Raw genomic sequence first — 55,554 nt, 5'->3', positions numbered from 1 at the left:
CGTCCGTTCCCTGAGCCAGGCCCTCCTTCAGGCCCATCAGCATGAGGTGATAGCCGCCCGGTTCGAGGACAACGCTTCCACCGGCGGGCACGGAGACGCCCTCAGGGATCGGCCGCATCTTCGCAACTCCGTCCACCTCGGTGGATTGGTGGATCTCGACTTTGGCCGCGGCCGATGTTTCGACTGCGATCAGACGATCGTCGCTGGTGCCGGAATTGCGGATGCTGAGATAGCCCACGCCGACCTTGGCGTCGACCGGCGTCTCGCGCGACCAGGGATGGCTGATCTCCAGATCGCCCTTCTTGAAACCGTGAGCCGAAGCACCGAAGGGTACTGCGAGGATAAACGCGAAAGAGAGCGCAGCGGCAAGCAAGCCCTTGCTGCGGGAAATTGAGGTCATGACATTCTCCAAACTGGTGGATTTTCTGCGGACTTATGCCGCGCTCATCAGAGGGAGAATGCTGGCGGCGCGCGCGCAGCCTGAGGACCGAGGCCGGCGGGCGAGAGTTCAGTTCCCGCCCGTGCACCGAATTGCGGCGTGGCGATGAGGGAAGGTTCGGCCGGGACAAACACCCGAGCCGAAGGAGGGGCTCCGGCCGCTGCCGCCACGCACCCCGACAGACAACAGATCGAATGGCCGGGCAATCCCGTCCCGCCATCATCGCCCTGCCGAGAATCCTCTGCGACGCTTCCGCGACAGATGACATCGAGATGCGGCGCGCCCATTGCCTGCGCCGTGGCGAAGCCGGCGACCATGGGCTGAAGCGACAGAACCCAGGCAAGCAAAAGCCGCGCAAAAAGCGCGGCCAATGGCTGACGGGGGCCGGTTCGATCCATGGCGAATGTTTCACCCTTCGCCATGGATCATTCAAGAGACGCTACAGCTCGTCGTTCTGCGGCCCATGCGCGCGTGCCGGTTTGCGGGCGGGCCGCAGCCGGTTCACCAGCAGGCGGATCGTCACATAGAACACCGGCGTCAGGACGAGGCCGAGGATCGTCACGCCGATCATGCCGAACACCACGGCGGTGCCCAGCGCCTGACGCAGTTCGGAGCCCGCGCCGGTCGCCAGTGCCAGCGGCACCACGCCCAGCGTGAAGGCGAGCGAGGTCATAAGGATCGGCCGCAGACGCAGCCGGCACGCCTCGATGGCCGCGTCCACGGGGGATTTGCCCTCGTCCTCAGCCTGCCGCGCGAACTCCACGATGAGAATGGCGTTTTTCGCGGCAAGGCCGATCAGCACGACGAAGCCGACCTGGGTCAGGATGTTGTTGTCCTGCCCCCGGATGATGACGCCGATGAGCGCCGCCAGGATCGACAGCGGAACGATGAGGATGATGGACAGCGGAAGCGCCCAGCTCTCATATTGCGCGGCCAGAAGGAGGAAGACGAACAGCACCGCGAGCGCGAAGATGCCCGTGGAGCTGCCGGCATTGCGCTCCTGGAAGGCGAGTTCCGTCCATTCGAAGCTGACGCCCGACGGCAAGGTCTTCGCAGCGATCTCTTCCATGATGGTGAGCGCGTCGCTGCTCGCGACGCCCGGCGCTGCGTTACCGCTGATGCCGACTGCCGTGTAGAGGTTGTGACGCGTCACGAGGTAGGGACCGGTCGCGCTTTCGAGCTTGACCAGCGTACCGAGCGGCACGAGTGCGCCGCTTGTCGAACGCACCTTGATGTTGGTGATATCCGAGGCCTGCAGGCGATAGGGCGCATCCGCCTGGATGTTGACCTGGAACGAACGCCCGAACGCGGTGAAGTCGTTGACGTAGGCCGAGCCAATATAGCTTTGCAGAGCGCCGAAGATATTGCCGATCGGCACACCGAGGATCTGCGCCTTCTCGCGATCGACGTCGACGAAGATCTGCGGAGAGCGTGTGTTGAACGTGGTGTAGACGCCCGCCAGACGCGGATCCTGCGCGGCTGCGCCGACCACGCTTTGGGCCGCGGCTTCGAGCGCGCGGATGCCCACATTGCCCCGATCCTGCACCTGCATCTTGAAACCACCGCCCTGACCGAGGCCCTGCACGGACGGCGGCTTGATGACGATGGTGAAGCCTTCCTCGATACCGAACAGGCGCTTCTGCGCCTCTGCGATCACGACGTCGGCGGTCAGGCCATGCTCCAAACGGTTCTCGAAGCTGTCGAAGACGATGAAGCCTGTCGCGGCGTTCGAGGCCGCTGAGAAGGTCGCTCCCGAGAAGCCGGCAATGCCGATAACATGCGCGACGCCAGGGACCTCCTTCAGGATCTCGGTGGCACGGTGCACCACCTGATCGGTACGCTCCAGGGAGGCGCCCTCCGGCAATTGCACGACCGCGATGGCGTAGCTCTGGTCCGTTTCCGGAATGAAGCCCGTCGGCACGCGATCAGACACCCACCATGTGGCTCCGAGGAGGCCGAGGTAGAGCAGGAGGAACAGCGCCTTGTGCCGCACGGAGAAGCCGACGCTGCGGGAATAGCCGTGGGACAACCGGTCAAAATTGCGATTGAAAAGATTGGCAGCCCGCGTGAACAGCCCAGGTTTCTCGGAATGCCGGTGCGGCTTGAGCAGGATCGCTGCGAGAGCCGGCGACAAGGTCAGGGAATTGACCGCGGAAATGATGGTAGCGGTTGCGATGGTCAGCGCGAACTGCTGGTAGAACAGGCCTGAAATACCCGGGATGAACGCGGTGGGAATGAACACCGCGGACAGGACGAGTGCGATGGCGATAACCGCCACACCCACTTCGTCCATGGTGATGTGGGCCGCTTCGCGCGGCGTCTTGCCCTCGGCCAGGTTTCGCTCGACGTTCTCGACCACGACGATGGCGTCGTCGACGACGATGCCGATAGCCAGGATGAGACCGAACAAGGTCAGCATGTTCAGCGAAAAGCCGAACGCGCTCATAACCGCGAAGGTGCCGATCAGCGATACCGGGATCGCGGCAATGGGAATGATGGCCGCGCGCCAGGACTGCAGGAAGATGATGACGACGAGAACGACCAGCGCCACCGCTTCCCAGATCGTATGCGTCACCGCCTCAATGGATGCTTCGACGAACTGAGTGGGATTGTATACGATGTCGTAGGCAAGGCCGGGCGGGAAGCTTTCCTTCAAGCGTTCCATCTCGGCCTGAACGGAAGCCGATGCGGAGACGGCGTTGGACCCTGGGCGCTGCTGGACGGCGATGCCGACGGAATATTGATTGTTGAGGTAGGAGTTCGACGCATATTGCCGTGCGCCATACTCGACGCGCGCGACGTCCTTCAGCCGGATCAGTCGTCCATTGTCGGACTTGATGATGACGTCCTGAAACTGATCCGGGCTGCGGAAGCGGCCGGTCGTCGTCACCGTGACCTGAAACGCAGCCGAACTGGCGCCGGGGGGCGAGCCGAGCGAGCCGCCCGAGACCTGCACGTTCTGTTCCTGAAGCGCCGCCGTCACATCCGTCGCAGCAAGGCCGTACGCGGAAAGCTTCGCCGGGTCGAGCCAGACACGCAGGCTGAGTTCACGCAAGCCGAACAGCTGGATATCGCCCACGCCGTCGATGCGCTGAATGACGTCTCGGATGTTCAGATAGGCATAGTTCGAGACATAGAGCTCATCAATGCTCTTGTCCGGCGAGAACAGGTTGATCAGCAGCAGGAAGTCGGACGCCGCCTTGTTGACGTTGACGCCGAGCTGGCGGACCTCCGCCGGCAGTCTCGGCTCAGCCGCGCTGACGCGGTTCTGCACCTGCACCTGGGCGATGTCGATGTTGGTGCCGACCGCGAAGGTGACCGTGATCGACAGTACGCCGTCGCCCGTCGCCTGCGAGGACATGTAGATCATGCCTTCGACGCCGTTGATCTGCTGTTCGATCGGCGCGGCTACGGTTTCGGCGATGGTCTCGGCGCTGGCGCCGGGATAGGTCGCGGTAACGCGCACCGTGGGCGGTGCGATGGTGGGATATTGGGCGATCGGCAGCTGGAACAGCGCCGTTATGCCGATCACCATGAGAATGATGGAGATGACCGACGCGAAGATCGGCCGGTCTACGAAGAAGTGCCCGAAGCGCATGGTATCTGCCTCAGCCGCCGTTTGCCTGAGGACGTGTCAGATCCTGCGGAACATCGAGCTCGGCCGGCTGCGGCACGACCTTCGCTCCGGGACGCGCGCGCATGAGGCCGTTGACGATCACCTGGTCCTCAGCGCCGACACCGTCGCGGATGACGCGGAATTTGCCGAACAATCCACCCAATTGCACCGGGCGCGGCTGAACTGTTCCATCGGCCGTCACCACCATGACGATGCTGCGGGTCTGATCGGCCATGACGGCGTCGCTCGGCAGAAGCAGAGCCTCGTAGGGCGCACCCGTCGCCATCTTGATGCGACCGAATTGGCCGGGGGTGATCAGGCTGTTGGCGTTTGGCAGAACCGCGCGAACGCGCACGGTGCCTGTTGCCTGATCGACCGAATTGTCGAAGAAATCGAGACGGCCCTCGTGCTTGAATTCGGTTTCGTCCGGCAAAGCAAGGAGGACCTGACGGCCCTGCTCTTCACCCTCGGGGTTGGCGATGCGTCGACGCTGGTAGGCAAGATAGCTCTGCTCATCCACGTCAAAATAGAAGTGGATGGGATCGTACTGGACGATCGTCGTCAGAAGAGTGCCGCCGCTGCCCGACGCGATGAGGTTGCCTTCCGTGACCAGCTTGCGACCGACGCGACCAGAGACCGGAGCCCGGATTTCGGTATAACCGAGGTTCAGCTGGGCGCTTTCGATCTCGGCATTGCTGGCGTTCAAATTCGCCTGAGCCTGAAGGAAGCTCTGCTGCCGCTGCTGAAGGGTCTGCTCGGCGATATTGCCGCTCTGGCGCAATTCCTGGGCACGGCGCACTTCAGCAGTCGCAAGATCAAGCACCGTCTTGTTGCCTTCGGCGGCCGCCTGCGCTTGGCGCAAGGTGGCCTCAAAGAGCCGCGGATCGATCTTGAACAGCAGATCGCCGGCCTTCACGTCCTGGCCATCGGTGAAATTGACCGATTGAAGGGCGCCCGCCACCTGAGCCCGCACCTCGACGGAGGCGGCGGCTTCGAAGCGGCCGGGGAATTCCAGCCAGTCGACGACGGTGCGGGCGATCGGCTTCGAAACCGAGACGGGAAGCGCTGGCGGAGCTTCCTGCGCCAAGACCGGCGTTGCAGCCAGGGAACCGATCAGCAGGGCGGCCGTCAGTCGGCCGAAGAACGAGGAATGCATCAGACGCCTTCGAGGGAGGTGGCTCGGGTCGCGGCGAACATCGGTGTTCGACGAGTTGGAAACAACGCTACAGAATTGCTTTAGAACAGCAATGTTACCAAAAAGTCACGCCCCACGAACGGTTAAGGGCCGTTTTTCAGGCCGCCCGCCTCGGCACCAGTCGTTCGCTCGCCAGAGCCGCGTGAGCGCCGGAGACGCCGCTCTCTGTGTATTCGGCATCCTCATTGACCGCCCATAGATCGTAGACGCGCTCTCCTGCGAGGATGTTTCGCACAGCGAGCATCGCGGTCATCATCGCGTGGTCCTGGTTGTTGTAGCGGTGCATGCCGTTGCGCCCGACGAGATGAAGCGTCGGGTAAGAGGCTTCCAGATCTGTCCGGATCGCATGAACGTGATCGCGATAATGCTCATCATAGACGGGATAGGCCTTTGGCTGGCGTACGACGCAGGCATCCACGACATCGTCCGGCGAGATGAGGCCGATCTTGCCGATCTCAGCCTTGGCGAGATCGATCAATTCGGCGTCGGAGGCGGACCAGAGACCATCGCCCTCGAAGCAGAAATATTCGAGGCCGAGACAGGCATAACCGGGCTCGGGAATCATCTCGGGCGACCAGGAGCGGAAATTCTGGACGCGCCCGACCTTTACCGAGGGATCATGGATGTAAATCCAGTTGTCGGGGAAGAGATCCTTCTCTGCCCGGGCAATCAGAGCCACCGTCAGAAAGTCGCGATATCGGAGTTCGCGCGCGTGCAGCCGGCTGATCGGCGGCGGCGTCAATGACGCCGACAGTTCGGTGATGGGCGCCGAGGAGATGACGTTGCGGGCGGTAAAGGTCTCGACCTCCCCCGCAGCGCTTGTCGCGGTGATCATCCAAAGGCGGGTGTTGGCGTCCCAGTGCATGCTCTTGAGCGTGCGGTCCATGAGGATACGGCCCTTGCGCGCACGGACCTTCCGGGCCGCCGCCTCCCACATCATGCCGGGGCCGCGCCGGGGGTAACGGAAGCTGTCGATCAGGGTCTTGATCGTGGCCTGCCCGCGAGGCTTGATCCCCAGCGCGCCTTTGATGGCCGCCATCAGGTCAAATCCCTTGATGCGCTGAGCCGCCCAATCCGCCGAGATTTCGTCGCAGGACATGCCCCACACCTTCTCGGTGTAAGTGCGGAAGAAAATCGAAAACAGCTTTTCTCCGAAACCGTTGCGCACCCATTGATGGAAGGTGCGCGGATCGCGGATCGGGAATGCGCGCGCCCACAGATAGGACAGGACGCAGGCGGTGCTGCGCAAGATGCCGAGATTGAGCAGCGCCTCGACCGCCTTCAGCGGATAGGAATAATATTTGCCGCCGTAATAGATACGCGACAGGCGCGGCCGTTCGAGGAAGTCATCCGGAAGAATCTCGTTCCAGAGATCGACCACTTCCCGCGATTTTGAGAAAAAACGGTGCCCGCCGATGTCGAATAGAAAGTTCTTGTAGCAAACGGTGCGGCTGATACCGCCCACATACTGGGCGTCGCGCTCCAGAACGACGACGTCCCGGCCTTCCTTCGTCAGCAGGTAAGCGGCCGTCAATCCGGCCGGGCCGGCGCCGATGATGAGGGTTTCCACAGAACGGGCCATGAACCGCCGTTTCGTCGTGAGGTCGCCGCAGCGCCGAGGGAGAACTTCTGTGGGATCGAATGATCTCAGACAGATCAATTATGGCGGACAAAGCTTTCTGACCTGTAACCGGGAACAAAATTCCTTAACTCGACACGAACCCGGACCTGCCATCATGGCCTCCTGCCCTTCAGGAGCCCGCATGAACTGGTCGCCCGTACCGGACCTCGCCAGCAGCCGACGCACGCTGCTCGCCTCCGCATTGTGCGCGTGCCTGATAGGGCTGATCCTGCTGGGCCGCGCGCTTCCGGATCTCGCCGGGCCTGTCGGAGATACTGACGCGACGTTGCGCCTCGTCGTCGTACGCGCTCTTGCTCAGGGCGGCCATTGGTTCGACCTGCATATCGATCGCCTGCAGCCGCCGATCGGGCTGGATAGTCACTGGTCCCGTCTCGTCGACGCACCTCTCGTCGTACTCGATTGGATCTTCACCCCCTTTTTCGGTGAGAAAGGCGCTGAAAAGGCGATGTGGACCATCTGGCCGCTCGCGCTTTTGTTTCCACTCTGCATCGGCTGCATGCTCTGCGCGCGCACGCTTGGCGGCAGCGCGGCCATGCTGTTCTGCGCTTTCCCGCTTCTGACGACTCCCGCGCTGGCGCATTTCCGGGTTGGAGCGATCGACCATCACAACATCCAGATCGTACTGACGGCCCTGTCCCTGGCGGGAACGCTGAATGCGGGGGCGAGATGGGGAGCGCTGCTGGCCGGAGCGTGCACTGGGCTGCTACTCGCAATCGGCCTCGAGGCGCTGCCCTTCGCTGCGATCATGGGAGCGAGCATCGCACTCCGTATGATTTTCGGCGTCGATCACCCCGCGAGGGCCCGCGATTATGCAGCCGCTCTTGCGGTGACGATCACAGCCGCCTTTGTCGTTCAGACGCCGCCGGATCGCTGGACGCTCGCCTCTTGCGACATGCTGGCAGTGAACCTTCTGACGGGGCTCCTTGTCGTTTGTGTTGCCCTCGCGCTCGCCGGTTCTGTCCGCCATCAGGGACGCTGGGCCGGCCTTCTTGTGCTCGGCGTCGGCGCGGGTCTTGCGGGAGCGGCCTATCTCGCCCTCGACCCGCAATGCAGCACCGGGCCGTTCGGAGAAATGGATCCGGCGCTTCGCCCGATCTGGCTCGATCATGTGATCGAAGTCACACCCTTGCCCGATTTCTTCCGGTCTCGAACGATCGATGCAATCGTCCTGACGATGCCACTCGTTCTGGCAACACTGGCCATCGTGGCCATGCTGTCGCTCTATGATATCCGGCGGGATTCGCGCTGGTGGACGCTGGCGACGCTGCTGGCCGCAGCCGGGTTCACCAGCGTTGGCATGGTGCGCATGCTGCCTTATGCCGCCATCTTTGCCGCGATCATTCTGGCCGGCGCCCTCCCGCGCCTTCTTCCCCGAAAGGCCACGACAACCTTGATCGGCGTGTTGGCCATGTCGGCCATCCTGTCGCCGCACATCATCGCGCTCGCGCTGACGTCGGCCATCAAGCCGTTTCAGGAAAATCAAACCGAGAAGAAGGCAGACGGGAAAAATTGCCGGTCTGCCGCCGAGCTAGAGCCCCTCGCACGCCTGCCGGCGGGCCTTGTCCTTGCCGATATCGATCTCGGCCCAGCGATCCTAGCGCAGACACCGCATTCGGCGTTGGCGGCGCCTTATCATCGCATGAGCTACGGGTTGCGCCTCGCCCACGACCTCTGGTCGACGAAGCCGGCAAATGCCGCGACACAGCTTCGCCAAAACGGCGTCGGCTATGTCGTCCTGTGCTCGGGATTGAATTTGCCCATGCGGTTCCCGGAAGACGGTCTGCGACAGATTTTGTTGCGTGGCGAGACGCCGGATGGGCTGGGGATCGTGCCGTCAGACACGGGAACGCTGATCTGGCGGGTGCGCCAGGATATCAATCATCTCGAGAAAGATCGCGCTGCGGCTCAGCGCTCATGAACGCTTCGATCTCGCGCAGCATGAAGGCCTCTAGATCGCCGCCGGCCGCACTGCGAAGTTCGTCAGGATCGATACCGCGTGCCTGCGCATCCGCCGCGCAGGACAAAGCCAGAGCCGCCGCCTTGGTGCGATCCGAGACGTCGACGTTCTGTACCGTCCATCCCGTGAGGAACGTCGCGGCCGTCAAGGATGTCGTCATGGATGTTTGCCCCGCCCGAATCTCCGGATAGTCCTAACCCGGCTTCATCCTGCGGGAAACCTCAGCGCAGGCTTGCGGTCGATTCGATCTCGTCCGGAAGCGGCGGCAGACGCGCGGTGTCCGGGACATCCATCTGCGCCAGCATGGATGCCTGATTGACCGCGATCAGATCGTCGATGCTCGACGCTCCCTTCCGCGCTACCTGAACGAGGCGACCCGGATCTTCGCCCTTCTTGATCTTCTCGTAGAAGGCGTTGCCGCCTTCGATGGAGACGTAGCGCATGTTGTTGTAGCCGGGCTCGTAGCCGGCCGTGTGGAAGAACATGGCCTTGCCCACCTTCGGATGGCGGCGGCCCTTCAGCACCTGCTTCGCCACACGGTGGGCGCGCTCGGCGCTTTTCGGCTCCGTCATCGGCTTCGACAGGACGCCCGGGGCGAACTGGCGAGGCTGTCCTACCACGGTGCACACATCCTTGGAGAAGCGCCCGGATTCGGCGCGGTTCATGACCACCGTACCGACCGCAAGCATGCCGTCGTCGCTCGAGCGGTTCGACTCGAAATACATCGCCCGTGCCAGACATTCCTGCGAGCTGTGCCGCGAATGGGACACGACCTTGCCTTTGGTGGTCTGGCAACCGGAGACGACGAGACCGGCCGCCACGATCAGGACGGCACGGGCAATGAATGCCTGACGCGCTGGGGACATACGCACAACAACCCTGCACCGCGGCACCGCCGCAACAGGCACGATCTATCCAACACCAAGGTTTCCAGAATCTTTCCGGCGATCGAAAATGGCTGTTTCGTCGCGGCCGATGTGCGAAAAGAACCGCATGAGTTCGACCTCAAACCCCCGCATCGCCATCACTTTTTGCACGCAGTGCCAATGGCTTCTGCGCAGCGCCTGGATGGCTCAGGAATTGATCTCGACCTTCGGGCCGGATCTCGGCGAAGTGGCGCTGATCCCAGGGACGGGCGGCATCTTCGAGATCCGCTACGACGGCGACGTCATCTGGGATCGCAAGATCGACGGCGGTTTTCCGGATGCCAAGGCTCTGAAGCAGCGGGTCCGCGACCGGCTTGATCCGGAACGTGACCTCGGCCACACGGATCGCCAATCGCATTCCGTGTGAGGGCTATTCCTAGCCGGGGGCGGCTCTGCTGATGAGTGTGCGGGCGGCTGTGTCCAAGGCGAAGCCGATGACGCCGATGAGCAGGATCGTTGCCATCAGTTCCGGATAGGCGAGGCGGTCGCGCGTATCGAGGATGAAATAGCCGAGCCCCGCAGAGACGCCGAGCATTTCGCAGGGGACGAGGATGATCCAGGCGATGCCGATGGCCAGACGCGTGCCGGTGAGGACGTGGCCGAGAATGCCCGGGATGACGATGCGCGTCAGCGTCTCCCAGCGTGTGGCGGCGAGGCTGCGCGACAGCAGAAGCCATTGCGGATCGAGCGCGCGGACACCGGCCGCGGTACTGAGCATGATGGGCCAAACCGTTGCGAACGCGAGCAGAAAATAGATCGGCGCGTCGCCCACGCCGAACACCATGACGGCGACCGGCATCCACGACAAGGGCGAGATCATGCGCAGGAACTGGAAGCCCGGCGTGGTGGCCGCCTCGGCAATGCGCGATGTGCCGATAAGTATGCCGATGGGCACTCCGAGTGCCAATGCGAGCGCCAGTCCGACCAGCACACGGCGGAGACTGACCAAGATATGCACGGGAAGATCCGAGCCCTGCAGCAATCCGACGAGTGCCGGTAAGGCCGCCAATGGCGAAAACCGGGTAGCGAAGCTGTCGGGCTCGGCCAGCACATCGGTGCCGAGCCACCACAGGGCCAGCAGGCCGGCGAGACCGGCCAGACCGAGGAAGAGACGCAACGAGCCCGCGCGCAGACGCTTCGCGCGGCCGCGAGCGGGCCGCGCGGGAACACCCGCGGCGATGTCGGACCCTTCCTCGGTGATGACGCTCACGCCGAGATGATCTCCTGCCGGGTGAAGCCTTCCGGAAGCCCGAAGGCCTGGAGGCCGCCCGATGCCTCGATGGCCTTCTTCACGAAGCGGTCATCGACGAGATCCTTCGCCGCGAAGGCCGGGTCGAGCGCGTCGAGGAAGGCCCGGTCGCCCTCGATCATGGTGCCCTTCAGGCGGCGCACCAATTCCTCGGTGTAGCTCGGGAAGGGATAGGGCTGGAAGTCGATGCGCTTCTCGCGCCAGTCCGGATGGCGGATGGCGCCGGATTCGACATAGGCCGCCACATCGGCCTCCTCAGGCGCGAGAACCCGCTTCAGCACCTCGGCCGCGTGCGGCGTATAGCGGTTCGGATCGTCCTTGGAGAGGAGCTGCGCGGTCTCGGCGCGGTTGTCGCGAGTCCACAGCTGCGCCTTGACCATGGCGTTGACGACCTTCTGCGACCATTCCGGACGCTGCTCCAGGTCGTTCTCCTTCATGTAGACGACGCAGCAGGCATGGTCCTTCCAGACGTCGCCCGTGAAGCGCAGCACCTTGCCGACCTTCAGCGCCTCGCCGGCCGCATTGAACGGCTCGGCGACGATGTAGCCGGCGATCTGCTTGGCGGCCAGGGCCGGCACCATGTCGGACGGCGCCATGATGACGAGGTTGACCTCGTTGGCGGCAGGCGTGCCGGTCTTCTTCGAGACCGGCGTCAGGCCGTTCTCGCGCAAAAGGGTCTGGAGCACGACGTTGTGGATCGAGTACCAGAACGGGATGGCGACGTTCTTGCCGCCGAGATCAGACACCTTGTTGATCTCGGGCAGGACGCTGAGCCCCGAGCCCGCTGTGTGGTTCCACGCCACCACCTTGGCGGGCGCCTTGCTGCCATAGCGCGCCCACACCGTGATGGGCGACAGGAGATGAACGACATTGACCTGGCCGGCGAGGAAGGCCTCGACGATCTGCGACCAGGAGCGGAACAGGACCGGCTTCTCGGCCTTCAGTCCCTCGGCGTCGAAGAAGCCCTTGCCGTGGGCCACGAGAAGGGGCGTGGCGTCGGTGATCGGCAGATAGCCGATGCGGACCGGAGCGTCCGGTTCCTGGGCGCGGGCCTCGCCCGCCTTGATGAAGGGCAGCGCGCCGGCGGCCGTCAGCAGCGCCGACAGCTTGATGAGGTCGCGTCGGGAAAAGAAATCGTCGGTCGGCATGATGCTTTCTCCTCAGTGACGCGAACGCGCATTGCGCAGCGTGGACAGGATATCGATGCGCAGCTGCCCCAGTTCGGCGACCGCGTCATGGCGTGGCTTCGGCAGATCGATGCTCCACTGGCCGATCTCACGGCCCGGCGTGCCGCCAAGCAGGATCACGCGGTCGGAGACCAGAAGCGCCTCGTCGATGTCGTGGGTGACGAGGACCGCCGCCGTGCGGAGGTCCGCGACCACTTTGAGAAGGAGATCCTGCATCTCGGCGCGGGTGACTTCGTCGAGCGCGCCGAACGGCTCGTCCAGCAGCAGAACTTCCGGCTTGCGGGCGAGGCAGCGTGCAAGGGCGGCACGCTGGGCCATGCCACCGGACAATTCGGACGGTTTGCGGCGACGGGCGTGATCGAGCCCCACTTCCGCGATGGCCGTGTCGACGCGGCGCTGCCGCTCCTCGCGCGTGAGTTTGGGCTGACGGGCGAAATCGAGCCCGAAGGCGACGTTACGCTCCAGATCGAGCCAGGGCAGCAGTCCGGGATTCTGGAAGCTCATCGCAAGGCGCGGATGCACGCTCGACAGCTCGGCGCCGCCGACCCGAACCTTGCCGGCGGCCGGCGTTTGCAACCCGGCGAGGACGCGCAACAGGCTGGATTTGCCAACGCCGCTCGGCCCGAGCACGGCGACGACCTCACCCTCCGCGAGATCGAGGCTGAAATCCTGAAGCACGGGCGCGGCCTGCCCGTCATAGCGCAGCGACACATTGCGCGCTTCGAGGACGTGGCTTGCGCCCACATTCATCAGGCGGCGCTCCGTTGCTGGCGCAGGGCCGAGCGCAATTGGACGATGCTGGGTGTGATGATCGGAATGAAGGCCGCCTCGCGCCAACGCCGCGCGAAATCCCGCCCGGATGCGCTGAGATAAGCGCGACCGCCGGCGGCCTGGAGCTCAAGCTGCATGGCCTGGGCCACGATATCGGCCAGGGCAATGCGGATCTCGAACAGGGGGCGCGCATCCTTGACGAACGCCTGCGAACGAAGGCCCGAGATCAGACGCAATTGCGCGTCGTGCAGGCTCCGCCACAGCTCGACCAGGGGCTCGGTCAACACATCCCGGCCGCTGCCGGCCCGGGTATCCGCCTCTTTCAGCGCACGCCGGGCCAGACCGATCGACATGCCGCATTGCAGGCCGACGAAGGCCGGACGCGATCTCGGCAGCCATTCCCGCGCCTCGGCGGACAGGATGCGGTCGGCGCCGATGCGCACATTGTCGATGGAGACCGCCGCCGTGTTCGACGAGCGCATGCCCATGAGGGCCAGATCGTCCGAGCGGGTGAGCCCCTCGTCGTCGTGGGCAAGCGAGACCACCAGCACGCGGCCATCCTCATGATCGATTGCTGCGGCGACGTGGAAGGCTTCGGGCCGCAGATTGGTGACCCAGGGCAGCTTGCCGTTGACCACCAAATCCTCGTCGGCGGCGCCGGATGAGGAAATCTGCAGAGGCTCCAGCCCGCCGAGGAATTTCATGGCGTTCGAAAGGCCCGACGCCCCGGCCAGGCGCCCGCTGAGAAGATCCGGAAGAAGCCTTTCCCTCAACGCGGCATTGGGGCTTTCGAGCAGATATTGGATGTAGGTGCGCTGACCCCACAGCACGAACGCGGCGGCCAGCGAATGCTGCGCCAGTTCGGCGATGGCGGCGATGCCATCGATGATATCGCCACCTGCACCGCCGGACCCGACGGGAACGCCCGCCCCCGGCAGGCCCGCAGCCGCCAGGCGCGGCAGCACGGACGATGCGGGCTCCGCGCCGAGATCGATGGAATCCGCAGAACTGGCGATCCAATCGACAAAAGAGGGATCGAGAGCGGCCGGGTTCGAGATCGGCATGATGCTATTCGGCGGCTGCGCTTGCGGGATTTTGCCAGGCGAACGGCTGCAATTGCTCGTTGAGCGGCGGCTGGCCGAGATTGTTGGCGAAATTGCACAGGGTGGCTAGGCTGACGCCGAGAACCACTTCAAGCGCCGCACCATCGTCGAAACCCGCGCCCTTGAAGGCGGCGAGCTCGGCATCGGCGACCGCGCCACGGCTGGCGATGACCGCCTCGGTGAAGCGGGCCACGGCGTCGAGCCGGGCATCCTCGACCGGGGAGCGGCCGCGCAGGGCCTCGATGGTCTTGGACGGAAGCCCCGCCTTTTTGGTGGCGATGGCGGTGTGCCCGGCGACGCAGAAGCCGCAGCCATGCACGACGGCCGCGGTGATCTGGACGGCTTCACGCTCGGCCAGCGTCAGCGAGGCACGGCCATTGATGCCGCCGACCGTGAGATAGGTTTCGAGCGCCACGGGCGCGTTGGCGAGCACACGCAGCAGATTGGGCAGGAAGCCGTTGGCGGCTTCCGCCTTGGCGAGAAGGGGGCGGGCCTCTTCGGGCGCATCGTCGAGCGTGCGCAGCGGAAGACGTGACATGTCAAATCCTCTTTATCGAAGATCGGCTTAGCCGATCGATCTGCCTTTTGAACTAGCAAACTGCCCAAACGCTGTCCATGCAGCACGTGTGGTAGCGTCGAATTTAACGCTATGATTGTGTGTTTATGGGTGGCTTAGCCGCGCAATTCCGCGAACCACCCCAGCCGCCGCATCAGAAGCTTTTCGCCCTCCAGGAGAAGCATCAGCGCAAACCCCACGATGACGATGAGCACGCCATCCGCGAAGGTCAGCGGGACGCTGCCGAACAGCGTGTTCATGAACGGCGCATAGGTGAACAGGAGCTGCGCGACGACGACCACCGCGATGGCCGCGAGCACCGCCGGCGTGCCGAGCGCGCCGCGCCACGACAGCGAGCGCATGTGCAGATAGCGCACGTTGAACAGGTAGAAGATCTCGGCGACGATGAGGGCGTTGACCACCATGGTGCGCGCCGTTTCGATGCCGCGCCCCGAACCCAGCGCGTGGAAGAAGAAGCCCAGCGCGGTGGCGGCCATCAGCACCGAGACGAGGAAGACGCGCCACAGCAGGAACGGCGTCAGCAGCGGCGTGCCGGCCGGGCGCGGCGGGCGCGCCATGACGCCCGGCTCCGGCGGCTCGAAGGCCAGGACGAGGCCGAGCGTGACGGCGAGCACCAGATTGACCCACAGGATCTGCGTGGCCGTCATGGGCAGTTCGAAGCCGATGAGAATGGCCAGCACCACCGCCAGGGTCTCGCCGCCATTGGTGGGCAGCGTCCAGGAAATGACCTTGCGGATGTTGTCGTAGACGGTGCGGCCCTCGTGCACGGCGGCGACGATGGAGGCGAAATTGTCGTCGAGCAGCACCATTTCGGCGGCTTCCTTGGCCGCTTCCGTGCCCTTGTTGCCCATGGCGGTGCCGACATCGGCCTGCTTCAGGGAGGGCGCGTCGTTGACGCCGTCGCCCGTCATGGCGACGACCGCGCCGTCCGACTGAAGCGCACGCACGATGCGGAGCTTGTGCTCCGGGCTGGTGCGCGCGAACACGGACGCGCGGCGCACGAGGCCCGCGAGCTCGGCGTCGGACAGGCCTTCGAGATCGGCGCCCGTGACGGCCTGGGGATCGTCGGCCAGATCGAGCTGGCGCGCGATGGCCAGCGCCGTTGCCGCGTGATCGCCGGTGATCATCTTCACCGCGATGCCGGCCGACCGGCATTCGGCGATGGCGGCCACCGCCTCCTCGCGCGGGGGATCGATGAAGCCCATCAGGCCGAGGAATTCCACGCCGCTCGCGACATCGTCGAAGGAGATGTGCGCCTGCGGGCCCGGCAGGCGCTTGATGCCGAAGCCGAGCACACGCTCGCCCTCAGCCGCCGCCTCGGCGATACGGGCGTGCCAGGGGGCGGCGTCGGTGTCGGCCATTGCCAGCACCGCTTCGGGTGCGCCCTTGACGAAGACGACGTGCTCGCCCGCCGGGCCGCGATGCAGCGTGGCCATGTAGCGGTAGACGGCGTCGAACGGGATCTCGTCGAGGCGCTCCCATTCGCCGCGCAGATGGTCCGGATCGAGGCCGGTCTTCATGGCGAGCGCGATGAGAGCGCCCTCCATGGGATCGCCGTCGACGGCCCAATCGGCGTCGCGCTTTCGGAGCGCGGCGTTGTTGCAGAGCAGGCCGCAGGCGACGATGGAAGAGGCAGCCTTGATGGCGGCGGCATCGTCGTCGTGGTTCTCGACGGTGAGCGCGCCGTGGGGGACGTAGCCGGCGCCCTCGATGCGCAGATTGTGCCCTTCGATGAGGACGTGGCGCACCGTCATCTCGTTGCGGGTGAGCGTGCCGGTCTTGTCGGTGCAGATGACGGAGGTGGCGCCGAGCGTTTCCACGGCCGGCAGGCGGCGGACCACCGCGTTGCGGGCGGCCATGCGCTGCACGCCGATGGCGAGCGTGATGGTGATGACGGCCGGCAGGCCTTCGGGAATGAGGCCGACCGAGAGCGCGACGACCGAGATCAGCGCATCTACCCAGTCGAAGCCGCGCACCAGAACCGCGAAGGCGAACAGGACGACGGCGCCGGCGAGAACGAAGGCGGTGAAGCTGCGGGCGAAGCTGTTGATCTGGCGGATGAGCGGCGTCGCCAGCGTCTCGACCTCGTTCAGCATGGCGCTGATGCCGCCGATCTCGGTGTTCTGGCCGGTGGCGACGACGAGGCCGGTGCCCTGCCCCGCCGTGACCAGCGTGCCGGAGAAGGCCATGCAGGTGCGGTCACCCAGGGGGGCTTCGCGCGACACCTCGGCGATCTGCTTCTCGGCGGCGACGGATTCGCCGGTCAGCAGCGCCTCGTCGATCTTGAGGCTGCGGGCGTGGACGAGGCGCAGGTCTGCGGGGATGCGGTCCCCCGGTTCGAGCAGGACGATATCACCCGGGACAAGGCCGGCGACGTCGACGGCCAGCCGCTGGCCGCCCCGCAGAACCACGGCCTGGGGCGAGATGAGGTCCCGGATCGCGCCCAAAGCGCGCTCGGCCTTGCCCTCCTGGACGAAGCCGACAATGGCGTTGACGAGCACCACGATGAGGATGACGGCGGCGTCGATCGCATGGCCGAGCAGCATGGCGGCAAAGGCCGCCGCGATGAGGAAATAGATGAGCGCGCTGTTGAACTGCGCCAGGAAGCGCAGCAGCGGATGCACGCCGGGCGCGGCCGGCAGGCTGTTCGGCCCGTAACGTTCGAGGCGGTTGCGGACCTCGGTTTCCTCAAGACCCGTGCGCTGGCTGTCGAGCCGTTCGAGCGCCAGATCTCCGGTCATGCCATGCCAAGCGGTGTCGTCCGTCCGCACGCGGACCTCCTGAGCTGTGAGTGCTTACCCGGCGCAGGAAGCTAACGGAAAAGCGTGGAGCGGCAGACACTTTCTTGCGCAGCACGCGATCAATTTATCTTGGGGATTCTCCGATCTCCGAGAATTCCGGCCGGCCCCAGGGCCGGCCGGGCACGATCACACGGGTCTCATTTGCCGAGAGCCGCCCCGATGGTGGTCACATTGGCGCGCATCATGTCGACATAGGTGGATGCCGGGCCGGAGGCATCGGTCAGGGCATCGGAATAGAGCGTCCCGCCGGCCTTGGCGCCGGTCTCCTTCGCGATCTGCTCGATGAGGCGCGGATTGGTGATGTTCTCGACGAAGATCGCCGAGGCCTTGTCCTCGCGGACCTGCCGGATGAGAGCGGCGACATCCGCGGCCGAGGCCTCCGCCTCCGTGGACACGCCCTCCGGCGCCAGGAATTTCAGGCCGTATTCGCTCTGAAAATAGCCGAATGCGTCGTGCGAGGTGATGATCGTGCGCTTGCCCTCCGGGATGGCGGCGATACCGGCCCGGATTTCCGTGTCGAGCGCGTCGAGCTTGCCGTTATAGGCCTGCGCGTTGGCCTTGTAGGCGTCGCAGCCCGCGGCATCCGCCGAGCACAGGGCCTCGGCGATGTTGGCCACATAGATCTTCACGTTGGGAACGGACTGCCAAGCGTGCGGATCCTGATCGCCATGGTGATGATGGCCGTGCTCCTTCTCATGCGCATGGTCGTGGCCATCATGCTTGTCGTCATGAGCGTGTTTTTCGTCATGGGCGTGCGCGTCGCCGGAATGCCGATGGCCCTCCTCCCCCGCATGATCGTGGTGGTGGTGCTCGTCCTCCCCGCTTTTCAGCGCCTTCGCACCTTTCGACACCTCGACCAGCGGAGCCTTGGTGCCGCTCGCCTCGACGAGACGGGGAAGGAAGCCTTCGAAGCCGAGGCCGTTGACGAGGACGACATCGGCAGAGCGGATGGCCGCCGCATCGGCCGGCCGGGGCTCGTAGACATGGGCATCGCCGTTGGGGCCGACCAAAGTGGTGAGGGCGATGCGGTCGCCGCCGACATTCTTCGCCAGATCGCCGATGATGGAGAAGCTGGCCACGACCTTGACCGGCTCGGCCGCGCTGGCAGGCAATGAGACTGGGATGAATGTTATAACAGTCAGAGCCGTAGCAAGGCTGAAAGATCGAGACATGTGGAAACTCCTTCGAGGGGTTCAGGCGATCTGGACGGAGCGCTGGCGCAGGCGACTGCCGAAGAGGCCGCGCGTGCCGGCAAGGATGGACAGGATGTAGACGATGCCGGCCGACAGGATGATGGCCGGTCCGGACGGAAGCGCCAGATGATAGGACAGCAGAAGCCCGCTGACGCCCGACACCGCGCCGATGGCCACGGCCAGCGCGCACATGGGCTGGACCCGCACGGCCCAGAACCGGGCGGCGGCCGCCGGCAGCATCATGAGGCCGACCGCCAGCAACGTGCCCAGCGCCTGGAAGCCGCCCACAAGATTGAGGACGACGAGCCCGAGGAAGACGAAATGGACGGGCGTGCCGAGCCCCGACACCGAGCGCAGGAACAGCGGATCGAGGCATTCCGCCACGAGCGCGCGCCAGAAAAGGGTGAGCGCCGTGAGGGTGACGAGCGAGATGCCGCCGATCAGCATCAGGGCATCGTCGTTGAGCGCCAGCACCGAGCCGAACAGAACGTGCATGAGATCAACACTGGAGCCGCGCAACGACACCAGCATCACCCCCGAGGCGAGGGAGATGAGGTAGAAGGCCGCCAGCGACGCATCCTCCCTCTGGACCGTGAGGCGCGAGACGGCACCCGCCGCGAGCGCCACCGCCATGCCGACCACGAGGCCGCCGATCGTCATCGGCACGATTTCGAGGCCGTAGAGCAGGAAGCCCGCCGCGGCGCCGGGCAGGATGGCATGGGCCATGGCATCGCCTGTGAGGCTCATGCGGCGCAATGTGAGGAACACGCCCACCGGGCAGGCCGACACCGCCAGCAAAAGGCAGCCCAGCAAAGCGCGCTGCATGAAGGCGAACTCGACGAAGGGTTCGACCGCGAACTGGTAGACCGACATCAGGCCGCGCCCCGCAGCAGCCCGGCACCGGACCTGCTCCGTGCTTCATCGACCGGCATTTCGCGGACGTGCCGGAGACTGCCGGCGGCGAGCACATCCTGGGACGGGCCCCAGGCCAGCGCCCGGCCATCGAGGAACAACGCTTCCGGGAAATGCTCGCGCACGAGATCGAGATCGTGCACCACGACCATGATGGTGCGTCCCTCCGCGTGCCAATTCTTGATGAGCGCCAGAAGATCGCGGACGGTGCCGCTGTCGATGGCGTTGAACGGCTCGTCGAGCAGGATGAGATCGGCGTCCTGTACGAGGACGCGTGCGAACAATGCGCGCTGCAATTGCCCGCCCGACAAGGCATCGACAGGCTGTTCGGCCAGACCTGCGAGACCCACTGTTTTCAGGGCATCGGCCACGGCCGCCTTGTCCTGCGCGCGATGGAAGCCGAGCAGGCCGCGCTTCGGCCACAGACCCATCGATACGAGATCGACCACCCGCGCCGGAAAGGAGCGATCCAGCTCCGATTGCTGGGGCAGATAGGCCGTGCGCACGCCCGCCCGCACCGCGCACGCGCCGGCCATGGGCCGCAGCACGCCGGCGATGCCCTTCATCAGCGTGGACTTGCCCGACCCGTTGGCGCCCACCACGGCCGTGAGCGACCCCTTGCGCACCACGCCATCGAGACCGCGCAGGGCCGGCGCGCGGCCATAGCCCAGAGCAAGGTCTCGGAAGGTGATGCTGGCTGTTTCGGTGGAGGCCATGGGAATCCGGAACGGCACGCGGGTCTTGAGGGGTGCGCCTGCGTGATGTTATTACATGCGTTGAGATACGCAATACGCCCAAGGCAGCGGAGCCGGCAAGATGGTTGATCAAGGCTCGTTGACGAAAAACCAGACAATCGTGCTGGACGCCCTCGCCCACGCTGAAGGGCCGCTCGGGGCGTATGCCCTGCTGGACAGATTGCGCGACCAGGGCTTTCGCGCACCCCTGCAGGTCTACCGCGCGCTGGACAAGCTGATCGAGCTCGGTCTCGTTCACCGGCTCGAGAGCGTCAATTCCTTCGTGGCCTGCGCCCATTCCCACGACCACGGGACATGCCACGGCCCCATGGCCTTCGCCATATGCGACCGCTGCGGGCGGGTGGACGAATTCTCCGACCCCGTCGTGAACGAGCGCCTGCGGGATTATTCCAAGGGGCACAGCTTCAAGGCCGAGAAGACCATCATCGAGCTGCACGGCACCTGCGCCACCTGCCTGGCCGCCTGAACGGCGCAGCGGGCGGCGCCGTCAAAAAAAGGGCGGCCCTTCGGGAGCCGCCCTTTTGCGTCGAATGAGACCTCGAAGGATCATCCGGGAATGCGGCGGACGGCGCCCTTCGACGCCGAGGTGGTGAGCGCCGCATAGGCGCGCAGCGCGGTGGTGATCTTGCGCTTGCGCGGCTCGGCCGGAACCCAGCCGGCCGCGTCCTGCGCCTCGCGACGCTGGGCCAGCTCGGCGTCATCGACCGCAAGGTGGATGCGACGGTTCGGGATGTCGATCTCGATGCCGTCGCCCTCGCGCACAAGGCCGATCGTGCCGCCCTCGGCCGCTTCCGGCGAGACATGGCCGATGGACAGGCCCGAGGAGCCGCCCGAGAAGCGCCCGTCGGTGATGAGCGCGCAGAGCTTTCCGAGGCCCTTCGATTTCAGATAGCTCGTCGGATAGAGCATTTCCTGCATGCCCGGCCCGCCGCGCGGCCCCTCATAGCGGATGAGCACGATCTCGCCTGCGGAGACTCCGCCATTGAGGATGCCGTGGACTGCGGCATCCTGGCTCTCGAACACCTTGGCGGTGCCGGTGAATTTCAGGATCGATTCATCGACACCCGCCGTCTTCACGATGCAGCCGTCCTCGGCGAGGTTGCCGTAAAGCACCGCGAGGCCGCCATCCTTCGAGAAGGCGTGCTCCGCATTGCGGATGACGCCGTTTTCGCGATCGAGATCGAGGCTGTCGAAGCGGCGGTCCTGGCTGAAGGCGGTCTGGGTGGGGACGCCGCCGGGCGCGGCGCGGAAGAATTCGTCCACCGCCGAACTTTTCGTGCGCATCACGTCCCAGCGGTCGAGCGCCGCGCCGAGGTTTTCGGCGTGCACTGACTTTACGGACGTGTCGAGCAGGCCGGCGCGGTCGAGCTCGCCGAGAATGCCCATGATGCCGCCGGCATGATGGACGTCCTCGACATGGACGCCAGCCACCGCAGGAGCGACCTTGCAGAGCACGGGGACCCGGCGCGACAGACGGTCGATGTCCGCCATCGTGAAATCGACCTCGCCCTCCTGCGCGGCGGCGAGAAGGTGCAGCACCGTGTTGGTGGAGCCGCCCATGGAAATGTCGAGCGCCATGGCGTTCTGGAAGGCGGCGAAGGTGGCAATGGAGCGCGGCAGGATGGTGTCGTCGTCCTGCTCGTAATAGCGGCGCGCCAGATCGACGATGAGGTGGCCGGCCTCCACGAACAGGCGCTTGCGGTCTGCGTGGGTGGCGAGCGTCGAACCGTTGCCGGGCAGCGCAAGGCCAAGCGCTTCGGTCAGGCAGTTCATGGAATTGGCGGTGAACATGCCCGAGCACGAGCCGCAGGTGGGGCAGGCCGAGCGCTCGATGACGGCGACGTCCTCGTCGGAGATGCGGTCATCGGCGGCAGCCACCATGGCGTCGACGAGATCGAGCTTCTTCTCGGTCTGGTCGGGCCACACCACCTTGCCGGCCTCCATCGGCCCACCCGAGACGAAGACGACGGGGATGTTGAGGCGCATCGCGGCCATCAGCATTCCGGGCGTGATCTTGTCGCAATTGGAGATGCAAACCATGGCGTCGGCGCAATGGGCGTTGACCATGTATTCGACGCTGTCGGCGATGAGTTCGCGCGAGGGCAGCGAATAGAGCATGCCGTCATGGCCCATCGCGATGCCGTCATCGACCGCGATGGTGTTGAATTCCTTGGCGACGCCGCCGGCCTGCTCGATCTCGCGGGCCACGAGCTGGCCGAGATCCTTCAGGTGCACATGGCCGGGCACGAACTGGGTGAAGGAATTCACCACCGCGATGATGGGCTTGCCGAAATCGCCGTCCTTCATGCCGGTGGCGCGCCAGAGACCGCGGGCTCCGGCCATGTTGCGGCCATGGGTGGTGGTGCGGGAACGGTAAGCGGGCATGACAGGGTCCTGTAGGCGCATCGAGGCGCGAAGATCGGCTGGGCGGGCCACTCAAACGCCTTTCCAGATTTAGAATCAACCGAGAATCGACCGCACCGACCCACGCGCCGCACGCCGGCTCCGGTCCAAAATCGCCGCCTTCGCCATTAAACCAGTGATTGCCCGATCCCCGCTCCTCGGTTAAGACAAGGCACGATCACGGCATCGGCACCCATAGCTCAGCTGGATAGAGCGTTGCCCTCCGAAGGCAAAGGTCTCAGGTTCGAATCCTGATGGGTGCGCCATTTTCCGCCGATTTCATCCTGCCAATACGCTTTCATCGCTAAACGCGCCTCTTTGCATTGGTGAGGGCAATCCTGTGCGCGGCAACTTACAAAGTAAGCGTTGTTATATCGCGCCAGAAATCAAATCTCCTGCGAAAGCTCTAATCTAACCAAGTAAAATCGATCCCAGGCGGAATCTCCGATCAATCTGATCCGGGCTGGCATTCAACTTCCTTCCCCTCTCGAATCGTGTATCGACCAAGCTTTTCGTGATCCTGCGCGTCCTAGCTTGCGTGATCCCGGAGGGAATTTGATGCGAGAACGATTGAGCCGGCCCCTTGTCGCCCTGATCCTGGGCATTGTTCCGTTCTTTCTGTTCGTCGGCTCGACCAATGTCGTGACGGTCAATGGCGTGCGAGTGCGGGACGACAGTTTCAATGTGCTCGGCCTGGTTCTGGCCGGGATCGGGCTCGTTATCACGATCAAAGCATTGCTGCCCAAGAACGGTGGCCGGGACGCGGTTCGGCAGGGACTGGCGGCGCTTGCGTTGGCGATCTGCGCTTTTCAAATCGCGGTTTCCGGCGGCGTGGTGTCAAAGCGCGATCTGATGGCCGCGGTCTGGCCGGACAGCACGCTTCCCGCTCTGGAGTTCCACGGTCTCGAAGACGGCAACCGCAAGATTGCGGACGGCATTCTGGCAAAGAACGAGCCTGGACAGACCATCCGGCAGATCATTGGATACAAGGTGAGCGCCGCCGCCGATGCGAACCGCCATGTGACCTATGCCGAGGTTTGCCATTCCGGCCGCTCACGTCTCGACATGAACTCGATCGAGGCTCTGCCCGACTTCCTGGACGAAAACGCGCGGGCCGAAATCTCCCGCCGCGTCGAGGCCGACCGCCGCGCCCCGCCGTCGCCCGAATCGTGCAACGAGAAGCAGGCCGTCTATTACATGGGCGAACTGGTCGACCGGGCCAAACGCGCCAACGCGATGGCCGACATGCTGATCCAGGGCTATCCCGCGCAGATCGCCGGGAACTAAGGCCCCTCTCAGGGCACCCGCTTCACGACCACCCGTGTTTCCAGAACGGATTCGGCGAAGGCGATGACCGCCTTCTCGTCCACGTGGCCAACCACGTGGATATGCACCGTGCCGTCCTTCGCCACCTCGATCCGGCGGCCCTGCGGGATGCCGGCTTCCAGCCGCTTTATGTTTTGCTGGAGGCGGCGGATGACGATGGCGTCGGGGCCCGGGGCGGGCCTCTCGGCTTTCTTCCGGGGCGGACGCCGCCTTTCCGCGTTCTGATGATCCTGCAGCCGGTTCGACAATTGCTGATCGAGGTGAATGTCGAGATTGTTGTATTGGCTCGAGGCGGGGTTGGCCCCGCACAGGAGCGGAAGCAGGAGAACGGGAAGCGCCTTCAGCGGCTTCATGCAGCCGCCTCCGTCATTTCGGCAGCTTGACGGGCGGCGCCTCGAACCCGGCGAGCGCGTTGATGGTTTTAGACCGCCAGGTCTGCAAGCCCTGAAGCAGGGTCTTGGCATCCGCTTCGCCGTAGGCACGGCGGCTGATGGCATAAAGCGCCACGCCGTCGCGTCCCTTGAGCGGCACGTAGCGATAGGCGTTCCACTCGACGATGACCGGATTGGCCTTCAGATCACTGATCACGAAGTCGAGGAGGACTTCGCCGGTCCTGTCGTTCCGGACCACGTCATAATTGACCACGGGATCCGAGCCCTTGCGCCCGTTCAGTGTGGCGATCTGCGAACTCGCCGCATCGACGGGACGGATCTTCTGCGCAACAGCCTCGATCAGGAACATATCGGTATAGGTTTTGACCGATTGCCCGGCCGGCACATATTCCTGCTTGAAATAGGCCGGCGACGGCTGCGCCGACCAGGCCAGAGCATAGGCCTTGCTGTCGAAGGAGACAGGCCCCGGAACGCCCAGCCGATCGGTCGCGGACTGGGCCAGAACGGGTGTCGCGAACAGCATGAATGCCGCAGCGGCGATCAGGCGTCCCGTGCGTGAAACCATGATTATGTCCTCCCCTCGATTGTTGGCTCAAGGCCGGCTAGGCCCGAATTGGTAGGTCCGAATTAGACTGTCTATGGTTGCGATGCCTGCAGGCGTGACCGGACGTCGTCGCGCGATGTAGCGCCCTGGATCCGGCGCGACATCTCGATCGAACGCTGATAGCGGCCATTGTCGCGTACGAACACATCCCAGCGCTGGTTCCAGCCCATGCCGGAGCGCAGCACCAGCAGGTCCCCACCGTCGGGACCGGTCTCGCGGAAGGCGTCGAACAGCGAGATGCGCTCGCTGCGATCCTTGACGCTGATGTCGACCCGTTCTTCCCGGCCGCCGTCGAGCAGCAGCGTTTCCGCCGCTTCGGGCATGTTGCGCACGCCGAGTTCCAGGCCGTCGAAATCGTAGCGCTCCAGGGGGACGGCCTCGGCGGCCGGAGCGCGTGCCATGGGCGCGCGCATTGCTGTGCGCGCGCGCTCCGCGGGCGCAGATTCGTCACGCGGTGCAGGTGCCGTCGGAGGCGGGGGAGCCATAGCGTCCGGGCGGGATTCGGCCATCGGCACCGAGGGCGCCGGTTTCTCGTCAGCCGGAAACCCGGTGGGATCGGTCAGGATGTTCGGCACGATAAACACGGCCGCGACCGCGGCCATCGCACCGGCGGCGACGGGCATGGCCCAGCGGCTCGGACGCGCGAGCCATTCCCGAAGCCTTTGCAGGGAGGTCGGTGCCGGCGTTTCCCGTCCGTGCTTTCGTATCTCTCGGGCGAACAATTCCGTGCTGGCCTCAATGGCCGCATGCATGCGCGCCGGATCGGGCTCGGGGATGTCCTGGCGGGGAAGGCGCGCCAGCGGATCGTCTTCGGGGCGGCTCATAGCATCCCCCTCAGCGCCTTGCGGGCATTGTGGATGTGCCAGGAAACGGTCACCTCCTTGCACTGCATGATCCGCGCGGCCTCCGAATGACTCATCTCCTCACCGTAAACGAGCAGCACCGCATCGCGTTGCTTCTCCGGCAATTCGCGGACGCGCCGCCAGATGTCAGCCACGCGCAAAGCGTCTTCCTGATCGCCGGCCGTGTCCTCACTCGCCATGGACGCGATCTCCGCAACCTGGCGCTTGGCCCGGATCTGGCTGCGCTGCAGATCGCGCACCGCGTTGAGCGTGACCCTGTAAAGCCAGCTGGTGAAACCGGCCCGCCCGTCGAAGGAGGAAAGAACGTTCGCAAGGCGCATGCAGATCGTCTGCGTCACGTCTTCCGCGTCGGCCCGGTTTCCAAGCCAGCGAAAGGCCGTCTTGTAGATGAAGCGGTAATGCAGGGTGACGAGACGCTCGAACGCCGCGACGTCGCCGGCCTGCGCCCGACGGACGAGGGAAGTACTGTCGTCCTCGTCCGATGATCTTTCCGCTGCAATCCGTTGCACGCCGCCTTCACCCCCCGCTGCGCCCAGAAGCTTGCCTGATCTTTAGCGGATCGGACGAAGCGGAGTCTAATCCCTTCAATGACTTGGACGCGGGGCTCCGCAGACGCGATGGCCTGCGTCATCATTTCTTGTCCAGCCAATAGGCTTGCCCACGAACGATGACGGTGTCGGGCGAGGATTTGTCTGCGCTCTCGGGCACGGCGAAGAAATGGCGCTCGGTTTCGCCGTCGCGCTCCACGACGAGTGCGTAATCCTCGAAGCGGTAGCGGGCCGTGACATCCTTCGCATCACGGCCGTTGACGATGATGTAGCTGGTGGCGAAATTGCCTGCGACGAAACCGCTGCGGTGATAGACGAGCGTGCCGTCGGCGGCGAAGGTGTAGCGGCGGTCCTGCCGCCGCCCGCCCATGCCGACATGCAGATAATAATAGGAGGCCTGCAGGGCTTTGAGCCGCATCGGGCGCAGGCTCTGGGCCTTTTCGATCTCGATCGTCTCGCCCTTGTTGTTGCCGCCGCTGCCCGTGAGCGTCACCTTTCCCCGGCGTTCGCTCCAGGTGAACCAGCGCTCGGGCTCACGTGTTTTCGAGCGCTCCACCGCCAGATCGGTGAAGGGGAAGCTCCATTCGTGCCGGTACGCCGTTCCGTCGCGCAGCAGCACGTAGATGTTCTCCTCGCGATCAATGTAGCCGTTGCCGAAACCGTCCAGCCGGTTGTCGAAGCTGGATTCGTAAAGCACGCGATCGACCTGCCGCAGCGCGATGCCCGCGTTCGGCCCGGCATAGGCCTCGTTCTCCTCGAGCGGACGCGGCATCAGTCCGGCCGTGTCGTCTTCCTCGACAAAGGGGCGACCGGCCTCCTCCACGGTGAAGATGCCGCATTTTTCGAGCTTCAGCTTGCCGCCGGTGTGGAGGTCGAGCACGGAGCGCGGACGGCCGACCAAAACCCGATCCTCGCCTTGGGCCTCGGCCATCCGAGTCTGGTGAAAATCGTTGACGAAGCTGTCGCATTCCACCTTGAAGGCGGATTGGTAATCGCCGCGCCATTCGCGCAGCTCGTCCTCGGCGGTGACGCGGCCGAACAGGACCTGCATGCCATCGGCGACGAGCCAGTTCCGGGCGTGCTCGTCGCGGGCGCGGCTGAGATCGGACATGCGGCGGCCGCCTTCCTTGCTGCCGATTTCGGCCATCTTGGCTTCCAGCCGGGCGGACAAAGCCGCCAACCGCAGGATCTTCGTGTTGTCGAGGGACTTCTCGCCGGGAACGATTTCGGGCGCCGGGGGAATGTCGACGCCGAGCCGGGACGACAGGCGTATCAGGCGCGAGACCTGCGTTCCGACCGAGAGCTGCCTGTTGGCCTTGAAGAAGGCCTGCAGATCCTCGCAATGTGCGGGATTCGCGGCGATTTCCTGCGCGATCACGCCGGACAGATTCTGGCGCTGGGGCCCGACCTGCGCCGCGATTTCGGGCAGCCTTGCCTGAAGGCCCTGCATCAGCCGGTCATAGCCAGATCGATTATTGCCGTGCGACCAGCCGGCGAGAACATCGCGCCGGGTTGCGGCGTTGGCGGGATCGCGCCGGTTGCAGTGCTCGACATAAAGCTCCGTGGCGGCGAAGGCCCCGACCAATTTGCCGAGCCCCTCGGAAAACTCCGCGGCGTCGTTGGCGCGCGCGGGAACGGACAGCCCGCAAACGAGAGCGAGCACCGCAAGGGGCCGTCTCATGTGCAGCTCCCCCTGATGCGATCGACGCGCAGGACCTTGCCGTCCCATGCGCCCTCGATTTCGAGGCAGGCCATGTCGTCCCACGCCGTGCGCAACCGGGCCGCATCTTCCGGGCTGGCCGCGAGGGAGGGCAATTCGCCGCCGCTCCACATGGGCCGCAAGGGATCGCGCGCCTTGTCGTCGACGTCGACGATGCCGCGCCAGGGACAAGGGGCGGACGCGCAATTGATGCCGGTCTTGCCGATGGCGAGACGCGAACTGGCGGGCACGTGCTGCGCGAAAGCGAGTGGGCCGCCGAAGATTGCGACGACCATCAGCAGCGGGATCGTGGGGCGCATGCCCGCACTCCTGTCAGGTCAGCGGTTCTGGAGGCCGTTCTTCATCCGCTCGCGGGCGATCTCCTCGCGGCGCGTGTCGACGTTATCGCGAAGCGTCAGCAGCCCGGCCCGAACCTCTTTCACGGTCGACGCGTACGCTGTCCTGTCGATGAGGCCGTCGGGGTTGCCCGCATCCCATTTCAGCGCCCAGTCGATCGCCGCGATCCACTCATCCGGCTTCCCGGCTATATGTTCGTTGATCGGACGGCCCACCTGCTCGGTAAGCGCGTCGAACAATTTGCGACCGCTGCTATCGGGATTCTGTTTGGTGACGGCGATCAGGATGCGGTAGCGAAGTTGCCCCGCATACATCCAGTTGGCGGCTTCCTGCCCTCTCCCCTCGGCCAGCAGGCGGGCCGCGAGCACATAAAGCGCGGCGGGATGGAGTTTGGGCGCTGACGCGATGATCTCCTGATTGCTGAGCTTGCTAATGTCCCGCTCCTGAGCCGCGACGGGCTGGGCGAAGGCAAGGCCGAACAGAACGGACAAAGCGAGTATCAAGCGGGTCATACGAAGAAGCCTTTCAATTCAATCGATTTATGAGTGAGACGGACGGCGCTGGGCGATCCTTGGGGAGCGAAAGTCGTTTGTTTATTTTGCTCGATAGACTCAAAGAAACCAAGGATCGAGCGTCTTGCGACGTCTCAAGCAAGAAGAACGGCGATGGCAGCGGCTCGTGGCCCGCCTGAAATCCGGAGGATGGTGCGATGTTCAAGCGTTTGCTGGCCGGCCTGCGCAAAGAAGACCACAGGCCCCCGGATGCCCCCCCGAGCACCGCCGCCTTGCAGGACGAGATTGTGCGGAGCGTGGTCGCCGACCGGACGGACCTTCAGGACTTCGAATGGGATGACCGCGACTGGGTCCACATCGCGGTGAACACCGAATTGCTGGTCGAGGATGGACGAAGCTCCAGCACGCAGACAGCGGTGCTGGCGCGCAAGCCCGGCGGCGAGCTAGAGGATTTCGACTTCCGCCTGAGCATGGCCACGAAAGCGAAACTCCTCGCTCTGCGCGATGCGATGAGCGCCGGTGGACGCGATCCGTGGACGATCGTCGATATCACGATCGAGCGCGATGGCCGCTACGATTTCGCCTTCGGCTATGGCCCGCCGCCGCGCCTCAGCGGCGATCTGCTGCACGCTCCGCTGAAAGGCCTGCTGGAGCGCTACAAGGCGGAAAAGGGCCTGTCATGACGACGCGCGGCGCATGGTTTCGCGCGCTGATGCTGGGAACTTTCCTCCTCGCGCCGGCCGGCTCAATGGCTTTGGCCGGAGACGCCGAGCACGAGGCCTGCATGGAGAAAGCCGGCAACGCCGCGGTCGAGATGCTCGCCTGCCTCTCCAGCGGTTATGAGCGGGCGGACGCTGCGATGAACGCTTTATGGCAGCAGCTTCTGCCCGGTCTGCAGTCCCATGAGCGCGACGTGATGCGCGAGGCACAGCAGAACTGGATCGCCTATCGCGACACGACCTGCACCGCCGAAAGCGTTCTGTGGGAACAGGGCAGCGCCACGCCCGTGGCGCAGACCTATTGCCGGCTGCGGATCACGGTCGAGCGCCGCGAATGGCTTCGCAACATCCTTCTCCCCGAGGGCGGGAAGTAGCGTCGGAAAGGGCGGATTATGCTCCGGAAAATCGGTGTGATCCTCGGCGCGCTCGTTGCGCTTGCCGGCCTTGGAATGGTCGTCGGCGAACCGCAGGAAGAGGTCCGTACGCATGCCTTCCGGCCGGAATTGAGCGAGCCGGGCGCGGACGGCAAGACACCGTTGCAAAAGGCGCTTCTTGAAAATGATTACGGCGCGTTCCTGGGCCTGCTGAGGGATGGGGCCGACCCCAACGTTCGGGGCTGGCACGGAACCACGGCCATTCACCTGGCCGCCCAGCACGAGAGCACGCGCTACCTTGAAAAGTTGCTCGAGCATGGCGGCGATCCGAATGCGCTTGCCAGACGCCTGCAGCAGACCCCGCTCTTCAACGCGCTCGACGCACGGCGTCCCCGAAACCGCGATGTGCTGATCAAGCATGGCGCGAACATCGAACATGCGGACACATCGGGAAGCCGGCCTCTTCAGCATGCCGCAGCCATCCGAGATTCCGAGAGCGTGCTGCGCTTGCTCGCGTTGGGCGCAGATCCCACCGCCACCAGCAAAATCGGCGCGACGTTTCAATCCTCCTTTTTTCGCGGAGATCCCGGCATCATGACACGCGAAGGCGTGGGCCGACGCCGGACGGTCATCAAACTGCTGGAAGACCGAGGCATCCCGCTCGATCCGAATGCGGAACGCTTCCGCTGAGGCGCGAACGTTCAGGCGCTGCGCAAGCGGCAGAAATCGTCCGACAGGGCCGTGTCGAGGATTGCCTTACAGACAGAGAACGCGGGGGCATCCTGCGCGATCAATCCCAGCGTCAGGTCCGCCATCTGCTCCACCGGCACGAACGCCAGAGGGGTTGCGATCGGCACGAGCTGCGAGCCGGACCCCGCCTGCAGCGTGCTGAGAAGGCCGAACATGCGCCTGTCCCGCGTCGGGCGGCCGAGCGTGATGAGCCGGTGCTGCCCGGCCTCATTGGTGACGAGGTAGATGTGCCCGGACAGATTGGGCATCGAGACATGACCGGTCTGGGTGAAGGCGGTGTCGAGCCGCTCGGATTCCGCAAAGCGGAGATGGCCGGCAATATCGTCCCAGCAGATGCGCGTGCGATAGGCGAAGATCGCGCCCCGCGTGGTGAAGCTCGCCCGCAAGGTCACGTAATCCTGCTCGATCCAGCGGATCGCGGCACGGCTGTAGGCGCCCATCTCGTCCGGCGCCTGATCGGGATGGTTCGGCGGGGCGGAACCCCGCAGCTTTGTGCCGAGCGCCTCCTCCAGCCGCACGATCGTCGCGAGGGTGAAGGGGCGGCTGCCGGCCAAAGCCTTTTCCAGCGTCGACAGGCTGACCTTCGCCATGTCGGCCAGGGCCTGACGCGAGACGCGGCGCCGCGCCAGTTCCTCCCGCAGGCGGTCGGCGATGTGTCGTTCCTCGGCTCCGGATAGTTCCGACATGCTGATCCCCTGCGGCGCGGCTGCCGGACAAATCCGCACAAGCCCGCACAATCCGTCAAGTCCGTCCCTCGCCGCCAGACAAAGACGCCGCAGCCGGCCGAAAGTGCCGCCGATTGCCCGTGGCTGTGCGGCACCCCCAATGCCTAGTGAATAGGCTCCTGATCATCATGGAGTTCGCCATGCACGCTGTTCTTCCCTCCACCAATCTGCGGCGGGGGATCGTTCCGATCCTGAGCCTTCTGGTGGGCCTCGCCGCCCTTCTGTTCGTCACCGGCCGCCCCCTCGCCTCGGAGAGGGACAGCGATCCGGATGCCATCGGTTCCGGCACGCTGATGCTGCAGCCCAAGGGCGTGGCCACCGCAATTCCGGCCGTGAGGCTGGGGACCGACATGGAGGTGACGATCAGCGGCCAGATCGCCCGAATCCGCGTGACCCAGGCGTTCCGCAATATGGGCAACGATTGGGTGGAGGCGACCTATCTCTATCCGCTGCCCGAGGAAGGCGCGGTCGACAGCCTGAACATGGTGGTGGGGCAGCGCGTCATCGTCGGCCGGATCAAGCGCCGCGAAGAGGCGCGCGCGATCTACGAGCAAGCCAAGCAGGAGGGAAAAAAGGCCGGGCTCGTCGAATCCGAGCGCCCGAATCTGTTCCGCAACAGCGTGGCGAATGTCGGCCCCGGGGAGACGGTGCTGGTGGCGATCGAATATCAGGCCCCGGTGCGCCAGATCGGCGGCGAATATTCGCTGCGCCTGCCGCTGGTGGTCGGCCCGCGCTACGTGCCGCCGCACACCGTGACGGACGGCGCGGCCTTGGACGATGCCCGCAACGTCACCGCGCCGCTCGCCCATCCCGATCTCGGCAAGGCGCTCAATCCGGTATCGATCAAGGTCAGTCTCGCGCCCGGTTTCGTGCCGGCCGAGCCGGCGAGCCCCTATCATCGCATCGTGGTGGAGCAGGACGGGCCGCAGACGCGGACGATCCGGCTGGCGGATGGCGAGGTGCCGGCCGACCGCGATTTCGAACTGAATTGGCGCCCGGAAAGCACGCAGCCGACGCTCGGTCTGTTCAGGCAGAACGTCGATGGCCAGGCCTATGTGATGGCCGCCATCACCCCGCCCGCGGCCGCGCCAGCGACCCCCCTGCCGCGCGAGCTGGTCTTCGTGATCGACAACAGCGGCTCCATGGGCGGCGCCTCGATGGCGGCGGCCAAGGACAGTCTGCTCTATGCGCTCGGAACGCTGCGGCCGCAGGATCGCTTCAACATCATCCGCTTCGACCACACCATGACCCAGCTGTTCGACCGCAGCGTGCTGGCGGAGGCCGACCAGATCGCGCTGGCCCGGCGCTTCACCGAGGGCCTGGCCGCCGGCGGCGGAACGGAAATGCTGCCCGCGCTCGACGCCGCCCTTGTGGACGGAGCGCCCGACGACGCCTCGACCGTGCGCCAGATCGTCTTCCTCACCGACGGCGATCTGTCGAACGAGCGCGAGATGATGGCGGCCATTGCGGCCCGGGGCGGACGCAGCCGCATCTTCATGGTGGGCATCGGCTCCGCGCCCAACAATTTCCTGATGCGCCGCATGTCCGAGGCCGGGCGCGGCACCTACACCAATGTGGGCTCGGGCGAGGAAGTGAAGGCCAAGATGACAGCCTTCCTGGACCGGCTGAAGGCGCCCGTGGTGCGGGATCTGAAGGTGAGCGTCGACGGCACGTCGCTCGACCTGACGCCGACCCGCCTGCCGGACCTCTATGCCGGCGAGCCCCTGGTGCTTCTTGGCCGGGGCAAGGAGATTTCGGGCAGCCTGACCGTCTCCGGCACGATCGGCGACAAGGCCTGGTCCCAGCGCGTCGAACTGGCGGATGCCGCCGACAGCCCGGCCATCGCCAAGCTGTGGGCCAACCGCCGCATCGCCGAGATCGAGGCCCGGCGCTCGGCCAACGAGATGAAGACGGGCGACGCCGATTCCGCGATTGCAGATCTGGGCCTGAATTACAGCATCGTCACCCGGCTCACGAGCCTCGTCGCCGTCGATGAAACGCCGAGCCGCCCGGCCAATGCGGCGCTGAGGCAGGATGAATTGCCGCTGCTGCTGCCGGCGGGCTGGGATTTCGCGGCGCTGTTCGGCGGGCAGCCGATCCATGCGGACCGTTCCGACGCGGCCACGCCGCCTGCCGGCCAGTCCGAGAGCATGCGGCTGCCGAAGACCGCGACCGGCTATCTCACCATCATGATGCAGGGCCTGTGCCTTCTGCTGATCGGCCTGGCCGGCTGGTTCTGGCAGCGCCGACAGGTGGCGGCGTGAGCGCCCCCTCCCTCACAGACAATGAAGGACGCGCCCTCGGGCGCGTTCTTCGACAGGCATTGTTCCTGGCGATCTGTGTGGCCGGCATCGTTCTGATCGCACGTGGTGCGATGATCCCGGCCAAGGCCTTTCTTGCGCAGATCCTGCTGGACCGGGCGTTCGAGCGCAGCGTGATCGAGCAGCGTCCGGTCAAGCCGTGGAGCTGGGCGGACATGGCGCCTCTCGCGCGCGTTTCGGTGTCACGGCTGGGGGTCAGTCAGGTGATTCTGTCCGGCGGTTCGGACCAGGCCATGGCATTCGGGCCGACGCAATTGCCGACACCCGCAACCGGGGGCCGGGTGTCGGTACTGGCCGCGCATCGCGACACGCATTTCGCGTTTCTCGCCGATGCGAAAATGGGCGATGTCATCGACATGGAGCCGGTAGCGGCTCCGTCGAGCCGCTACCGCATCGTGCGTTTCGAGGTCGTGCACCGCGACCGCTTCGCTTTTCCGCGCGACCCCGCCGCGCCGCTGCTCGCACTCACCACATGCTATCCGTTCGGCACCGACGAACAGGGGCCGTGGCGGCTGGTCGCCTGGGCCGAACGGATGGTGTGAAGCGGGTTTGCCGTCAGGCCGGCAGCTCTTCCTCCCTGTCCGCCCGGCCGTTTGCCGGCGGCTTCGGCGCCTTCGCAGGCTCGGATACCGGCTTCGGACCGCCGACCGCTGCCGCGAGAAGCGCCTGCGTCGGATCCGAGCCCTTGAAGCCGGCCTGGGACAGGATCTCGTCGAGGATCGGCTTCTGTGCGGTGAAGTTCAGGAGCTGGCTCGACAGGTCCGACACGGCGTTGCCGTCGCTCCGGTGCCCGGGTGCACCGGATAGACCGCCGATGCCGCCGGCGTTGAAGATGCGGATGTCTGAGATCTTCTCGATCGGCTTCATGGCCTGTTCGAGCGCCTGCGGGATGATGTCGATGCGGGCGCGCGACAGCTCGAACTCGATGATCTCGGACGCCAGAGCGTTGCGTGCCTCATTGCGGGCGCGCTCGGCGCGGGCTTCGGCCTCACCCAATTCGATGACGCCCTGGGCGCGGATCTTGGCGGCTTCTGCCTCGGCCTCAGCCTGGATCTTGGTGGAGGCGGCGAGATTGGCGGCGGCCTCCAGCTCGGCTTCAGCCTTCACGGTGATGGCGGTCGCTTCCTGTTCGGCGGCCTTGCGGGCGTCGAGCACGGCGATGCGCTTGGCGCGCTCGGCGATCTCGACCTCGCGGGCGGTGATGACCTGTTCCTCCGCGGTCGTCGCAGCCGCCTTGGCCTCGTCGGCGCGGGCGCGGGCGGCCTGCTCTTCCTCGGTCTTCTGGGCCACGGCGATCGCGGCTTCGATGCGGGCGCTTTCCGTTACCTTGCGCGCCTCGGCCTCACGTTCGGCAATGCCACGCTCCGCTTCGATGCGGGCGCTTTCGCGGGCCTGACGCGTCTGCGCATCACGCTCGGCGATGCCGCGTTCGGCATCGAGGCGGGCCGTCTCCTCGCTGAGGCGGGCGAGTTGCTCGGCCTTAGCCGCTTCCGCCCGCGTCTCCGCGGTCTTGTTGGCGATGTCGCGCTCCTGCGACAGCTCCGCGTCGCGCTGTTCGCGCTCGATGGTCAGGCGGCGCAGGCTCGCCTCGCGATCCTTGGTGGCGATCTCCACCTCGTTGTCGCGCACGATCTGGTTGCGCTCGCGTTTGCGCTCCTCGGTGATCTTGGTGAGCGCGGTGAGACCCTCGGCATCGAAGGTGTTGTTCGGGTTGAAGTGCTTGATGTCGGTCTGGTCGAGCCGGGTGAGGGAGACGGATTCGAGCTCGAGGCCGTTCGACTGCAGATCGTGGGCCACGGCCGCCTGCACGGACTTCACGAATTCGGCGCGCTGCTCCTGAAGATCACGCAGCGACATGGTGGCGGCGACCGAGCGCAGACCGTCGACGAACTTCGCCTCGACCAGCGTCTTGAGCGCGTTCGCGTCGTTCGTGCGATCGCCCAGCGTCTGGGCCGCCAGCGCAATGTTCTCGGCATCCGGCTTCACGCGCACATAGAATTCTGCGGTGATGTCGGCGCGCATGCGGTCCTTGGTGATGAGGGATTCGTTCTCGGCGCGCTTGACCTCGAGGCGGAGCGTGCTGAGCGACACCCAGGAATAGGAGTGGAAGATGGGCAGGATGACCGAACCGCCGTCGAGCACCACCTTCTTGCCGCCGAGGCCCGTGCGCACATAGGCCTTGTCCCGCGTGGCGCGCGTGTAGAGCGACGTCATGATGACGCCGATGACCACGATCGCGACGATGATGACGCCGGCGATCAGTCCGAGCGAGAAGATGTCCATGCGGTTCAGCCCCCTTGATTGGCCGCCAGTTCGGGCGGCGCTGGAATTGCCTGAAAGAGGCCGTCGGCCCCGTCGGCGATGACGACAAGCGCACCGGTTTCAATGACATGGCCGGGAGCGGCCGTGGCGCGCAGGAGATGGATGTTGCCGTGGCCATCCCGCACCCGGACATTGCCGGGATGACCCTGATCGAGAGGCCCGAGCGTGACGGTGCCGAGCAGCCCGACGAGGTCGGACTGGCTGACGGCACTGGTTTCATCGCGCGGGATGATGCGCGCCACACCGCGGCTCGACCACCGCGTCACGGGCAAGGCCAGCGCGAAGCATGCCGGCACGGCAAAGAAAACCGGAAGCGGGGCCAGGATGCCGGAGGCGAGGGATTGCACCCCGAAGCCGATGGCGGCGAAGGCCGAGAAGAAGATGACGGCCAGGACCAGAAGCGGCACGCCACCGGCGTTCAGCCACGACATCCAGCCGCCGAGCAGGCCGGCATCGCTGTGGTCGGGACCGTGATAGCCGAGCCCATCATCGAGCAGGCCCGAGGCGGAGGCCCCGAGCAGCACCGACAGGATCTCGACCAAGCCCAGCCCGGCAACCACCATGAGCGCCAGCCAGAACGGCTCGGTGCCGGGCTGAACGAGCGCCTGCATCAGCGCTCGCCCTCGCGGAAGGCCTTCAGCCGAGCCTCGATCGCGTTCTGACGCTGGAGCTGGCCGAGCTCTTCGATTTCAGCCGCGCCGGCGACAGGCCGGGCCGGCCTGCCGGTGACCCTCTCGACCGCGCTCAGCGCATCGGCGAGACGCCGGTCGTTGCGTTGCGACGGTGTGACGTCGGCATGGCTCGCCGCCGCCTTTTCCGCACGCTGGGCGTCATCCAGCCGCTTCTTCGCGTCATCCCGGGCAGAGGCGACGGAGCGCAATGTCGCCTGCGCCTCGGCGATGTCGCCGGCATTTTCCGCGACGGCCCTGGACAGGGCTTCCCGCTGTGCTTCAAGGTCGATCTGGACGCCCGTGGCCGCGCGGGCCAGATCCTCGCGGCCATTGGCCAGCCCGACCCTGATCTTCTCATCGAGATCGCGGATCTCGGCGTCGATATCCTCGGCCTTCGATTTCAGCCGGTGGCCGGCGGCCACGGCAACGCCCAGCGCCGAACGCGCCTCGTCGGAGATCTTGTCGATCTCGCGCAAAGCCTGCTGCGCCACGGCAATGGGGTTCGCGCCTTCCGCGGCATCGACCGCATTGTTGACGACGCCTGCAATCACACGCCCCAGGCGCGCAAGGATACCTTCATTGGACATCGGTTCCTCCTTGTGTGGGTGGTGGCCGGCGTGAATGCCGGCGCACAATTCGATCGCATCTTCGGTGAACAGGAGCCGGGCTTCGGCGAAGTCGTTCCAGCCGGGATGGTAGCCGTTCATCGCGTAGGGAAGGATGACGCGGCCCTCCAGGGTGGCGATGCTGACGCTGTCGGGCCCCTTGATGGCGAACAGCTTGGCATCGAGCGGGATCGCCGTGATCTCGTCGCCGGCCCGGTGTCGCGCATGATCACGCAATGCGAGCGTGACGAGACGTGCCGGCAGGCCGGTTCTTTCCCGAATGAGGTCATAGGCCGCCTCGTGAAGGGAGACGAGATTTGCGCCCTGCGTCTGGTCGAGGAGCCGCATCGCCTCGCGATAGGCGGCCAAGGTGGCCCGCAGCCTTGCCCCGTCTTCCGGGGATGGGAGCAGAGTGAGCGACAGGGCGGACTGGAAACGTGAAGGCATGCTTCAAAGTTAAAGTACCCCTGCGGTGCTTTCAAGGGTTTGTGCCGCGAGATTGTCGCCGCAAGCATTCTCTTGAGAGTGCGGGCGGGCTTTCCCGAGTAGACGCTTCGCACCATTCGAAGCTTGGTGCTCGCGGCGAAACTATTTTCGCGGCCTCGCCCAAGGAAACGCAGGGGACGGGCCGTCTGAAGGACATCGCTTCCACGAAAAGGACCGGACGATGGACCTTCGCTTGTCTCGCACGCTCGCACTGGGCGCCGTTGTCGTGGTGCCGCTTGGCATCGCGCTTCTGGGCTACACCGCGCTGACGCAACCGCCGGCCGCCGTGGAAACGTCGCTGTTCGTGGAGAGCGCGCCGCCTCCTGCGGATCATACCGCCGACGCACAGAATCGAGCCGCGCCTCTCCCGGCGCCGACCGGAACCTCGAGGATCGCGGATTCCTCCTTTCGCGAACGGATGATTGCCCACCCCTCAGCGGGCGATAAATTCGCCGCCTTCGATGCCAATGGCGTGCAGGTCGTGGCAGAAAACCCGGTGTCGACCTTCTCGATCGATGTCGACACGGCGTCCTATGCCTATATCCGGCAGGCGCTGCGGCTGGGGCAGGCGCCGGCGCCCGATGCGGTGCGGGTCGAAGAGCTGATCAATTATTTCGACTATGCCTATGACGCCCCGGCGGAAGACGGCGCGCCATTCGCACCGAGCGTGGCGGTGACCCCCTCGCCCTGGAACGCCGGCAACAAGCTGGTGCATATCGGCATCAAGGGCCGGCGGATGGATATCGGCGCGGTGGCGCCCGCCAATCTGGTGTTCCTGATCGATACGTCCGGCTCCATGAATGCGCAGAACAAGCTGCCATTGCTGAAGCGGGCCTTCGGCTTGCTCATCAACGAGATGGGCCCGAAGGACACGATCTCGATCGTGACCTATGCCGGCTCGGCGGGCGTGGCGCTGGAGCCGACATCAGCGGGCGAGAAGGCAAAGATCCTCGCCGCGCTCGACGCGCTGAAACCCGGCGGATCGACCGCCGGCTCGGAGGGCATCGTCGCCGCCTACCGGCTGGCCGAGCAGGCCTTCATCAAGGACGGCACCAACCGCGTGCTCCTGGCAACGGACGGTGATTTCAACGTTGGCATCTCGGAGCCGGGCGGGCTGGAGCAGCTGATCGCCGACAAGCGCCGGAGCGGGATCTTTCTCTCGATCCTCGGCTTCGGCAGCGGCAATTACAATGATGCGGGCATGCAGGCGCTGGCGCAGGCCGGCAATGGCAACGCCGCCTATATCGACACCTATTCGGAAGCCCGAAAAGTCCTGGTGGAGGAATTAGGCGGCACGCTTCTGACCATCGCCAAGGACGTCAAGCTTCAGGTCGAGTTCAATCCTGAAACCGTGTCGGAATACCGGCTGATCGGCTATGAAACGCGGCTGCTGAACCGCGAGGACTTCAACAATGATGCGGTGGATGCCGGCGACATCGGCGCCGGGCACAACGTGACCGCTCTTTACGAGATCACGCCAAAGGGGGCGCAAGGCGCGGTCGATCCACTGCGCTACGAACGCCCCTCACCTCCAGCAGCGGCCGGAAATGCCGGCGAATATGGCTTCCTGAAGATCCGCTACAAGGCACCCGACGGCGATGTCAGCACGTTGATCGAGACGCCGATCTCGGTTGCGGGCGAGGCGGAATCGATCGGCGCGGCGACGGATGACACCCGTTTCGCCGTCGCGGTCGCGGCGTTCGGGCAGAAGCTGCGCAAGTCCGCCTATCTCGACAGGATGGACTGGGCCGAGATCAGGGCGCTTGCCCAATCGGCGCGCGGCGAGGACCCCACCGGCCGGCGCGCGGAATTCCTCCAGCTGATCGACGCGGCGGCTCAGAGCGGCAGCTGAAGAAAACGCCGCCGCAGGATTGCCTGCGGCGGCCTTCGTTCAGGGGCGAAGGATCATTCCCACCAGGCGATGTCGGTCAACTCGCCGCCGGCCTCAAGGGTCAGCGCTTCCTTGGCCGCGCCGGTCTTCACATCGACCGAGTAGAGCTTGCCGCCATGGGCGAGCCAGGCTTCGTTCTTGCCCTCGGACGCCACGATATTGAACGCGACAGGGCCGGTCGGCACCATGCCGAGCGATCCCACGGTGTTCAGCGTGCCATCGTTCGGCGGCGCCTGCAGCACGAGGGAGCCGGTGGCGTCCACATTATAGAGCTCGGTCTTCTCCGGCTTCTGGCCGTTGCGGGAATTGGTGTAGGCGCCCGCAACGATCTTCGGCGTCTTGCCCTCATTGGCATCGCCGGCCTTCCATTTGTGCGAGCCGTCGACGATGGCCTTGCCGTCGTCGACGTTGACGCGGAGGCTGGTGCCGTCGTCGGCCATGATGCGGAGGCGATCTGCGGCGGGGTTGAAGTCGACGGTCGCGGTAACGCCGCTCTTCAGGCCTTCGCTGAGCTTGGCCTTCTCGGTCGTCTTTCCGGTCGTCGGATCGATGGTGACGATCCGGTTGTCGGCGGTAACGCCGTAGAGCATGCCATCGGCCGGACGGACATCGATGCCCCAAATGGGCGCGTCGATCGTGACCTTGGCGGTGGACTTGCCCGAGGCCGGGTCGAGCAGGACGAGCGTGTCGTTGCCCACGAGGCCCACGAGCGAAGCCGCGGAGGCGGTGCCGGAAAAGGCGGTGGCGGCCAGAAGGGCCGAGGCGAGCAGAAGGTGCTTCTTGGTCATCATGGTCTCCCGATGAGTGCGAGGATCAGCCTCGATGAAGCGGTTACCCGCGAGCCCCCGCGATTGGATGCAGCCCGCCGAAAAGTTTTTGGATGCATCCGTTTGCCGATGCCGCGTGTATTGTGCCCGCGTGGCACGGAGGCGGGCGTGAGTTCGACGGCAGGTTTCGAGACGGCATTCGATCATGGCAACGCCATCGCCGCCTGCGCCCGGCAGGACACCGGCGCCTTTCGCCAGCTTTACGACCGGGAAGCGCCATCCATGATCGGCGTGGCCCTGCGCATCGTCCGCCGGCGTGATCTCGCCGAGGATGTCGTACATGACGCGTTCGTGCAGATCTGGCGCAAGGCGCATCTGTTCGATGCGGGGCTCGGATCGGGCCGTGGCTGGATGTACGCCATCCTGCGCAACCGGGCTCTCAACATGGTGCGCGACCGAAGCCGCGAAGACCTGGTCGATGGCGCCGATCTCGACATGCTGGTCGAGACGGGCGATCACGACGACGTCGTTGCCCGTCTGCCGGAGCGCGATGCCTTGCGGGTGTGCCTGGAACGGCTCGATGCGTCGCGGCGCGCCAGCGTCGTTCTGGCCTATGCGGGCGGCCTGTCGCACGGCGAGATCGCCGGCCGGCTGGGAGTGCCGCTCGGCACGGTGAAGGCGTGGATCAGGCGGAGCCTTTCAACCCTTCGGCAGTGCATGGCATGAGCGATCTCGACACCCGTGCCGGTGAATATGTGCTCGGCCTCGCCGATGCGGAGGAGGCCGCCGCCATCGAACGCGATCTCGCCCGCGATCCGGATCTGGCGCGCGCGGTGGCGGCCTGGCGGGAGCGCCTGCTGCCCCTCGATGCCGGGGCCGACCGCGTTGCCCCCTCGCCAGTTCTGTGGGAGCGCATTCACGGCAGCATCGGCGAGCGCCCGGTGGCCGTTCAGCCGCCGGCGTCCACCCGTCGCCTTGCCGACCTCTGGGCCAGTCTCGGCTTCTGGCGCGGCTTCGGGTTTGCCGGGGCAGCCGCCAGCCTTGGCCTCGGGCTGGGCCTCGGCGCCGCTCTGCTGCGTCCGGCACCCGCGCCCGTGGTCGTCGCCGTTCTGGAAGCGGCCGACCGAAGCCCGGGCGCCATCGTGGAGGCCTATGCCGACGGCAGCGTGCTGCTGCGGCCACTGACCGACCTGCCGGTGCCCGAGGGCAAGATCCTGCAGGTCTGGACCTTGTGGGACAGGGCGGTGGGGCCGGTGCCTCTCGGCCTGCTCGACGCCGCCCATGAGGCCCGGATGAACGCCGCGGGCCAGCCCGTTCCGCGGGGCCAGCAATTGTACGAGATCACGCTCGAACCCGCCGGCGGCTCTCCCACGGGCAAGCCGACCGGGCCGATCCTGCTCAAGGGACTGGCGACGACGCCGCTCTGATCGCGGGCGGGTTCGCTAGTGCGCCTCGTCCCAATTATCGGCGGCGCGCGCGTCCACCTGCAACGGCACGTCGAGCTGCACGGCCGGCAAGGGCGCCTGTTCCATCACGCGGCGCACCACCGGCAACGTGGCCTCCACCTCGTCGTCCGGCACTTCGAACACCAGTTCGTCGTGCACCTGGAGCAGCATGCGCGCCGACAGGCGCTCGGCCGCCAGCGCGTCCTCCATGCGGATCATGGCGCGGCGGATGATGTCGGCGGCGGTTCCCTGGATGGGCGCGTTGATGGCGGCGCGCTCCAGGAAGCCGCGCTCGGCCGGTGATCGCGCCTCGTTCAGGGGATAATGACATTTGCGGCCGAACAGGGTGCGCACGAAGCCGCAGGCCTTCGCCTCGGCCTTCATGCGGTCCATGTAATCGCGGATGCCGGGGAAGCGCTCGAAATATTTCTTGATGTAGGCGCCGGCCTCATCGCGCGGGATGGCCAGCTGGTTGGCCAGGCCGAACGCCGAGATGCCGTAGATGATGCCGAAATTGATGGCCTTGGCGCGGCGGCGCACATCCGACGGCATGCCCTCGATCGGCACGCCGAACATCTCGGACGCCGTCATGGCGTGAATGTCATGGCCGTTGGCGAAGGCCTCCTTGAGCTGCGGGATGTCGGCCATATGCGCCAGCACGCGCAGCTCGATCTGGGAATAATCGGCCGAGATCAGCTTGCGGCCGGGCTCCGCCACGAAGGCCTTGCGGATCTTGCGGCCGGCCTCGGTGCGGATCGGGATGTTCTGGATGTTGGGCTCGGACGAGGACAGCCGGCCCGTGGAGGTGGCCGCCAGCGAGAACGAGGTGTGCACGCGCTTCGTCTCGGGGTGCACGTAGGTCTGAAGCGAGTCCGTGTAGGTGCTCTTCAGCTTGGCGAGCTGACGCCAGTCGAGAATGCGGCGCGGCAGTTCGTGGCCGGCCTCCGCCAGTTCCTCCAGCACGTTGGCGCCGGTGGCCCAGGCGCCGGTCTTCGTCTTCTTCGCACCGGGCAGGCCCATCTTGCCGAAGAGGATGTCGCCCAGCTGTTTGGGCGAACCCAGATTGAAGCTCTCGCCGGCCAGCTCGAAGATCTCGGCCTCAAGCCCGCCCATCGTTTGCGCGAACTCGCCGGAGAGGCGGCTCAGCATCTGGCGGTCGATGGCGATGCCGTTGCGTTCCATGCGCATCAGCACCGGCAGAAGCGGACGCTCCAGCGTCTCGTAGACGCCTGTCATGCCTTCGGCCGCGAGGCGCGCCTTCAGCACGCGCCACAGCCGAAGGGTAATGTCGGAATCCTCCGCCGAATATTCCGACGCCTTGTCGATCGGCACGCGCGCGAAGCCGACGCGGGCTTTGCCCGTGCCGGTGACGTCGCGATAGGCGATGCAAGTGTGGCTGAGCCAGCGCTGCGCCAGCTCATCCATGCCGTGGGTGCCGCGCCCGGAATCGAGCGCGTAGGACAGGAGCATGGTGTCGTCGACCGGCGCGAGGTCGATGCCGTGGAGGGCGAAGACCAGCAGATCGTATTTGATGTTCTGGCCGATCTTGAGCACGGCCGGGCTTTCCAGCAGGGGCTTCAGGCGCTCCAGCACTTCCGCGAGCGGGATCTGGTCGGGCGCGAGGCCGCCGCCGAACATGTCCTGATCGCCGCTCTCATGGGCGATGGGGATGTAGGCCGCGAGACCGGGCTCCACCGCCAGTGAGATGCCGACGATCTCGGCGGCCATGGCGTCGAGGCTCGTCGTCTCGGTGTCGATGGCCACGCGCCCGCTTTCACGAGCGGCGGCGATCCATTGGTCAAGCCGGGCGAGATCGCGGACGATGTCGTAATGTTCGCGCGAGCAGGGCGCATCGCGGGATTCGGCGATGATCTTTTCGGCGAGGGATTGCGGGGTGTGGGCACCATCCGCCGCCTCCCCGTTCTTCGTGCCGGTGCCGCGCGAGACCTTTCCGCGCTCGAAACGGACGGGCGCTTCTTCCGCCCCCGCCTCGTCCTGCTCCGAGGCGGTCTGGGCGTAGCGGCCGCTGCCCGCGCGCAGATCCGGGTCGGGCTCGACGAAATTGGCGTCGATGTCGGTCGCTTCCGCGATGCGTTTGGTGAGCGTGGTGAACTCCATCGCCTTGGTGAAGGCGAGCACGCGCCTTGCGTCGAATTCCGGCACCTGAAGCGCGGGAAGGGTAATGTCGTGCTCGACCTTGCAGTCCAGCGTGACGAGGGTCTTCGACATACGCGCCTGCTCGGCGTGCTGGATCAGGTTCTCCCGGCGCTTCGGCTGCTTGATGGTGTCGAGCCGCTCCAGCAGATTGTCGAGCGATCCGAATTCCTGGATCAGCGCGGAGGCGGTCTTGATGCCGATCCCGGGCACGCCGGGAACGTTGTCCGACGTATCGCCCACGAGCGCCTGCACGTCCGTGACCTGTTCGGGCGGCACGCCGAAATAATCGATGACGCCCTGGATATCGATGCGCCTTTCCGGGCGATAGCCGGGGCGGCCCTTGGCGCCACTCTCGAAATCGTAGAAGCCGATCTTCGGCGTCACGATCTGCATCAGATCCTTGTCGGAGGTGATGACGAGAACGTCAGCGCCTGCCGCCTCCGCCTGGCAGGCATAGGTGGCGATGAGATCGTCGGCCTCGAAACCTTCCTTCTCGACCGGAATGAGGCCGAACGCCTTCACCGCCTCCCGCATCAGGCGGAACTGGGGAACGAGATCCGGCGGCGGCTCCTTCCGGTTGGCCTTGTAATCCGCATAGACGTCCTTGCGGAACGTCGCTTCCGACTTGTCGAAGACGATAGCGAGATGGGTGGGCCGGATGCCGACGGCGCCCTCGCGCACGAATTGATGGAGCTTGGTGCAGAACAGCCGCACCGCTCCGGTGGGCAAGCCGTCGGAGCGATAATTGTATTTCGCGTCCTGATTGATGGACTGGAAATAGGCGCGAAAAACGAAGGACGACCCGTCGACGAGGAAGACTTGATCGCCGGGCTTGATGGGCTGTTCGGTCATGCTGGGGAATATGATCGCTTCCCGCGCCAAGGGGAAGAACGGCGCGTCTGCGCCGGTTGATCCAGCGAGCCGCATGGGTATAAGGGCGGTGGAATTGCGGCGAACACCGTAAATCTACGACTAAGGTCTAAGGTACCTTCGTCATAGTATTGTCTACACTGCATACCAGAGCCGCGTGCCGCGCGGGGTCGAGTGATGCGGGTGTCCCGGTCCGGGGCGAAACGTCCGCTCAAATCCCTGGCAAACCGGTTCCCCGCGCAAAAAACAAAAGTCTAGGAGGAAGACGCGAATGTCTTCGGTTGAAACAACGTCTCAGCCCATCGGCGGTCGCTGGGTGCAGCTCGTCATCGGCATTGTCTGTATGGCCATGGTGGCCAACCTTCAGTACGGCTGGACCCTGTTCGTGAAGCCCATCCAGGAAGCTCACGGCTGGGAGCTTTCCCTCATCCAGGTGGCGTTCACGATCTTCATCGTGACCGAGACCTGGCTCGTTCCGGTCGAAGGCTGGTTCGTCGACAAGTTCGGTCCCAAGATCGTCGTCATCGTCGGCGGCATCCTCTGCGCGCTGGCGTGGATGGTGAATTCGATCGCGGATTCGCTCTTCCTGCTCTATCTCGGCGCAGCCCTCGGCGGCATCGGCGCGGGCGCGGTGTACGGCACCTGCGTCGGCAACGCCCTGAAATGGTTCCCGGATCGCCGCGGCCTTGCCGCCGGCCTCACCGCCGCCGGCTTCGGCGCGGGTTCGGCCATCACGATCATCCCGATCGCCAACATGATCGCCTCGTCGGGCTATGAGCAGACCTTCCTGGTCTTCGGTCTGATTCAGGGCGGCATCGTGCTGGTTCTGGGCTTCCTGCTGGCCAAGCCGAACACGGCGCTTCTGCCGAAGGCTGCCACCAGCAACCTGCAGACCCGCCGCGAATACGGCCCGATGGAGATGGTGAAGACCCCCGTCTTCTGGATCATGTACGCCCTGTTCGTGCTCGTGGCCGCCGGCGGCCTCGTGGTGACGGCGCAGATCGCCCCGATCGCCAAGGACTGGCAGATCGCGGACGTTCCGGTGTCCATGCTCGGCCTGACGCTGCCCGCACTGACCTTCGCTCTTGCCATCGACCGCGTGCTGAACGGCGTGACCCGCCCGTTCTTCGGCTGGGTGTCGGACCATATCGGCCGCGAGAACACGATGTTCATCTGCTTCGCGCTCGAAGCCGTCGGCATCGTCCTGATGTGGGAGTTCGGCCACGATCCGCTGCTGTTCACGCTGCTGACCGGTCTCGTGTTCTTCGCCTGGGGTGAGATCTACTCGCTGTTCCCCGCGACCTGCGCCGACACGTTCGGCTCCAAGTTCGCTGCGACCAATGCGGGCCTGCTCTACACCGCAAAGGGCACCGCCAGCTTCCTCGTTCCCGTTGCCAGCATCATGTATGAGATGAGCGGCTCCTGGGAGGGCGTGTTCTACGCCGCTGCCGCGGTCAACGCGATCGCCGCTGTGGTCGCCCTGTTCGTGCTGAAGCCGATGCGCGCCCGCACGATCCGCGACGCGCAGGCCGAAATCGCCCGCACGCCTTCGATGCAGCCTGCCGAATAATCTTGGCTCTCAAAGAATGAAACGGGGCGGTGAGCGCAGGCTCGCCGCCCTTTTTCGTCCGGCCCGCTCTATTCCGCGGCGGCCGGAAGGCCGTTTCCGCGCGGCCGGTCGATGTGGAAGGCCGCCGGCCGTTCGAACATGAACCGGCCCCGGCCCGTGCGCTGGATGACCAGATAGAGGACGAGCGGCGAGAGCGCCGCAACCAGCCAGACGATCACCGACATCCAGCCGATGTCCGGGATGATGCCGGTCTTCAGCAGCAATGTGCGGGTGACGGCCATCGGGAGGAAGAAGGCCAGATAGATGGTGATCGAATGCTCTCCGGCGAAGCGGACCAGCGTGCCGAGCCGCGCACGCGACAGAAGCGCCGCCAATGTGATGACCGCGCAGGAGCCGAGGATTCCGAGAAGAAGCGACATTCCCGGCAGCGTCGCGATCCCAAGCCCGATCGACAGCGCGTTGATGGCCGCCCAGGCCGGCAGACCGAGGAGAGCCGCCACAGGCTGGGCCTGAACCCGACGTGCCAAAGCGAAGAAGAATGGCGCGCCATACCAGCCGACGACGAAGAAAAAGAGCCGCGCGGCGAATTCGTCGATGACGATCCAGCCCGTGTGCAGACCGGACATCTGCAGGCCGGCGGCGGCCATCAGCACCGCCCAGCGCGGCGTGTGGCGCAGCAGCTTGGCGGTGACGAAGAAGATCGGCAGAAGATAGATGAACCACAGCGTGCCGAACGGTTCGACCAGCGCCAGGAGAAGTTGCTCCGCCACCGCGCCGAGGCCTTCCTCCAGCGCGAGGCCCGGCCATTTGAACGCGCCCTGTATGAGCACCCACAGCACATAGAAATAGAGGAAGTGCACCACCTTGCGATCGAGGTAAGTCCGCCAGTCGCGGTCGACGACGCGCGCAAGGAACAGGCCCGAGAGCAGGAAGAAGTCTGGCATGCGGAACGGGCGGGCGAACTCCACCACATGATGCATGAAGCCCGTGCCGCCGGCGGCCTCCCCGACGCCCAGGGTGGAATGCATCATCACGACCAGGAGGATGCAGATGCCTTTGGCGTAATCCACCCAGGCGACACGTTCGGAGGTGCTGGCAGAAATCGGCATTGTGGCGAACCTGGAAAATTCGATGCAATCTAGCGGCGAATGCCCGTTCGCGCGGGAAAATCGGGAAACGAGGTTTACGCTGATTGCACGCTTCTTATTTGTACTTTTTTATGAGAAGCTCGCATCTTGCGTAATTTTACGGGGTCGCGCATAACGCAGCCGCAGATATTTGGCTGGGGTTGAGACAAATGAGTGTGCGCATCGGCGACATCGCGCCTGATTTCGAGCAGGAATCCACGGAAGGCCGCATCCGCTTCCACGAATGGGCCGGCAACAATTGGGTGGTCCTGTTTTCGCATCCGAAGAATTTTACGCCCGTGTGCACGACCGAGCTGGGTGCCGTCGCCAAGCTGAAGCCGGAATTCGACCGCCGGGGCGTCAAGGCGCTCGGTCTGTCGGTCGATCAGCTCGCCAATCACGGCGCGTGGGCCGACGACATCGAAGAGACGCAGGGCGCGCGGCTCAACTTCCCGCTCATCGCCGATGCCGACAGGACCGTCTCCGACCTCTACGGCATGATCCACCCGAATGCGTCCGACACGATGACGGTGCGTTCGGTGTTCATCGTCGATCCGAACAAGAAAGTGCGCCTCACGCTGACCTATCCGGCCGCGACCGGGCGCAATTTCGATGAAATCCTGCGCACGATCGACAGCCTGCAGCTCACCGACCGTCACAGCGTGGCGACGCCCGCCGATTGGCAGAGAGGCGACGACGTGATCGTGGCGCCCAGCCTCTCGGACGAGGCCGCGCGCGAGAAGTTCCCGAAGGGCTGGAACACACTGAAGCCCTATCTGCGCGTGACGCCTCAGCCGGGCGAGTAAGGTTCCCGCATAACGGCGCTCACCGACGCCGTTATGAACCGTCCCGCTTTTCTCCCGCCGCTCGCGCCCTATCTTCGCGGGCTTGGTGGGAGACGAGCGATGAGTGACGTCAGAATGGAGCCCGGTCTCCGCGATGCGGCGACCGCCAATGATCTGGAAACCCGCTTCCGCAAGGTGCGCGCGGTGACCGAAGAGCTCTCGCTGGGCCTTCATCCTGAAGATCAGGTGGTGCAATCCATGCCGGATTGCAGCCCCACCAAATGGCATCTGGCCCACGTTTCCTGGTTCTTCGAAACGTTCATTCTGGTGCCGCACCGCCCCGGCTACGAGGTGCTGCACCCGCAATTCGCGTTCCTGTTCAATTCCTATTACGAGGCTGCCGGCGCGCGTCATAACCGCTTTGAACGCGGACTCATCACGCGCCCCACGGTAGCGGAAGTGGGTGTCTATCGCGATCACGTCACCGCGGCGATGAACTCGCTGATGGACGAAGCAGACGAGGAGCTTTGGACAAAGATCGCGCCGCTCGTGGAGATCGGGATCAACCACGAGCAGCAGCATCAGGAATTGATGCTGATGGATATTCTGAACCTGTTTTCCTGCAACCCGCTGCGGCCGGCCTATCGCCCCTGGAAACCGGCACCGGCGCGCGCGGTCGAGGATGTGAGCTGGTTCGATTTCCCGGGCGGCATCTTCGAGATCGGCCATGACGGCGCGGGCTTCTCCTACGACAATGAAGGGCCGCGCCACGAGGTGTTGTTGCGTCCGTTCCGGTTGGCGTCCCGCCCCGTTTCCAATGCCGACTGGATCGCCTTCATCGAAGACGGCGGCTACGGCCGCCCGGATCTGTGGCTCGCCGATGGGTGGGCGCGGGTGAAAGCCGGTGAATATTCCGCACCCTATTACTGGGAGAAGACGAGCGAGGGCTGGGAGGCCATGACCCTGTCCGGCCAACATCGCGTCGACCCCTCGGCGCCGGTCGTCCATGTCAGCTATTTCGAGGCGGATGCCTTCGCGCGCTGGGCCGGGAAGCGGCTGCCGACCGAAGCCGAATGGGAAGTGGCGGCACAGGATCTGCCGAAAACGGGCAATTTCATGGGTTCCGGCCTGCTGCGCCCGGTGGCGGCGGCCTATGAGGACCGGCCGGCTCAGATGTTTGGCGATGTGTGGGAATGGACGGCGAGCCCCTACACCGCCTACCCGGGATATCGCCCCGCGCCCGGCGCGCTCGGCGAATACAACGGCAAGTTCATGTCCGGCCAGATGGTGCTGCGCGGCGGCTGTTGCGCGACGCCGGACGGGCATATCCGCGCGACCTACCGCAATTTCTTCTACCCTCATCAGCGCTGGCCGTTTGCCGGACTGCGGCTGGTGGACGATAGCTGATGGGCCGGCACGAACCCGCCGACCGCCAGCAGGCCGGGATGGAACACAGCGCGTTCGCCAGCGATGTGATCGAGGGTCTGCGCCGGCCGCAAAAAGCCATTCCCGCCAAATATTTCTACGATGCGGAAGGCTCGCGGCTGTTCGACCTGATCTGCACGCTGCCGGAATATTACCCGACGCGAACCGAGACAGGCATTCTGCGCGAGGGCGCAAGCCGCATTGCCGCTCTGGCCGGACCGGATGTCGCTCTGGTGGAATTCGGGTCGGGTTCCAGCGAGAAGGTGCGCATCCTGCTCGACGCGCTCGAAAATCCTCGGGCCTATGTGCCCATCGATATCAGCGTTCAACATATGCTCGCGGCCGCGGATGCCTTGCGGGCGGATTATCCGGGGCTCGACGTGCTGCCCCTCGCCGGTGATTTCACCCAGCCGATCATCCTGCCTCGGCAAATCGGCACCGCTCGGCCGCTCGGCTTCTTCCCGGGATCGACGATCGGCAATTTGACGCCGAACGAAGCACGCTCATTTCTTGCGCAGGCGCGGGAAACACTTGGGGAGGAGGCACTCTTCGTCCTGGGTGTCGATCTGAAGAAGGATGTCGCGGTTCTGGAGGCGGCCTACAACGATGCTCAGGGCATCACCGCAGCCTTCAATCTCAATCTGCTCCGGCGCATCGGCCGGGAGCTTGGAGGCGATATCGATGTCGACGGGTTCCGCCATCGCGCCGTCTACAATGCCGAGCAAAGCCGCATCGAGATGCATCTCGAAAGCCTGGGTCCCCAGGCGATCCGGGTCGCCGGACTGGAATTCACTTTCGAGGCGGGTGAAACGATCCACACCGAGAATTCCTACAAATACGCGCCCGACGAGGTCACCGCTGTGGCCGCCGGTGCTGGCTGGAAAACCGCAGAGGTTTTGACAGACTCTGAGGCAATGTTCGGAGTGTTCTGCCTGCGCGCCGGCTGAACATTCCGAAAAGTCCGGTGTTTAAATGTGGAAATAAATAATAACCTCCGTTTTTGCCTTGCTTGAGAATTGCCCATTTACAGCGCGAGATTGCCTGCTATTTACGCTTGAGCACCCCAAGGAAGGTTCGTAGGCTTCTCACAGGCAAGCGACGTGATGGGAACTCTCCGTGACAGCCAAAGCCGAAACCACCATTCCGATGCCAGCCGCTGCGCTGAAGGGCGAACAGGCCTACGAACTGCTCCGCAGTGAGATCGTCCTGTGCCGCATTTTGCCCGGCACCCGCTTCACCGAACTGGAGCTGATGGAGCGCTACGCGCTGGGCAAGGCCACCTGCCGCATCGCGCTCCACCGATTGGTGCAGGACGGCCTGGTCACGTCGATGCCGCGGCAGGGCTATCGCGTTGTTCCCGTCACGATCAGAGACGTGGAGGAGATCTTCGCGCTGCGGCTGGCGCTTGAGCCTTATGCCGCGCGGCTCGCGGCCGGGAAAGCCGACCGTGCGAAGCTCGAAGCGTTCGAGCGCGCCTGCCGGACGCCTCTCGATATCGAAGTGGGCAGCCAGGTCGAGGTGTTCCTCGAAGCCAATCGAAGCTTCCACATGGCAATCGCCGAGGCTTCGGGCAATCAGCGCCTCGCCCGCACCCTGTCGGGCCTTCTCGACGAGATGGCACGCCTTGTCGGCCTTGGTTTTGCGGCACAGGGCGAGCGCCCGAATATCGAGAACGACCATGTGAGTCTGATCGAAAGCCTCGACGCCGGGGACGCGGACACGGCCGAGCAGGTCGCGCGGCGCCATGTTGAGACGTTCCGCGAACAGACCATGGAGCGGGTGCTCGCGAGCCTGAAGAATTCCGGGACGCTCATTCCCATCCGAGCGCTGCCGGGAGCCGTGCGATGAGCGCGCCGGCGGTCTCCGTCGAGGGCGTCAGCCACAGCTTTCCCCAGCGCGGGGGCGGACGCCTCGAAGTGCTGCGAAACATCAGCCTCGATGTTCCCGCGCATTCCATCGCGGCGCTGGTCGGCGCCTCCGGCTGCGGCAAGAGCACGCTTCTCAACATCATCGCCGGCCTTGTGCAGCCCGACAGCGGAACCGTCCGCCTCAACGGCACGCCGTCCGAACGCTTCACCGAATGGCGCTCGCTCACCTACATGTTCCAGGAGGATCGCCTGCTGCCCTGGCGGACGGCGGCGCAGAACGTATCCTTTGCCCTCGAAGCCGGCCCGGCATCCCGGGCGGAGCGCCAGGAGCGCGTGGCCGAGACACTCAATCTCGTCGGTCTCGGCGGCTTCATGCATGTCTACCCGCATGAATTGTCGGGCGGGATGCGCAGCCGCGTCGCGCTGGCCCGCAGCCTCGTGACGCGCCCCTCGATCCTGCTGATGGACGAGCCCTTTTCGAAGCTCGACCCTTCCATCCGCTCCCAGATGCACACCGAAGTGCTGCGCATCGTGGAGATGATGAAGATGACCATCATCTTCGTCACCCACGACGTGGAAGAGGCCGTGGTGCTTGCGGACCAGGTGGTGGTTCTTCATCCGCGCCCCGGCCGGGTGCAGGAAAGCCGCCCGATCACCCTGCCCGTTCCGCGCGATCCGATTTCGCCGGAAGTGGCCGAAGAGGTTCGCAGTCTCCGGCGCGCTTTGGTGCACGAGCCGAGGGACGTCTCTCCCGCGCCGCATGACGGCATTTCGGGGGAGGGCATCTGATGGCCGCCGCCGCCAACCGCCGCCTGTACCTGATCGGTCAGCGTGCCCTGCTCTTCGTGGTGGTGCTCGTGGCCTGGTATCTCGCCTCGCTGAATTCGCCGGCCTTCGTTTTGCCAGGGCCGGCGCGCGTGTGGGACACGTGGACGGGCCTCATGGCCTCCACGAGTTTCTGGAACGATCTCGGCACCACGTTCCGCCGCGTGCTGACCGGCTTTCTGCTTGCCGCCGTGGTGGGGATCGTTCTCGGCCTCATACTGGGCGCGAGCGAGAGGCTGGGCCAGTTCTTCGATCCCGTGCTGACGGTGATCAACACGGTATCGTCGACCATTTGGGCGATCTTCGCGCTGATCTGGTTCGGCCTGTCGGACTGGACCACGATCTTCGTGGTGTTCATGACGGCGATGCCGCTGATCTTGACCAATGTCTGGCAGGGCACGCGCACCGTGAATGTCGACTTCATCGAGCTTGCGCAGACGTTCCGGATGTCGCGCGCGCAGATCCTGGTCAAGATCTACCTGCCCACCATCCTGCCGCTCCTGTTCTCGGCGTCGCGGCTGGCCTTCGGCTTCGGTGCGCGCGTCAGCCTCGTCGCCGAGACGCTCGGCGCCTCGAGCGGCGTGGGCTATCGCTTGCGCCAGGCAGCGGATCTCGTGCAGACCGATCAGGTCTTCGCCTGGACACTTTCGCTTGTTGTGCTGATGCTCGTTCTCGAGGGCCTCATCCTCAAGCCGCTGGAACGGCATCTGTTCGCATGGAAGAAGCGGCTTTCCAGATGATCCATATCCGTCCTTTTCGCGATTTCGGGAGACGATTCATGAAACGTGTTGCTGTGCTTGCGGCCGTATTGGCCAGTGTCGCGTCCGTGATGTCGGCTCCCGCCTGGGCCGCCGAGAAGGTGCGGATCGGCTATTGGAGCTCGGGCGTCAGCCTGGGCTTCGGCGCCGTTCTGGAAACCGGCAAGTTCATGGAGAAGCAGGGGCTTGAGGTGGAATACGTCAAGTTCCCGGACGTCAACGCGCCCACCAAGGCCATGGCCGCCGGGGCCATCGACTTCGCCATCGCAGCCAGCGCCGGCAGCTCCTTCAGCGTGGCCACCGACGGCCTGCCCCTAAGCATCATTCTGGTGACGCAGGTGGCAGATCTCGATGTCGTGGTGCCCGAGGATTCGCCGATCAGGACCATGACGGACCTGAAGGGCAAGAAGGTTGGCACCTCGCCGGCCGGAAGCGCGACCGCCGCCATCATGTCCGCCATCCTGCACAACAATTACGGCTTCGCCGAAGGCGATTACCAGAGCGTGCCGGGCAACGATCCGCGCCTTGCGCAGTTCCTTGTTCAGAAGGACATCGACGCCGCGGCGCTGCGCACCGTGACGCTCGCGCTGCTTCCCGATGCGAAGCTTCGCCGCATCGGCACCTTCCGCGAGGAATGGAAGAAGATCACGGGCGAGGATGCGCCGCCGGTGCTGGGCGTCGGCCTGATGCGCAACGATTGGCGCGAGGCCCATCCGGAAGGCGCGGCCAAGGTCGTGGCCGGCATGCGCAACGCCTTCGAGTTCGGCAAGGCCAACAAGGACGAGGTCGCCAAGGCCCTCGTGTCCGCGGCCAACATCAAGGAAGAGGACGCCAAGGCCTATGCCGCGCTGTGGGACGGTATCTACACCGTCAGCATGGAGCCGGCCGATATCGCCTCGCTCAAGAAAGAGTTCGAGGTGTTCAAGGGGGTGGGCGTCGTCAAGGGAGACCTGCCCGATTCTGCTCTCGTGACCGGGCCTTACGAGGCCTCGAAATCCATCAAGTAAGAAGAACCGCGTAACAGGGAAAGATATCATGCCGTCCACAATGAAGGCCCTGCTCCTGAAGCAGCACGGTGACGTCGACGACCTCACGGTCGTCGAGGATTATCCGGTTCCGGCCGCGGAGCCGGGCACCGTCGTGATCCGCGTCGGCGCCTCCTCGTTCAACTATCACGACGTGTTCACCGTGAAGGGCATGCCCGGCATCAAGGTGCCGCTTCCCGTCATCATCGGCCTCGACATGGCCGGCGAAATCACCGAACTCGGCGAAGGTGTCACGAACTGGAAGGTCGGCGACCGCGTGCTTGTCAACCCGCTCAACAAGGCCAAGGGCCTGATGGGCGAGATGATGGACGGCGGCATGGCCGAATATTGCCGCGTTGCCGCCGAGCAGCTCATCAAGATGCCGGACGGCGTGTCGTTCGAGGACGCCGCTTCACTGCCGGTGGCCTATGGCACCGCGCACCGCATGCTCATCACCCACAACACGGTGAAGGCGGGCGACAAGGTGCTGATCCTCGGCGCCAGCGGCGGCGTGGGCACGGGCTGCGTGATGCTGGCGAAGCATCTCGGGGCCGAAGTCATCGCCTGCGCCGGCAGCGAAGACAAGATGGCGCGCCTGAAGGAGCTGGGCGCCGACCATGTGGTGAACTACCGCGACACCGATTTCTCGAAATGGGCGATCGGCCAGTACGGCAAGCCGCAGCGCCGCACCCATGAGGGCGGCGTCGATGTCGTCATCAATTTCACGGGCGGCGACACCTGGGTGCCTTCGCTGCGCTGCCTGAAGCGCGGCGGCAGCCTGCTCGTGTGCGGCGCGACCGCCGGCCACGATCCCAAGGAAGATTTACGCTATATCTGGAGCTTCGAGCTCAAGGTCATCGGCTCGAACAGCTTCTACGACGACAACCTCTCGGCCCTGATGGACATGATCCAGGAAGGCAGCCTGAAGCCCGTCGTCGATAAGGTGCTCCCGCTCGAACAGGCCGCCGAGGGCCTGCGCATGATCCGCGACCGCGAGGTCATGGGCAAGATCGTCGTCGTTCCGTAAGGGAGAGAAAACAT

Annotated in this window: 53 protein-coding genes and 1 tRNA gene (2 of these 54 only partly in view); 23 read left to right on the top strand and 31 right to left on the bottom strand. The window is 65.1% G+C overall.

What is annotated here, in order from left to right:
* From ACQ6S1_RS10365 to ACQ6S1_RS10345, 5 genes are all read right to left on the bottom strand, one after another.
* On the bottom strand, positions 1-400 hold the 5' portion of the coding sequence (locus ACQ6S1_RS10365; protein ID WP_445041100.1) for a copper chaperone PCu(A)C. The gene continues 104 nt to the left of window position 1, outside the view; the window shows 400 of its 504 coding nt (coding positions 1-400); its start codon is at positions 398-400; the stop codon falls past the left edge of the window.
* A gap of 47 nt (positions 401-447) precedes the next feature.
* Complete coding sequence (locus ACQ6S1_RS10360; protein ID WP_445041099.1) at positions 448-861, bottom strand: hypothetical protein; 414 nt, start codon at positions 859-861, stop codon at positions 448-450.
* Between the two features lie 17 nt (positions 862-878).
* Positions 879-4,037 carry an efflux RND transporter permease subunit gene (locus ACQ6S1_RS10355; RefSeq protein WP_445041098.1) on the bottom strand — a complete coding sequence of 1,053 codons (3,159 nt, stop codon included), beginning with the start codon at positions 4,035-4,037 and terminating at the stop codon, positions 879-881.
* A 10-nt stretch (positions 4,038-4,047) separates the two neighbouring features.
* Positions 4,048-5,211, bottom strand: coding sequence for an efflux RND transporter periplasmic adaptor subunit (locus ACQ6S1_RS10350; protein WP_445041097.1), 1,164 nt, complete (start codon positions 5,209-5,211; stop codon positions 4,048-4,050).
* A 136-nt stretch (positions 5,212-5,347) separates the two neighbouring features.
* Positions 5,348-6,832, bottom strand: a complete 1,485-nt coding sequence (locus ACQ6S1_RS10345) for an NAD(P)/FAD-dependent oxidoreductase (RefSeq protein ID WP_445041096.1) — start codon at positions 6,830-6,832, stop codon at positions 5,348-5,350.
* A 181-nt stretch (positions 6,833-7,013) separates the two neighbouring features.
* Here ACQ6S1_RS10345 and ACQ6S1_RS10340 point away from each other — a divergent pair, with 181 nt between their 5' ends.
* Positions 7,014-8,810 carry a hypothetical protein gene (locus tag ACQ6S1_RS10340; RefSeq protein WP_445041095.1) on the top strand — a complete coding sequence of 599 codons (1,797 nt, stop codon included), beginning with the start codon at positions 7,014-7,016 and terminating at the stop codon, positions 8,808-8,810.
* On the opposite strand, the gene ACQ6S1_RS10335 is transcribed toward ACQ6S1_RS10340, so the two are convergent.
* Complete coding sequence (locus tag ACQ6S1_RS10335) at positions 8,767-9,009, bottom strand: hypothetical protein (protein ID WP_445041094.1); 243 nt, start codon at positions 9,007-9,009, stop codon at positions 8,767-8,769. The genes ACQ6S1_RS10340 and ACQ6S1_RS10335 overlap by 44 nt on opposite strands.
* A gap of 61 nt (positions 9,010-9,070) precedes the next feature.
* Positions 9,071-9,715: a cell wall hydrolase gene (locus ACQ6S1_RS10330; RefSeq protein ID WP_445041093.1), complete on the bottom strand. Its 645-nt coding sequence runs from the start codon at positions 9,713-9,715 to the stop codon at positions 9,071-9,073.
* Positions 9,716-9,842: 127 nt separating this feature from the next.
* Between ACQ6S1_RS10330 and ACQ6S1_RS10325 the strand changes: the two genes are divergently transcribed.
* The gene (locus ACQ6S1_RS10325) at positions 9,843-10,142 is read left to right on the top strand and encodes an Rdx family protein (protein WP_445041092.1); all 300 of its coding nucleotides are present in this window, start codon (positions 9,843-9,845) and stop codon (positions 10,140-10,142) included.
* A 9-nt stretch (positions 10,143-10,151) separates the two neighbouring features.
* On the opposite strand, the gene ACQ6S1_RS10320 is transcribed toward ACQ6S1_RS10325, so the two are convergent.
* The 9 genes from ACQ6S1_RS10320 to aztA form a co-directional block, all read right to left on the bottom strand.
* Entirely contained in the window at positions 10,152-10,985 is an 834-nt protein-coding gene (locus ACQ6S1_RS10320) for an ABC transporter permease (protein ID WP_445041091.1), read from the bottom strand.
* Positions 10,982-12,172 (bottom strand): ABC transporter substrate-binding protein, encoded by a 1,191-nt coding sequence (locus ACQ6S1_RS10315; protein WP_445041090.1) that lies wholly within the window; start codon positions 12,170-12,172, stop codon positions 10,982-10,984. The genes ACQ6S1_RS10320 and ACQ6S1_RS10315 overlap by 4 nt, the downstream gene beginning before the upstream one ends.
* 12 nt (positions 12,173-12,184) lie before the next feature.
* The gene (locus tag ACQ6S1_RS10310; RefSeq protein ID WP_445041089.1) at positions 12,185-12,961 is read right to left on the bottom strand and encodes an ABC transporter ATP-binding protein; all 777 of its coding nucleotides are present in this window, start codon (positions 12,959-12,961) and stop codon (positions 12,185-12,187) included.
* Entirely contained in the window at positions 12,961-14,046 is a 1,086-nt protein-coding gene (locus ACQ6S1_RS10305; RefSeq protein ID WP_445041088.1) for an acyl-CoA dehydrogenase family protein, read from the bottom strand. Before ACQ6S1_RS10305 ends, ACQ6S1_RS10310 begins: the two co-directional genes overlap by 1 nt.
* 4 nt (positions 14,047-14,050) lie before the next feature.
* Positions 14,051-14,623 carry a carboxymuconolactone decarboxylase family protein gene (locus ACQ6S1_RS10300; RefSeq protein WP_445041087.1) on the bottom strand — a complete coding sequence of 191 codons (573 nt, stop codon included), beginning with the start codon at positions 14,621-14,623 and terminating at the stop codon, positions 14,051-14,053.
* Between the two features lie 134 nt (positions 14,624-14,757).
* Positions 14,758-17,403, bottom strand: coding sequence for a cation-transporting P-type ATPase (locus ACQ6S1_RS10295; RefSeq protein ID WP_445041264.1), 2,646 nt, complete (start codon positions 17,401-17,403; stop codon positions 14,758-14,760).
* A gap of 197 nt (positions 17,404-17,600) precedes the next feature.
* Positions 17,601-18,635, bottom strand: a complete 1,035-nt coding sequence (gene aztC, locus ACQ6S1_RS10290) for a zinc ABC transporter substrate-binding protein AztC (RefSeq protein WP_445041086.1) — start codon at positions 18,633-18,635, stop codon at positions 17,601-17,603.
* Positions 18,636-18,656: 21 nt separating this feature from the next.
* The gene (gene aztB / locus ACQ6S1_RS10285) at positions 18,657-19,529 is read right to left on the bottom strand and encodes a zinc ABC transporter permease AztB (RefSeq protein WP_445041085.1); all 873 of its coding nucleotides are present in this window, start codon (positions 19,527-19,529) and stop codon (positions 18,657-18,659) included.
* Positions 19,529-20,284, bottom strand: a complete 756-nt coding sequence (gene aztA / locus ACQ6S1_RS10280) for a zinc ABC transporter ATP-binding protein AztA (RefSeq protein WP_445041084.1) — start codon at positions 20,282-20,284, stop codon at positions 19,529-19,531. Before aztA ends, aztB begins: the two co-directional genes overlap by 1 nt.
* A gap of 100 nt (positions 20,285-20,384) precedes the next feature.
* Between aztA and ACQ6S1_RS10275 the strand changes: the two genes are divergently transcribed.
* A complete protein-coding gene (locus tag ACQ6S1_RS10275; RefSeq protein WP_445041083.1) occupies positions 20,385-20,789 on the top strand; it encodes a Fur family transcriptional regulator in 405 nt (134 codons plus the stop codon).
* Between the two features lie 80 nt (positions 20,790-20,869).
* On the opposite strand, the gene ilvD is transcribed toward ACQ6S1_RS10275, so the two are convergent.
* Positions 20,870-22,708: a dihydroxy-acid dehydratase gene (gene ilvD / locus ACQ6S1_RS10270; RefSeq protein ID WP_445041082.1), complete on the bottom strand. Its 1,839-nt coding sequence runs from the start codon at positions 22,706-22,708 to the stop codon at positions 20,870-20,872.
* A 207-nt stretch (positions 22,709-22,915) separates the two neighbouring features.
* Between ilvD and ACQ6S1_RS10265 the strand changes: the two genes are divergently transcribed.
* Positions 22,916-22,992 (top strand) — tRNA-Arg (locus ACQ6S1_RS10265).
* Between the two features lie 304 nt (positions 22,993-23,296).
* Positions 23,297-24,013, top strand: coding sequence for a hypothetical protein (locus ACQ6S1_RS10260; protein WP_445041081.1), 717 nt, complete (start codon positions 23,297-23,299; stop codon positions 24,011-24,013).
* Positions 24,014-24,021: 8 nt separating this feature from the next.
* Here the strand turns inward: ACQ6S1_RS10260 and ACQ6S1_RS10255 are convergent, their stop codons facing one another.
* From ACQ6S1_RS10255 to ACQ6S1_RS10225, 7 genes are all read right to left on the bottom strand, one after another.
* Positions 24,022-24,405, bottom strand: a complete 384-nt coding sequence (locus ACQ6S1_RS10255; protein ID WP_445041080.1) for a hypothetical protein — start codon at positions 24,403-24,405, stop codon at positions 24,022-24,024.
* Positions 24,406-24,418: 13 nt separating this feature from the next.
* The gene (locus tag ACQ6S1_RS10250) at positions 24,419-25,009 is read right to left on the bottom strand and encodes an HI_0983 family protein (protein ID WP_445041079.1); all 591 of its coding nucleotides are present in this window, start codon (positions 25,007-25,009) and stop codon (positions 24,419-24,421) included.
* Positions 25,010-25,080: 71 nt separating this feature from the next.
* On the bottom strand, positions 25,081-25,872 hold the full coding sequence (locus tag ACQ6S1_RS10245) for a hypothetical protein (protein ID WP_445041078.1): 792 nt from the start codon (positions 25,870-25,872) through the stop codon (positions 25,081-25,083).
* Positions 25,869-26,420 carry an RNA polymerase sigma factor gene (locus tag ACQ6S1_RS10240; protein ID WP_445041077.1) on the bottom strand — a complete coding sequence of 184 codons (552 nt, stop codon included), beginning with the start codon at positions 26,418-26,420 and terminating at the stop codon, positions 25,869-25,871. The genes ACQ6S1_RS10245 and ACQ6S1_RS10240 overlap by 4 nt, the downstream gene beginning before the upstream one ends.
* Before the next feature lie 121 nt (positions 26,421-26,541).
* Positions 26,542-28,140 carry a hypothetical protein gene (locus ACQ6S1_RS10235; RefSeq protein ID WP_445041076.1) on the bottom strand — a complete coding sequence of 533 codons (1,599 nt, stop codon included), beginning with the start codon at positions 28,138-28,140 and terminating at the stop codon, positions 26,542-26,544.
* Positions 28,137-28,478, bottom strand: a complete 342-nt coding sequence (locus ACQ6S1_RS10230) for a hypothetical protein (protein WP_445041075.1) — start codon at positions 28,476-28,478, stop codon at positions 28,137-28,139. Before ACQ6S1_RS10230 ends, ACQ6S1_RS10235 begins: the two co-directional genes overlap by 4 nt.
* Positions 28,479-28,496: 18 nt before the next feature.
* Complete coding sequence (locus ACQ6S1_RS10225) at positions 28,497-29,027, bottom strand: hypothetical protein (RefSeq protein ID WP_445041074.1); 531 nt, start codon at positions 29,025-29,027, stop codon at positions 28,497-28,499.
* 197 nt (positions 29,028-29,224) lie between these two features.
* Here ACQ6S1_RS10225 and ACQ6S1_RS10220 point away from each other — a divergent pair, with 197 nt between their 5' ends.
* From ACQ6S1_RS10220 to ACQ6S1_RS10210, 3 genes are read left to right on the top strand one after another with little or no spacing between them, the layout of a single operon-like run.
* Positions 29,225-29,710 carry a hypothetical protein gene (locus ACQ6S1_RS10220; protein ID WP_445041073.1) on the top strand — a complete coding sequence of 162 codons (486 nt, stop codon included), beginning with the start codon at positions 29,225-29,227 and terminating at the stop codon, positions 29,708-29,710.
* On the top strand, positions 29,707-30,120 hold the full coding sequence (locus ACQ6S1_RS10215; RefSeq protein ID WP_445041072.1) for a lysozyme inhibitor LprI family protein: 414 nt from the start codon (positions 29,707-29,709) through the stop codon (positions 30,118-30,120). The genes ACQ6S1_RS10220 and ACQ6S1_RS10215 overlap by 4 nt, the downstream gene beginning before the upstream one ends.
* Before the next feature lie 18 nt (positions 30,121-30,138).
* Positions 30,139-30,810, top strand: coding sequence for an ankyrin repeat domain-containing protein (locus ACQ6S1_RS10210; RefSeq protein WP_445041071.1), 672 nt, complete (start codon positions 30,139-30,141; stop codon positions 30,808-30,810).
* An 11-nt stretch (positions 30,811-30,821) separates the two neighbouring features.
* Here ACQ6S1_RS10210 and ACQ6S1_RS10205 read toward each other — a convergent pair whose 3' ends face one another.
* Positions 30,822-31,556 (bottom strand): helix-turn-helix domain-containing protein, encoded by a 735-nt coding sequence (locus ACQ6S1_RS10205; protein ID WP_445041070.1) that lies wholly within the window; start codon positions 31,554-31,556, stop codon positions 30,822-30,824.
* Between the two features lie 179 nt (positions 31,557-31,735).
* Between ACQ6S1_RS10205 and ACQ6S1_RS10200 the strand changes: the two genes are divergently transcribed.
* Both ACQ6S1_RS10200 and ACQ6S1_RS10195 read left to right on the top strand, forming a co-directional pair.
* Positions 31,736-33,859 carry a marine proteobacterial sortase target protein gene (locus tag ACQ6S1_RS10200; RefSeq protein ID WP_445041069.1) on the top strand — a complete coding sequence of 708 codons (2,124 nt, stop codon included), beginning with the start codon at positions 31,736-31,738 and terminating at the stop codon, positions 33,857-33,859.
* Positions 33,856-34,458: a sortase domain-containing protein gene (locus tag ACQ6S1_RS10195; RefSeq protein ID WP_445041068.1), complete on the top strand. Its 603-nt coding sequence runs from the start codon at positions 33,856-33,858 to the stop codon at positions 34,456-34,458. The genes ACQ6S1_RS10200 and ACQ6S1_RS10195 overlap by 4 nt, the downstream gene beginning before the upstream one ends.
* A gap of 13 nt (positions 34,459-34,471) precedes the next feature.
* On the opposite strand, the gene ACQ6S1_RS10190 is transcribed toward ACQ6S1_RS10195, so the two are convergent.
* Genes ACQ6S1_RS10190 through ACQ6S1_RS10180 form a run of 3 tightly spaced genes read right to left on the bottom strand, consistent with a single transcriptional unit; the run spans position 34,472 to position 37,961 of the window.
* Positions 34,472-36,199: a flotillin family protein gene (locus ACQ6S1_RS10190; RefSeq protein ID WP_445041067.1), complete on the bottom strand. Its 1,728-nt coding sequence runs from the start codon at positions 36,197-36,199 to the stop codon at positions 34,472-34,474.
* A gap of 5 nt (positions 36,200-36,204) precedes the next feature.
* A complete protein-coding gene (locus tag ACQ6S1_RS10185; protein ID WP_445041066.1) occupies positions 36,205-36,849 on the bottom strand; it encodes an OB-fold-containig protein in 645 nt (214 codons plus the stop codon).
* Positions 36,849-37,961 (bottom strand): PspA/IM30 family protein, encoded by a 1,113-nt coding sequence (locus tag ACQ6S1_RS10180; protein WP_445041065.1) that lies wholly within the window; start codon positions 37,959-37,961, stop codon positions 36,849-36,851. Before ACQ6S1_RS10180 ends, ACQ6S1_RS10185 begins: the two co-directional genes overlap by 1 nt.
* Positions 37,962-38,181: 220 nt before the next feature.
* On the opposite strand from ACQ6S1_RS10180, the gene ACQ6S1_RS10175 reads away from it, so the two are divergent.
* Positions 38,182-39,852 (top strand): vWA domain-containing protein, encoded by a 1,671-nt coding sequence (locus ACQ6S1_RS10175; RefSeq protein ID WP_445041064.1) that lies wholly within the window; start codon positions 38,182-38,184, stop codon positions 39,850-39,852.
* A gap of 53 nt (positions 39,853-39,905) precedes the next feature.
* On the opposite strand, the gene ACQ6S1_RS10170 is transcribed toward ACQ6S1_RS10175, so the two are convergent.
* Entirely contained in the window at positions 39,906-40,682 is a 777-nt protein-coding gene (locus ACQ6S1_RS10170) for a DUF4394 domain-containing protein (protein ID WP_445041063.1), read from the bottom strand.
* 144 nt (positions 40,683-40,826) lie between these two features.
* On the opposite strand from ACQ6S1_RS10170, the gene ACQ6S1_RS10165 reads away from it, so the two are divergent.
* A complete protein-coding gene (locus ACQ6S1_RS10165; RefSeq protein ID WP_445041062.1) occupies positions 40,827-41,384 on the top strand; it encodes a sigma-70 family RNA polymerase sigma factor in 558 nt (185 codons plus the stop codon).
* Positions 41,381-42,085 carry an anti-sigma factor gene (locus ACQ6S1_RS10160; protein ID WP_445041061.1) on the top strand — a complete coding sequence of 235 codons (705 nt, stop codon included), beginning with the start codon at positions 41,381-41,383 and terminating at the stop codon, positions 42,083-42,085. Before ACQ6S1_RS10165 ends, ACQ6S1_RS10160 begins: the two co-directional genes overlap by 4 nt.
* 15 nt (positions 42,086-42,100) lie before the next feature.
* Here the strand turns inward: ACQ6S1_RS10160 and polA are convergent, their stop codons facing one another.
* A complete protein-coding gene (gene polA, locus ACQ6S1_RS10155) occupies positions 42,101-45,112 on the bottom strand; it encodes a DNA polymerase I (RefSeq protein ID WP_445041060.1) in 3,012 nt (1,003 codons plus the stop codon).
* 289 nt (positions 45,113-45,401) lie between these two features.
* Here polA and oxlT point away from each other — a divergent pair, with 289 nt between their 5' ends.
* Positions 45,402-46,700, top strand: coding sequence for an oxalate/formate MFS antiporter (gene oxlT, locus ACQ6S1_RS10150; protein ID WP_445041059.1), 1,299 nt, complete (start codon positions 45,402-45,404; stop codon positions 46,698-46,700).
* A 68-nt stretch (positions 46,701-46,768) separates the two neighbouring features.
* Here oxlT and ACQ6S1_RS10145 read toward each other — a convergent pair whose 3' ends face one another.
* Positions 46,769-47,809: an acyltransferase family protein gene (locus ACQ6S1_RS10145; protein ID WP_445041058.1), complete on the bottom strand. Its 1,041-nt coding sequence runs from the start codon at positions 47,807-47,809 to the stop codon at positions 46,769-46,771.
* A gap of 188 nt (positions 47,810-47,997) precedes the next feature.
* Between ACQ6S1_RS10145 and ACQ6S1_RS10140 the strand changes: the two genes are divergently transcribed.
* The 9 genes from ACQ6S1_RS10140 to ACQ6S1_RS10100 all read left to right on the top strand — a co-directional run.
* A complete protein-coding gene (locus ACQ6S1_RS10140; protein WP_445041057.1) occupies positions 47,998-48,633 on the top strand; it encodes a peroxiredoxin in 636 nt (211 codons plus the stop codon).
* Positions 48,634-48,732: 99 nt separating this feature from the next.
* A complete protein-coding gene (gene egtB / locus ACQ6S1_RS10135; protein ID WP_445041056.1) occupies positions 48,733-50,019 on the top strand; it encodes an ergothioneine biosynthesis protein EgtB in 1,287 nt (428 codons plus the stop codon).
* Positions 50,019-50,984, top strand: a complete 966-nt coding sequence (egtD, locus tag ACQ6S1_RS10130) for an L-histidine N(alpha)-methyltransferase (RefSeq protein ID WP_445041055.1) — start codon at positions 50,019-50,021, stop codon at positions 50,982-50,984. Before egtB ends, egtD begins: the two co-directional genes overlap by 1 nt.
* Positions 50,985-51,153: 169 nt before the next feature.
* Positions 51,154-51,885, top strand: coding sequence for a GntR family transcriptional regulator (locus ACQ6S1_RS10125; RefSeq protein ID WP_445041054.1), 732 nt, complete (start codon positions 51,154-51,156; stop codon positions 51,883-51,885).
* Positions 51,882-52,694 (top strand): ABC transporter ATP-binding protein, encoded by an 813-nt coding sequence (locus ACQ6S1_RS10120; RefSeq protein WP_445041053.1) that lies wholly within the window; start codon positions 51,882-51,884, stop codon positions 52,692-52,694. Before ACQ6S1_RS10125 ends, ACQ6S1_RS10120 begins: the two co-directional genes overlap by 4 nt.
* Positions 52,694-53,470, top strand: a complete 777-nt coding sequence (locus tag ACQ6S1_RS10115) for an ABC transporter permease (RefSeq protein WP_445041052.1) — start codon at positions 52,694-52,696, stop codon at positions 53,468-53,470. Before ACQ6S1_RS10120 ends, ACQ6S1_RS10115 begins: the two co-directional genes overlap by 1 nt.
* 38 nt (positions 53,471-53,508) lie before the next feature.
* The gene (locus ACQ6S1_RS10110) at positions 53,509-54,495 is read left to right on the top strand and encodes an ABC transporter substrate-binding protein (protein ID WP_445041051.1); all 987 of its coding nucleotides are present in this window, start codon (positions 53,509-53,511) and stop codon (positions 54,493-54,495) included.
* Positions 54,496-54,535: 40 nt separating this feature from the next.
* Positions 54,536-55,540 carry a quinone oxidoreductase family protein gene (locus ACQ6S1_RS10105; RefSeq protein WP_508162245.1) on the top strand — a complete coding sequence of 335 codons (1,005 nt, stop codon included), beginning with the start codon at positions 54,536-54,538 and terminating at the stop codon, positions 55,538-55,540.
* Positions 55,541-55,552: 12 nt separating this feature from the next.
* Positions 55,553-55,554, top strand: a 2-nt sliver of a protein-coding gene (locus ACQ6S1_RS10100; RefSeq protein WP_445041049.1) for a PaaI family thioesterase. Its footprint extends 421 nt past the window's final position; a 2-nt sliver of its 423-nt coding sequence is all that appears in the window; its start codon straddles the right edge of the window (only 2 of its three bases are visible, at positions 55,553-55,554); the stop codon falls past the right edge of the window.

Source organism: Terrihabitans aquatilis (assembly GCF_052542005.1).
The sequence above is the reverse complement of the archived record's forward strand: the minus strand, read 5'-3'. Positions and strand labels throughout refer to the sequence as shown.

Bases quoted from the DNA above. Each gene is read 5' to 3' on its own strand.
- ACQ6S1_RS10245 (WP_445041078.1), bottom strand. From the start codon at position 25,872: ATGAGCCGCCCCGAAGACGATCCGCTGGCGCGCCTTCCCCGCCAGGAC.
- ACQ6S1_RS10115 (WP_445041052.1), top strand. From the start codon at position 52,694: ATGGCCGCCGCCGCCAACCGCCGCCTGTACCTGATCGGTCAGCGTGCC.
- ACQ6S1_RS10180 (WP_445041065.1), bottom strand. From the start codon at position 37,961: ATGCCTTCACGTTTCCAGTCCGCCCTGTCGCTCACTCTGCTCCCATCC.
- ACQ6S1_RS10170 (WP_445041063.1), bottom strand. From the start codon at position 40,682: ATGATGACCAAGAAGCACCTTCTGCTCGCCTCGGCCCTTCTGGCCGCC.
- aztB (WP_445041085.1), bottom strand. From the start codon at position 19,529: ATGTCGGTCTACCAGTTCGCGGTCGAACCCTTCGTCGAGTTCGCCTTC.
- ACQ6S1_RS10230 (WP_445041075.1), bottom strand. From the start codon at position 28,478: ATGCGCCCCACGATCCCGCTGCTGATGGTCGTCGCAATCTTCGGCGGC.
- ACQ6S1_RS10185 (WP_445041066.1), bottom strand. From the start codon at position 36,849: ATGCAGGCGCTCGTTCAGCCCGGCACCGAGCCGTTCTGGCTGGCGCTC.
- ACQ6S1_RS10345 (WP_445041096.1), bottom strand. From the start codon at position 6,832: ATGGCCCGTTCTGTGGAAACCCTCATCATCGGCGCCGGCCCGGCCGGA.
- ACQ6S1_RS10295 (WP_445041264.1), bottom strand. From the start codon at position 17,403: ATGACCGGAGATCTGGCGCTCGAACGGCTCGACAGCCAGCGCACGGGT.
- ACQ6S1_RS10235 (WP_445041076.1), bottom strand. From the start codon at position 28,140: ATGAGACGGCCCCTTGCGGTGCTCGCTCTCGTTTGCGGGCTGTCCGTT.
- ACQ6S1_RS10340 (WP_445041095.1), top strand. From the start codon at position 7,014: ATGAACTGGTCGCCCGTACCGGACCTCGCCAGCAGCCGACGCACGCTG.
- ACQ6S1_RS10225 (WP_445041074.1), bottom strand. From the start codon at position 29,027: ATGACCCGCTTGATACTCGCTTTGTCCGTTCTGTTCGGCCTTGCCTTC.
- ACQ6S1_RS10275 (WP_445041083.1), top strand. From the start codon at position 20,385: ATGGTTGATCAAGGCTCGTTGACGAAAAACCAGACAATCGTGCTGGAC.
- ACQ6S1_RS10110 (WP_445041051.1), top strand. From the start codon at position 53,509: ATGAAACGTGTTGCTGTGCTTGCGGCCGTATTGGCCAGTGTCGCGTCC.
- polA (WP_445041060.1), bottom strand. From the start codon at position 45,112: ATGACCGAACAGCCCATCAAGCCCGGCGATCAAGTCTTCCTCGTCGAC.
- ACQ6S1_RS10210 (WP_445041071.1), top strand. From the start codon at position 30,139: ATGCTCCGGAAAATCGGTGTGATCCTCGGCGCGCTCGTTGCGCTTGCC.
- ACQ6S1_RS10140 (WP_445041057.1), top strand. From the start codon at position 47,998: ATGAGTGTGCGCATCGGCGACATCGCGCCTGATTTCGAGCAGGAATCC.
- ACQ6S1_RS10105 (WP_508162245.1), top strand. From the start codon at position 54,536: ATGAAGGCCCTGCTCCTGAAGCAGCACGGTGACGTCGACGACCTCACG.
- ACQ6S1_RS10205 (WP_445041070.1), bottom strand. From the start codon at position 31,556: ATGTCGGAACTATCCGGAGCCGAGGAACGACACATCGCCGACCGCCTG.
- ACQ6S1_RS10250 (WP_445041079.1), bottom strand. From the start codon at position 25,009: ATGGTTTCACGCACGGGACGCCTGATCGCCGCTGCGGCATTCATGCTG.
- ACQ6S1_RS10355 (WP_445041098.1), bottom strand. From the start codon at position 4,037: ATGCGCTTCGGGCACTTCTTCGTAGACCGGCCGATCTTCGCGTCGGTC.
- aztC (WP_445041086.1), bottom strand. From the start codon at position 18,635: ATGTCTCGATCTTTCAGCCTTGCTACGGCTCTGACTGTTATAACATTC.
- ilvD (WP_445041082.1), bottom strand. From the start codon at position 22,708: ATGCCCGCTTACCGTTCCCGCACCACCACCCATGGCCGCAACATGGCC.
- egtD (WP_445041055.1), top strand. From the start codon at position 50,019: ATGGGCCGGCACGAACCCGCCGACCGCCAGCAGGCCGGGATGGAACAC.
- ACQ6S1_RS10145 (WP_445041058.1), bottom strand. From the start codon at position 47,809: ATGCCGATTTCTGCCAGCACCTCCGAACGTGTCGCCTGGGTGGATTAC.
- ACQ6S1_RS10120 (WP_445041053.1), top strand. From the start codon at position 51,882: ATGAGCGCGCCGGCGGTCTCCGTCGAGGGCGTCAGCCACAGCTTTCCC.
- egtB (WP_445041056.1), top strand. From the start codon at position 48,733: ATGAGTGACGTCAGAATGGAGCCCGGTCTCCGCGATGCGGCGACCGCC.
- ACQ6S1_RS10200 (WP_445041069.1), top strand. From the start codon at position 31,736: ATGCACGCTGTTCTTCCCTCCACCAATCTGCGGCGGGGGATCGTTCCG.
- aztA (WP_445041084.1), bottom strand. From the start codon at position 20,284: ATGGCCTCCACCGAAACAGCCAGCATCACCTTCCGAGACCTTGCTCTG.
- ACQ6S1_RS10335 (WP_445041094.1), bottom strand. From the start codon at position 9,009: ATGACGACATCCTTGACGGCCGCGACGTTCCTCACGGGATGGACGGTA.
- ACQ6S1_RS10360 (WP_445041099.1), bottom strand. From the start codon at position 861: ATGGCGAAGGGTGAAACATTCGCCATGGATCGAACCGGCCCCCGTCAG.
- ACQ6S1_RS10330 (WP_445041093.1), bottom strand. From the start codon at position 9,715: ATGTCCCCAGCGCGTCAGGCATTCATTGCCCGTGCCGTCCTGATCGTG.
- ACQ6S1_RS10305 (WP_445041088.1), bottom strand. From the start codon at position 14,046: ATGCCGATCTCGAACCCGGCCGCTCTCGATCCCTCTTTTGTCGATTGG.
- ACQ6S1_RS10255 (WP_445041080.1), bottom strand. From the start codon at position 24,405: ATGAAGCCGCTGAAGGCGCTTCCCGTTCTCCTGCTTCCGCTCCTGTGC.
- ACQ6S1_RS10220 (WP_445041073.1), top strand. From the start codon at position 29,225: ATGTTCAAGCGTTTGCTGGCCGGCCTGCGCAAAGAAGACCACAGGCCC.
- ACQ6S1_RS10215 (WP_445041072.1), top strand. From the start codon at position 29,707: ATGACGACGCGCGGCGCATGGTTTCGCGCGCTGATGCTGGGAACTTTC.
- ACQ6S1_RS10300 (WP_445041087.1), bottom strand. From the start codon at position 14,623: ATGTCACGTCTTCCGCTGCGCACGCTCGACGATGCGCCCGAAGAGGCC.
- ACQ6S1_RS10175 (WP_445041064.1), top strand. From the start codon at position 38,182: ATGGACCTTCGCTTGTCTCGCACGCTCGCACTGGGCGCCGTTGTCGTG.
- ACQ6S1_RS10190 (WP_445041067.1), bottom strand. From the start codon at position 36,199: ATGGACATCTTCTCGCTCGGACTGATCGCCGGCGTCATCATCGTCGCG.
- ACQ6S1_RS10325 (WP_445041092.1), top strand. From the start codon at position 9,843: ATGAGTTCGACCTCAAACCCCCGCATCGCCATCACTTTTTGCACGCAG.
- ACQ6S1_RS10315 (WP_445041090.1), bottom strand. From the start codon at position 12,172: ATGCCGACCGACGATTTCTTTTCCCGACGCGACCTCATCAAGCTGTCG.
- ACQ6S1_RS10160 (WP_445041061.1), top strand. From the start codon at position 41,381: ATGAGCGATCTCGACACCCGTGCCGGTGAATATGTGCTCGGCCTCGCC.
- ACQ6S1_RS10350 (WP_445041097.1), bottom strand. From the start codon at position 5,211: ATGCATTCCTCGTTCTTCGGCCGACTGACGGCCGCCCTGCTGATCGGT.
- ACQ6S1_RS10310 (WP_445041089.1), bottom strand. From the start codon at position 12,961: ATGAATGTGGGCGCAAGCCACGTCCTCGAAGCGCGCAATGTGTCGCTG.
- oxlT (WP_445041059.1), top strand. From the start codon at position 45,402: ATGTCTTCGGTTGAAACAACGTCTCAGCCCATCGGCGGTCGCTGGGTG.